The organism is Catellatospora paridis, from assembly GCF_009720365.1.
GTDB classification, from domain to species: domain Bacteria; phylum Actinomycetota; class Actinomycetes; order Mycobacteriales; family Micromonosporaceae; genus Catellatospora; species Catellatospora paridis.
The window spans coordinates 114,555-171,608 of the sequence record NZ_WBZD01000037.1 but is presented as its reverse complement, the minus strand read 5'-3'; the positions used below and the strand labels follow the sequence as shown (position 1 = coordinate 171,608).

52 protein-coding genes (2 of these 52 running past the window's edge) are annotated in these 57,054 nt (G+C 71.1%); 22 read left to right on the top strand and 30 right to left on the bottom strand.

Features of this window, described 5'->3' with window-relative positions; translation table 11 throughout:
- Both radA and disA read left to right on the top strand, forming a co-directional pair.
- Positions 1-1,252, top strand: partial view of a DNA repair protein RadA gene (radA, locus tag F9C41_RS36140; protein WP_155391335.1) — the 3' portion only. The gene continues 167 nt to the left of window position 1, outside the view; 1,252 of the gene's 1,419 nt are visible here — the last part of the coding sequence; the start codon falls outside the window, past its left edge; it ends in the stop codon at positions 1,250-1,252.
- Positions 1,253-1,306: 54 nt separating this feature from the next.
- A complete protein-coding gene (disA, locus tag F9C41_RS36135) occupies positions 1,307-2,413 on the top strand; it encodes a DNA integrity scanning diadenylate cyclase DisA (protein ID WP_407924771.1) in 1,107 nt (368 codons plus the stop codon).
- A gap of 496 nt (positions 2,414-2,909) precedes the next feature.
- Here disA and F9C41_RS36130 read toward each other — a convergent pair whose 3' ends face one another.
- The 3 genes from F9C41_RS36130 to F9C41_RS36120 form a co-directional block, all read right to left on the bottom strand.
- A complete protein-coding gene (locus tag F9C41_RS36130; RefSeq protein WP_155391333.1) occupies positions 2,910-3,632 on the bottom strand; it encodes a hypothetical protein in 723 nt (240 codons plus the stop codon).
- A gap of 69 nt (positions 3,633-3,701) precedes the next feature.
- Positions 3,702-4,244 (bottom strand): peptide deformylase, encoded by a 543-nt coding sequence (gene def, locus F9C41_RS36125; protein WP_155391332.1) that lies wholly within the window; start codon positions 4,242-4,244, stop codon positions 3,702-3,704.
- A 40-nt stretch (positions 4,245-4,284) separates the two neighbouring features.
- On the bottom strand, positions 4,285-4,815 hold the full coding sequence (locus tag F9C41_RS36120) for a glycine cleavage system transcriptional repressor (RefSeq protein ID WP_155391331.1): 531 nt from the start codon (positions 4,813-4,815) through the stop codon (positions 4,285-4,287).
- 88 nt (positions 4,816-4,903) lie between these two features.
- Between F9C41_RS36120 and F9C41_RS36115 the strand changes: the two genes are divergently transcribed.
- Together F9C41_RS36115 and F9C41_RS36110 are read left to right on the top strand one after the other, a co-directional pair.
- The gene (locus F9C41_RS36115; RefSeq protein ID WP_155391330.1) at positions 4,904-5,788 is read left to right on the top strand and encodes an HhH-GPD family protein; all 885 of its coding nucleotides are present in this window, start codon (positions 4,904-4,906) and stop codon (positions 5,786-5,788) included.
- 58 nt (positions 5,789-5,846) lie between these two features.
- A complete protein-coding gene (locus F9C41_RS36110; protein WP_155391329.1) occupies positions 5,847-6,701 on the top strand; it encodes a polysaccharide deacetylase family protein in 855 nt (284 codons plus the stop codon).
- Between the two features lie 64 nt (positions 6,702-6,765).
- Here the strand turns inward: F9C41_RS36110 and F9C41_RS36105 are convergent, their stop codons facing one another.
- Together F9C41_RS36105 and F9C41_RS36100 are read right to left on the bottom strand one after the other, a co-directional pair.
- A complete protein-coding gene (locus tag F9C41_RS36105; RefSeq protein ID WP_155391328.1) occupies positions 6,766-9,297 on the bottom strand; it encodes an ATP-dependent Clp protease ATP-binding subunit in 2,532 nt (843 codons plus the stop codon).
- A gap of 415 nt (positions 9,298-9,712) precedes the next feature.
- Positions 9,713-10,063 carry a histone-like nucleoid-structuring protein Lsr2 gene (locus tag F9C41_RS36100; RefSeq protein ID WP_120317401.1) on the bottom strand — a complete coding sequence of 117 codons (351 nt, stop codon included), beginning with the start codon at positions 10,061-10,063 and terminating at the stop codon, positions 9,713-9,715.
- A 594-nt stretch (positions 10,064-10,657) separates the two neighbouring features.
- Between F9C41_RS36100 and F9C41_RS36095 the strand changes: the two genes are divergently transcribed.
- Positions 10,658-11,386 carry a class I SAM-dependent methyltransferase gene (locus F9C41_RS36095; RefSeq protein WP_155391327.1) on the top strand — a complete coding sequence of 243 codons (729 nt, stop codon included), beginning with the start codon at positions 10,658-10,660 and terminating at the stop codon, positions 11,384-11,386.
- Here the strand turns inward: F9C41_RS36095 and F9C41_RS36090 are convergent.
- The 9 genes from F9C41_RS36090 to F9C41_RS36050 all read right to left on the bottom strand — a co-directional run bounded on the left by F9C41_RS36090 (position 11,376) and on the right by F9C41_RS36050 (position 20,650).
- Positions 11,376-12,140 (bottom strand): type III pantothenate kinase, encoded by a 765-nt coding sequence (locus F9C41_RS36090; protein WP_155391326.1) that lies wholly within the window; start codon positions 12,138-12,140, stop codon positions 11,376-11,378. The two genes, F9C41_RS36095 and F9C41_RS36090, sit on opposite strands and share 11 nt — an antisense overlap.
- Positions 12,141-12,147: 7 nt before the next feature.
- Positions 12,148-13,029, bottom strand: coding sequence for a carboxylating nicotinate-nucleotide diphosphorylase (nadC, locus tag F9C41_RS36085; RefSeq protein WP_155391325.1), 882 nt, complete (start codon positions 13,027-13,029; stop codon positions 12,148-12,150).
- Entirely contained in the window at positions 13,026-14,726 is a 1,701-nt protein-coding gene (locus F9C41_RS36080) for an L-aspartate oxidase (RefSeq protein WP_155391361.1), read from the bottom strand. Before F9C41_RS36080 ends, nadC begins: the two co-directional genes overlap by 4 nt.
- A 109-nt stretch (positions 14,727-14,835) precedes the next feature.
- Positions 14,836-15,732, bottom strand: a complete 897-nt coding sequence (locus tag F9C41_RS36075; RefSeq protein WP_196280095.1) for a septum formation family protein — start codon at positions 15,730-15,732, stop codon at positions 14,836-14,838.
- 89 nt (positions 15,733-15,821) lie between these two features.
- Positions 15,822-16,721, bottom strand: coding sequence for a septum formation family protein (locus tag F9C41_RS36070; RefSeq protein ID WP_155391323.1), 900 nt, complete (start codon positions 16,719-16,721; stop codon positions 15,822-15,824).
- Positions 16,722-16,995: 274 nt separating this feature from the next.
- The gene (gene panD / locus F9C41_RS36065) at positions 16,996-17,424 is read right to left on the bottom strand and encodes an aspartate 1-decarboxylase (RefSeq protein ID WP_120317408.1); all 429 of its coding nucleotides are present in this window, start codon (positions 17,422-17,424) and stop codon (positions 16,996-16,998) included.
- Positions 17,424-18,278, bottom strand: a complete 855-nt coding sequence (gene panC / locus F9C41_RS36060) for a pantoate--beta-alanine ligase (protein ID WP_155391322.1) — start codon at positions 18,276-18,278, stop codon at positions 17,424-17,426. The genes panD and panC overlap by 1 nt, the downstream gene beginning before the upstream one ends.
- On the bottom strand, positions 18,275-19,189 hold the full coding sequence (locus F9C41_RS36055; RefSeq protein ID WP_155391321.1) for a Rossmann-like and DUF2520 domain-containing protein: 915 nt from the start codon (positions 19,187-19,189) through the stop codon (positions 18,275-18,277). The genes panC and F9C41_RS36055 overlap by 4 nt, the downstream gene beginning before the upstream one ends.
- A gap of 177 nt (positions 19,190-19,366) precedes the next feature.
- On the bottom strand, positions 19,367-20,650 hold the full coding sequence (locus F9C41_RS36050) for a phytase (RefSeq protein ID WP_155391320.1): 1,284 nt from the start codon (positions 20,648-20,650) through the stop codon (positions 19,367-19,369).
- A 76-nt stretch (positions 20,651-20,726) separates the two neighbouring features.
- Here F9C41_RS36050 and F9C41_RS36045 point away from each other — a divergent pair, with 76 nt between their 5' ends.
- Together F9C41_RS36045 and F9C41_RS36040 are read left to right on the top strand one after the other, a co-directional pair.
- On the top strand, positions 20,727-21,713 hold the full coding sequence (locus tag F9C41_RS36045) for an SAM-dependent methyltransferase (RefSeq protein WP_155391319.1): 987 nt from the start codon (positions 20,727-20,729) through the stop codon (positions 21,711-21,713).
- A gap of 80 nt (positions 21,714-21,793) precedes the next feature.
- On the top strand, positions 21,794-22,951 hold the full coding sequence (locus tag F9C41_RS36040; RefSeq protein ID WP_155391318.1) for an NADH-quinone oxidoreductase subunit D: 1,158 nt from the start codon (positions 21,794-21,796) through the stop codon (positions 22,949-22,951).
- Between the two features lie 67 nt (positions 22,952-23,018).
- On the opposite strand, the gene F9C41_RS36035 is transcribed toward F9C41_RS36040, so the two are convergent.
- From F9C41_RS36035 to folK, 4 genes are all read right to left on the bottom strand, one after another.
- On the bottom strand, positions 23,019-24,305 hold the full coding sequence (locus F9C41_RS36035; protein ID WP_155391317.1) for a hypothetical protein: 1,287 nt from the start codon (positions 24,303-24,305) through the stop codon (positions 23,019-23,021).
- 296 nt (positions 24,306-24,601) lie between these two features.
- On the bottom strand, positions 24,602-25,882 hold the full coding sequence (locus F9C41_RS40910) for an ABC transporter permease (RefSeq protein WP_230690265.1): 1,281 nt from the start codon (positions 25,880-25,882) through the stop codon (positions 24,602-24,604).
- Between the two features lie 157 nt (positions 25,883-26,039).
- Positions 26,040-26,549, bottom strand: a complete 510-nt coding sequence (locus F9C41_RS36025) for a DUF3180 domain-containing protein (RefSeq protein WP_230690264.1) — start codon at positions 26,547-26,549, stop codon at positions 26,040-26,042.
- Positions 26,550-26,571: 22 nt separating this feature from the next.
- Positions 26,572-27,099, bottom strand: coding sequence for a 2-amino-4-hydroxy-6-hydroxymethyldihydropteridine diphosphokinase (folK, locus tag F9C41_RS36020; protein WP_155391316.1), 528 nt, complete (start codon positions 27,097-27,099; stop codon positions 26,572-26,574).
- A gap of 33 nt (positions 27,100-27,132) precedes the next feature.
- Here folK and folP point away from each other — a divergent pair, with 33 nt between their 5' ends.
- The 9 genes from folP (at position 27,133) to F9C41_RS35975 (ending at position 36,873) form a co-directional block, all read left to right on the top strand.
- Positions 27,133-27,954 (top strand): dihydropteroate synthase, encoded by an 822-nt coding sequence (gene folP / locus F9C41_RS36015; RefSeq protein WP_230690271.1) that lies wholly within the window; start codon positions 27,133-27,135, stop codon positions 27,952-27,954.
- A 2-nt stretch (positions 27,955-27,956) separates the two neighbouring features.
- Positions 27,957-28,313: a dihydroneopterin aldolase gene (gene folB, locus F9C41_RS36010; RefSeq protein ID WP_155391314.1), complete on the top strand. Its 357-nt coding sequence runs from the start codon at positions 27,957-27,959 to the stop codon at positions 28,311-28,313.
- Positions 28,314-28,547: 234 nt separating this feature from the next.
- Positions 28,548-28,871 carry a hypothetical protein gene (locus tag F9C41_RS36005; protein ID WP_155391313.1) on the top strand — a complete coding sequence of 108 codons (324 nt, stop codon included), beginning with the start codon at positions 28,548-28,550 and terminating at the stop codon, positions 28,869-28,871.
- Between the two features lie 9 nt (positions 28,872-28,880).
- Positions 28,881-29,243: a hypothetical protein gene (locus F9C41_RS36000; protein ID WP_155391312.1), complete on the top strand. Its 363-nt coding sequence runs from the start codon at positions 28,881-28,883 to the stop codon at positions 29,241-29,243.
- Positions 29,240-32,719 carry an ATP-binding protein gene (locus F9C41_RS35995; protein WP_230690263.1) on the top strand — a complete coding sequence of 1,160 codons (3,480 nt, stop codon included), beginning with the start codon at positions 29,240-29,242 and terminating at the stop codon, positions 32,717-32,719. The genes F9C41_RS36000 and F9C41_RS35995 overlap by 4 nt, the downstream gene beginning before the upstream one ends.
- Before the next feature lie 29 nt (positions 32,720-32,748).
- Positions 32,749-34,593, top strand: a complete 1,845-nt coding sequence (locus F9C41_RS35990; protein WP_230690270.1) for a cation diffusion facilitator family transporter — start codon at positions 32,749-32,751, stop codon at positions 34,591-34,593.
- A gap of 2 nt (positions 34,594-34,595) precedes the next feature.
- Positions 34,596-35,123 carry a hypothetical protein gene (locus F9C41_RS35985; protein WP_155391311.1) on the top strand — a complete coding sequence of 176 codons (528 nt, stop codon included), beginning with the start codon at positions 34,596-34,598 and terminating at the stop codon, positions 35,121-35,123.
- Positions 35,120-36,262 (top strand): M23 family metallopeptidase, encoded by a 1,143-nt coding sequence (locus F9C41_RS35980; protein ID WP_155391310.1) that lies wholly within the window; start codon positions 35,120-35,122, stop codon positions 36,260-36,262. The genes F9C41_RS35985 and F9C41_RS35980 overlap by 4 nt, the downstream gene beginning before the upstream one ends.
- Entirely contained in the window at positions 36,259-36,873 is a 615-nt protein-coding gene (locus tag F9C41_RS35975) for a hypothetical protein (protein ID WP_155391309.1), read from the top strand. Before F9C41_RS35980 ends, F9C41_RS35975 begins: the two co-directional genes overlap by 4 nt.
- A gap of 1 nt (position 36,874) precedes the next feature.
- On the opposite strand, the gene F9C41_RS35970 is transcribed toward F9C41_RS35975, so the two are convergent.
- The 5 genes from F9C41_RS35970 to F9C41_RS35950 form a co-directional block, all read right to left on the bottom strand.
- Positions 36,875-37,330 carry a hypothetical protein gene (locus F9C41_RS35970; protein ID WP_155391308.1) on the bottom strand — a complete coding sequence of 152 codons (456 nt, stop codon included), beginning with the start codon at positions 37,328-37,330 and terminating at the stop codon, positions 36,875-36,877.
- Positions 37,331-37,456: 126 nt separating this feature from the next.
- On the bottom strand, positions 37,457-38,512 hold the full coding sequence (locus tag F9C41_RS35965) for a S8 family serine peptidase (protein WP_196280094.1): 1,056 nt from the start codon (positions 38,510-38,512) through the stop codon (positions 37,457-37,459).
- 35 nt (positions 38,513-38,547) lie between these two features.
- Positions 38,548-39,771 carry a hypothetical protein gene (locus tag F9C41_RS35960; protein WP_155391306.1) on the bottom strand — a complete coding sequence of 408 codons (1,224 nt, stop codon included), beginning with the start codon at positions 39,769-39,771 and terminating at the stop codon, positions 38,548-38,550.
- Positions 39,771-40,181: a hypothetical protein gene (locus tag F9C41_RS35955; RefSeq protein WP_155391305.1), complete on the bottom strand. Its 411-nt coding sequence runs from the start codon at positions 40,179-40,181 to the stop codon at positions 39,771-39,773. Before F9C41_RS35955 ends, F9C41_RS35960 begins: the two co-directional genes overlap by 1 nt.
- A gap of 110 nt (positions 40,182-40,291) precedes the next feature.
- Positions 40,292-40,453 (bottom strand): hypothetical protein, encoded by a 162-nt coding sequence (locus F9C41_RS35950; protein WP_155391304.1) that lies wholly within the window; start codon positions 40,451-40,453, stop codon positions 40,292-40,294.
- 101 nt (positions 40,454-40,554) lie between these two features.
- Here F9C41_RS35950 and F9C41_RS35945 point away from each other — a divergent pair, with 101 nt between their 5' ends.
- The 3 genes from F9C41_RS35945 to F9C41_RS35935 all read left to right on the top strand — a co-directional run bounded on the left by F9C41_RS35945 (position 40,555) and on the right by F9C41_RS35935 (position 43,552).
- Complete coding sequence (locus F9C41_RS35945) at positions 40,555-40,830, top strand: hypothetical protein (protein WP_155391303.1); 276 nt, start codon at positions 40,555-40,557, stop codon at positions 40,828-40,830.
- 117 nt (positions 40,831-40,947) lie between these two features.
- A complete protein-coding gene (locus tag F9C41_RS35940) occupies positions 40,948-42,882 on the top strand; it encodes an FtsK/SpoIIIE domain-containing protein (RefSeq protein ID WP_230690262.1) in 1,935 nt (644 codons plus the stop codon).
- Positions 42,883-42,928: 46 nt separating this feature from the next.
- A complete protein-coding gene (locus F9C41_RS35935; protein WP_155391302.1) occupies positions 42,929-43,552 on the top strand; it encodes a hypothetical protein in 624 nt (207 codons plus the stop codon).
- A 55-nt stretch (positions 43,553-43,607) separates the two neighbouring features.
- On the opposite strand, the gene folE is transcribed toward F9C41_RS35935, so the two are convergent.
- The 4 genes from folE to F9C41_RS41940 all read right to left on the bottom strand — a co-directional run bounded on the left by folE (position 43,608) and on the right by F9C41_RS41940 (position 47,645).
- A complete protein-coding gene (gene folE, locus F9C41_RS35930) occupies positions 43,608-44,252 on the bottom strand; it encodes a GTP cyclohydrolase I FolE (protein ID WP_155391301.1) in 645 nt (214 codons plus the stop codon).
- A complete protein-coding gene (gene ftsH / locus F9C41_RS35925) occupies positions 44,249-46,267 on the bottom strand; it encodes an ATP-dependent zinc metalloprotease FtsH (RefSeq protein ID WP_155391300.1) in 2,019 nt (672 codons plus the stop codon). The genes folE and ftsH overlap by 4 nt, the downstream gene beginning before the upstream one ends.
- 687 nt (positions 46,268-46,954) lie before the next feature.
- Positions 46,955-47,518, bottom strand: a complete 564-nt coding sequence (gene hpt, locus F9C41_RS35920; protein ID WP_120317428.1) for a hypoxanthine phosphoribosyltransferase — start codon at positions 47,516-47,518, stop codon at positions 46,955-46,957.
- Positions 47,519-47,522: 4 nt separating this feature from the next.
- Positions 47,523-47,645, bottom strand: coding sequence for a hypothetical protein (locus F9C41_RS41940; RefSeq protein ID WP_269059021.1), 123 nt, complete (start codon positions 47,643-47,645; stop codon positions 47,523-47,525).
- Positions 47,646-47,785: 140 nt separating this feature from the next.
- Between F9C41_RS41940 and F9C41_RS35915 the strand changes: the two genes are divergently transcribed.
- Positions 47,786-48,739 (top strand): GlxA family transcriptional regulator, encoded by a 954-nt coding sequence (locus F9C41_RS35915; protein ID WP_155391299.1) that lies wholly within the window; start codon positions 47,786-47,788, stop codon positions 48,737-48,739.
- A 79-nt stretch (positions 48,740-48,818) separates the two neighbouring features.
- On the opposite strand, the gene F9C41_RS41935 is transcribed toward F9C41_RS35915, so the two are convergent.
- A complete protein-coding gene (locus F9C41_RS41935) occupies positions 48,819-52,112 on the bottom strand; it encodes a S8 family serine peptidase (protein WP_155391298.1) in 3,294 nt (1,097 codons plus the stop codon).
- A gap of 65 nt (positions 52,113-52,177) precedes the next feature.
- On the bottom strand, positions 52,178-53,761 hold the full coding sequence (locus tag F9C41_RS35905) for a gamma-glutamyltransferase family protein (RefSeq protein ID WP_155391297.1): 1,584 nt from the start codon (positions 53,759-53,761) through the stop codon (positions 52,178-52,180).
- A 59-nt stretch (positions 53,762-53,820) separates the two neighbouring features.
- On the opposite strand from F9C41_RS35905, the gene F9C41_RS35900 reads away from it, so the two are divergent.
- Both F9C41_RS35900 and tilS read left to right on the top strand, forming a co-directional pair.
- Positions 53,821-54,903 carry a zinc-dependent metalloprotease gene (locus tag F9C41_RS35900; RefSeq protein WP_155391296.1) on the top strand — a complete coding sequence of 361 codons (1,083 nt, stop codon included), beginning with the start codon at positions 53,821-53,823 and terminating at the stop codon, positions 54,901-54,903.
- Positions 54,900-55,988, top strand: coding sequence for a tRNA lysidine(34) synthetase TilS (gene tilS, locus F9C41_RS35895; protein ID WP_155391295.1), 1,089 nt, complete (start codon positions 54,900-54,902; stop codon positions 55,986-55,988). Before F9C41_RS35900 ends, tilS begins: the two co-directional genes overlap by 4 nt.
- A gap of 3 nt (positions 55,989-55,991) precedes the next feature.
- On the opposite strand, the gene dacB is transcribed toward tilS, so the two are convergent.
- On the bottom strand, positions 55,992-57,054 hold the 3' portion of the coding sequence (gene dacB, locus F9C41_RS35890) for a D-alanyl-D-alanine carboxypeptidase/D-alanyl-D-alanine endopeptidase (protein WP_230690260.1). Its footprint extends 713 nt past the window's final position; 1,063 of the gene's 1,776 nt are visible here — the last part of the coding sequence; its start codon lies beyond the right edge, outside the window; it ends in the stop codon at positions 55,992-55,994.

Below are 57,054 nucleotides of genomic sequence, written 5' to 3'. Positions count from 1 at the left end.
CGTGGCCCCCCGCGCCCCCGGCGAACCCGCCCGGCCCATCGCCACCATCTCCGCCGTGCCAGCCCGTGCCGTGGCCACCGGCGTCAGCGAACTCGACCGTGTGCTCGGCGGCGGCCTCGTGCCCGGCTCGGTCGTGCTGCTGGCCGGCGAGCCCGGCGTCGGCAAGTCGACGCTGCTGCTCGACGTGGCCCAGCAGTGGGCGGCCGGGGCCGGCAGCCCTTCCCTCATCGTCAGCGGCGAGGAGTCCGTCAGCCAGGTCCGGCTGCGCGCCGAGCGCATGAACACCCTGCACGAGCAGCTCTACCTGGCCGCCGAGACCGACCTGGCCGCGGTGCTCGGCCACCTCGACGCGGTCAAGCCCGGCCTGCTCGTGCTCGACTCCGTGCAGACCATCGCCGCCCCCGGCAACGACGGCGTGCCCGGCGGCGTCACCCAGGTCCGGGCGGTCACCGCCGCGCTGGTCGCCGTCGCCAAGGAGCGCAACATCGCGACCGTGCTGGTCGGCCACGTCACCAAGGACGGCAGCGTGGCGGGTCCCCGCGTGCTGGAGCACCTGGTCGACGTGGTGCTGCACTTCGAGGGCGACAAGCACTCCTCGCTGCGCCTGGTCCGCGGGCTGAAGAACCGCTTCGGGGCCGCCGACGAGGTCGGCTGCTTCGAGATGAACGAGAGCGGCATCACCTCGCTGCCCGACCCGTCGGGGCTGTTCCTCACCCGGTATGCCGAGCCGGTGCCGGGCACCTGCGTCACCGTCGCCATGGAAGGCCGCCGTGCCCTGGTCACCGAGGTGCAGGCGCTGATCGGGGCAACCGTCGCCGGCTCGCCGCGGCGCACCGTGTCCGGCCTCGACTCGGCCCGGCTCGCCATGGTGCTGGCCGTGCTGCAGCGGCGCACCGAGCGGATGGCGCTGCACGACAAGGAGGTGTTCGCCGCCACGGTCGGCGGCATCCGGGTCGTCGAGCCCGCCGCGGACCTGGCCGTCGCGCTGGCGGTCGCCTCCGCCGGGCTCAACCTGTCCATGTCGCCCCGGCTCGCGGCCATCGGTGAGGTAGGTCTCACGGGTGAGGTGCGGCGCGTCGGCGCGGTCCCCCGGCGCCTGGCCGAGGCGGTTCGGCTCGGCTTCAAATACGCTCTGGTACCGACTGGTTGCGGTCCGTCGTCAACGGGCACCCCGGCCGGGGAGCTACGGGTCGAAGAGGTGTCCGATCTGCGTACGGCACTGCACTGGGCTGCACGGTTGTCCGCTGAGTGACGCTTCCACCACGGGCCGCCGTGTGCTCTTCGGCGGCCCCCGTAGAATGTGCCCGTGCCGATCGATCGCGACACCACCTGGAACACCGCCGCAGTCGGCGGTGATCCGTTGCGCGCCACCCTGGCACGGGTAGCTCCGGGCACGCCACTGCGCGACAGCCTCGAGCGCATCCTGCGCGGCCGGACCGGCGCCCTCATCGTCCTCGGGTACGACAAACTCATCGAGACCCTGGCCACCGGCGGATTCCCGCTCGACGTCGAGTTCTCCGCCACGCGCCTGCGCGAGCTGTGCAAGATGGACGGCGCCGTCGTGCTCTCCGCCGACGGCACCCGCATCCTGCGCGCCGCCGTGCACCTGATGCCCGACGCCTCCATCCCCACCGAGGAGTCCGGCACCCGGCACCGCACCGCCGAGCGCGTCTCCAAGCAGAGCGGCTACCCGGTCATCTCGGTCAGCCAGTCGATGCACATCATCGGCGTCTACGTGGCCGGCCAGCGACACACCCTGGACGATTCCGGACAGATACTGTCCCGGGCAAACCAGGCCCTGGCCACCCTCGAGCGCTACAAGCTGCGCCTCGACGAGGTCAGCGGCACCCTCTCCGCCCTGGAGATCGAGGACCTGGTCACCGTCCGCGACGCCCTGGCCGTAGTGCAGCGCCTCGAGATGGTCCGCCGCATCTCCGACGAGATCGCCGGCTACGTCGTAGAACTCGGCACCGACGGCCGCCTCCTCTCCCTCCAGCTCGACGAGATGATGGCCGGCGTAGACGCCGACCGCACCCTCGTCATCCGCGACTACCTCCCCATGAACCGCAAGACCAGGACCGTCGACGAGGCCCTCGTCGAACTGGACCTGCTCACGGCCAGCGAGCTCATCGACCTCGTCTCGGTCGCCAAGGCCATGGGCTACCCCGCCTCCACCGAGGCCCTCGACGCGGCCGTAAGCCCCCGCGGCTTCCGCCTCCTGGCCCGCGTACCCCGACTGCCCGGCGCCATAGTCGACCGCCTCGTCGACCACTTCGGCAGCCTCCAGCGCCTCCTGGGCGCCACCGTCGAGGACCTCCAGGCCGTCGACGGTGTCGGCGACGCTCGGGCTCGTGGCGTCCGTGAAGGTCTCTCCCGTCTCGCCGAGACGTCGATTCTTGAGCGTTACGTCTAGGCCGTGACTGCGTAGCGTTCCGCGGGGGTTGGGGTCGAGCGCTGGGGCCGCAAAGAGCGCGGCCTTTTACGCGCTCGACCCCAACCCCCGCTCCACGCACCCTCACAAAGTAACCAGGTAAAAAGGCACCCTTTTCCCACAAAGCGACAGCCTCCCCACCCCACCCAAGTAACCGGCTCAGGGCGCAACAGAGGACGGCTCACCCCCCGGCGAAGCGCACCACGGCGAACAGGGTGTTCGGGTGTCCGGGTGTTCGGGGACGTGGGTTCGCGGCTTCACGGGTGGTGGCTACGCGTTGCTCCGGGAACGGCCTGTGTGCCGGTAAGGCTGTCGCTCTATCCCTAGGCAGCCCACCCCACCTAGCCCACCGCCGGGCGTGCAACTACGGCGAGGAGCGGAGCCGGGGGAATGCTCGCAGGCGCGTAAAAGGCCGCGCTCTTTGCGGCCCCAGCGCCAAGAGCATTCCCCCGGCGCAGCGACCCCCGACCGCAACCACCTACGTAAGCTTCAAAGTCACAGAAGCCGAGATCGCCGTCCCGACCCGCGCATACAGCCGATACTCCCCCACAGCAGGAACCGGCCCATCCGGCACCCGCTTAATCGACTTCTCACAAGCCGAACTCGAATGCCCGTTCCACACCACCGTGTACGACCGCTCATGCGCCGGCGGGAACGACCGCACCTCATGCCCCCGCGGCCCCCCGCAGTCATCACTCGACCACACCTTCTCCGTGCTCTTCAGAATCCGCAGCTCCTGAAGATCGGCACCGACGTCCCGCGTGCACGTCCGGTTCGAGGTGTTCTTGATGAGCAGCGTGATGAGCAGGTCGTTGCCGCGCTTGAGCGTCGCCTGCGCCGGCTTCGCGGTCACCTTGATCTCAGCGTCCGTGCAGGCGTTCGGGTCGTTCTCACCGTCGCCCTCGCCTTGCCCTTCGCCCTCGGCGTCCGGGCTGGGGGACGGCGGCAGTTCGGACACCGGCGTGATGACGCTGTCGCTCGGCGACGCCGACGGGCTCGGGCCGGGTTGCCCCGCGGCCGACGCCGGTGACACTCCCGCGCTGGCGGCCGTGCCGTTGGCGGACGGTTGCTGGGCGCCGCCGCTGCCGGTGCCCCGCACCATCAGGGTGATCATGAGAACGGCAACCAGCAGCGCGCCGAGCACCATGGCGCGGCGTCGCCAGTAGACGGCTGCGGGCAGCGGACCCACTATCAGTCTCATGATGTGCTCACGCTAGCGCCCACGATCACGACACGCACGACGCGACACGCTCAGTGCGCGAACTCCGTGTCACAGATAGACTTTCCGCTGATAGATCGCGTGCGCTCCGCTCACCTTGTCCAAAAAGAGCAGTCCGTTGCAGTGGTCGATCTCGTGCTGGAGCGCGCGGGCCTCGAAGGCATCGGTGGTGATCGTCACCTTCCGGCCGCTGCCAGGCAGTTCGCCGGTGACCACGATGCGCCCGGCTCGTTTGACGTCGCCGGTGAGGTCGGGCACGGACATGCAGCCCTCCCGGCCCGGGCGCCACCGGCTGGCCTCCACGATCACGGCGTTGGCCAGTACGAACGCACCGTGCACGGTGGCCGCCTTGGGGTGGTCGGTGACGTCGACGGCGAACAGCTGCACGCCGACGCCGACCTGCGGGGCGGCGAGCCCGACGCAGCCCGGCGACACGGCCATGGTCGCGACGAGGTCGGCAGCCAGCGCCACCACCTGCGGGTCGGTCGGGTCCACAGCCTCACCGACGCGGCTCAGCACCGGTTCCGGCGCGGTGACGACGGGCAGCACCCGGCCCGCGCCGAGCGCCGTGATGTCCCAGCCTTCGATGCTCACGCCGCCTCCTCGCCACCCGTTGTGCGGGTGTTCCGCCCGCTCATAAGACGTCCGCCCCGGCCGGGCGCAGGTTGACCTCGATGCCGAGTTCCCCGGCGACGTGTGCGAGGCGCTCGGTCAGCTTCCCCGGCACGCCTTCGGGCAGGTCGACCTCGGCGACGAGCAGGTACAGCGGTCCGACCAGGCGGGTGGACAGGTCGGTGATGTTGCCGCCGGCGTCGGCGACGACGCGGGTCACCGCCGCGACGATGCCGAGCCGGTCGGCGCCGTGCACGCTCAGCAGGTACGGCAGGCCGCCGTTGTGGCCGGACTCGTCCGGGCCGACGTTGCGCACCGTCACCAGCAGCTGGCCGTCCGCGGACAGCGGCAGCAGGGCCGCCTCGACCTCGGTCGCGCTGGCCTGCGCGGTGCAGATCAGGGTCATCGCGAAGTGGCCGCGCAGCCGCGTCATCGTGGAGTCGGTGAGGTTCGCGCCGAGCCTGGCCAGCGCCTCGGCGACATCGGCGACGATCCCGGTGCGGTCCGGTCCGATCACGGTGACGGCCAGCTCGGCCCCGTGCACGTCAGTCATGCCTTCTCCTCGCTGCGCTCGCCGATGGGCAACCGACGCCGTGACTCGCTCGCTTCTGCGGGCATTGTGCACCAGTAGGGTGGAGCGCATGTCCGAACTCGCCTCACTGACCACTGCGTGGTACGACGCCAACGCGCGTGACCTGCCGTGGCGGGAGCCGGACATCGGCGCCTGGCCGGTGTTGATCAGCGAGTTCATGCTGCAGCAGACGCCCGTCGTGCGGGTGCTGCCGGTGTGGCGGGAGTGGGTGGCCCGCTGGCCCGGGCCCGCGGATCTCGCCGCGGAGGTTTCCGGTGAGGCGATCCGGGCCTGGGGGCGGCTGGGCTACCCCCGGCGGGCGATGCGGCTGCACGCGTGCGCCACGGCCCTCGTGGACCGGCACGGCGGCGAGGTCCCGCGGCGGCTGGACCAGATGCTGGCGCTGCCGGGCGTCGGGGACTACACGGCCCGGGCGGTGCTGGCGTTCGCGTACGGGCAGCGCCATCCGGTGGTGGACACGAACGTGCGCCGGGTGGCGGCGCGGGCGGTGCGCGGCCTGCCCGACGCCGGCGCGGCCACCACCCCGGCGGACCTCGCCCTGGTCGAATCGCTGCTGCCGCAGGCCGAGCCGGCGGCGGCGCGGGCCAGTGCGGCGCTGATGGAACTGGGCGCGGTGCTGTGCACGGCGCGTACGCCCCGGTGTGAGGCCTGCCCGCTGCGGGAGCAGTGCGCGTGGCGGCGCTCGGGTGCGGCCCTGCCGGCGGGTCCGTCCCGCAAGCCGCAGCGCTACGCGGGCACCGACCGGCAGGTGCGCGGGCTGCTGCTGGCCGTGCTGCGGCACGCGTCGGGACCGGTGGCGAAGCCGGCGCTGGACGTGGTGTGGCCGGATGCGGTGCAGCGGGAGCGGGCCCTGGACAGCCTGCTGGCCGACGGGCTCGTGGTGCCCCGCGGGGAACGTTTCAGCCTGCCCGGGCGTGTTCCCGCCGATTTCTGACTCCGTCTCGAGCTTTCCGTGGTATTGCGGATTCACTCAGCCTGGATAGAGTCCGGGCGTGGCCCCCACCCCCCTCCGCCGCGCCGTCGCCGTGATCCTGCTGACCGCCTTCCTCGCGCCTGCCGCGTGCAAGAGCGCCGGCCCGGACCCGATTTTCGCCGGTCCCGAGAGCAGCTCCACGCCGACGGCGTCGCCGAGCCCCAGCCCCAGCGCCTCACCCAGCCCGTCGGTGCAGCCGTCGCCCGCGGGGTTCAAGACGCTGCAGTGGTACCTGGACCGGGTGCCCGAGTTCCCGGCGGCGCCGGCCCCGCAGCGGGTGAAGCTGACCGAGAGCGCCTCGGCGATGTGGCTGTCGCGGGTGCCGACCACGAACAAGGTCGCCTTCATCACCATCGACGACGGCGCGCTGTCGCGTAAGCCCGAGGTCATCGAGTTCATCCGGCAGGCGAAGATCCCGGTGACGATGTTCCTCAACTCCCCGGCGGCCACCAAGTACACGCCGTACTTCAAGGCGATCCAGGAGGCGGGCGGCATGGTGGAGAACCACACCATCACGCACACCTCGCTGAAGGGGAAGTCGTACGAGTTCCAGAAGAAGGAGATCTGCGGGTCGGCGGACAAGCTGGCGCAGCTGTTCGGCCGCCGGCCGACGCTGTTCCGGCCGCCGTTCGGCAACAAGGACGCCACCACGTTGAAGGCCGCGCACGACTGCGGGGCGCAGGCGGCGTTCTTCTGGACGCAGACGGTCGACAAGGGCATCGTGCGTTACCAGACGGCGCAGAAGGTGGTGAAGCCCGGCGACGTGCTGCTCATGCACTTCCGGCCGGCGCTGATGGACGACCTGCTGGGCGCCCTGAACGCGATCCACAAGTCCGGGCTGACCCCGGCCCTGCTCGAGGACTACGTCGGCTGATCCGGCCTGGGACAAACGAAAGGGGCACCGCTCGCGCGGTGCCCCTTTCGTTTGTGCGTCCTCGTTATGCGGCGGCGTCGCTGCCGACCGGCTCGGCGGGGGCCTCGGGGGCCTCCGGGGCGGGCGCCGCCTTCTGCGACGCCGTGAAGGTCAGCTTGGCCGTCTCGATCTGCTCCGGGTCGCCCTCGCAGTCGACCAGCACGTGCTGGCCCGGCTTGAGCTCCTGGAACAGGATCCGCTCGCTGAGCGTGTCCTCCAGCTCGCGCTGGATGGTCCGGCGCAGCGGCCGGGCGCCCAGGACCGGGTCGTAGCCCTTCTTCGCCAGGTACTTCTTGGCGCTGTCGGTCAGCTCCAGGCCCATGTCCTTGTTGCGCAGCTGGGACTCGATCCGCTTGATCATGATGTCCACGATCGAGAGGATCTCCACCTCGCCGAGCTGGTGGAAGACGATGGTGTCGTCGATGCGGTTCAGGAACTCCGGGCGGAAGTGCTGCTTCAGCTCGTCGTTGACCTTCTGCTTCATCCGCTCGTAGTTCGACTCGGCGTCCTCCGACTTCTGGAAGCCCAGCGACACGGCCTTCGCCACGTCACGGGTGCCCAGGTTGGTGGTCAGGATGATCACCGTGTTCTTGAAGTCCACGATGCGGCCCTGACCGTCGGTGAGCCGACCGTCTTCCAGGATCTGCAGCAGGGTGTTGAAGACGTCCGGGTGAGCCTTCTCGATCTCGTCGAAGAGGACCACCGAGAACGGCCGGCGGCGCACCTTCTCGGTCAGCTGGCCGCCCTCGTCGTAACCGACGTATCCGGGCGGCGCGCCGACCAGGCGGGACACCGTGTACCGGTCGTGGAACTCGGACATGTCGAGCTGGATCAGCGCGTCCTCGCTGCCGAACAGGAACTCGGCGAGCGTCTTGGACAGCTCGGTCTTACCGACACCCGAAGGGCCGGCGAAGATGAACGAGCCGGACGGGCGCTTCGGGTCCTTGAGACCGGCCCGGGTGCGCCGGATCGCCTTGGAGACGGCCTTGACCGCGTCCGACTGGCCGACGACGCGCTTGTGCAGCTCGTCCTCCATGCGCAGCAGGCGCGAGGTCTCCTCCTCGGTCAGCTTGTACACCGGGATGCCGGTCCAGTTCGCCAGGACCTCGGCGATCTGCTCGTCGTCCACCTCGCTGACGACGTCCAGGTCACCGGCCTTCCACTGCTTCTCCCGCTCGCCCTTCTGGCCGAGGAGCTGCTTCTCCTTGTCGCGCAGCTGCGCGGCCCGCTCGAAGTCCTGCGCATCGATCGCGGACTCCTTGTCGCGGCGCACCTGGGCGATCTTCTCGTCGAAGTCGCGCAGGTCCGGCGGCGCGGTCATGCGGCGGATACGCATCCGGGCGCCGGCCTCGTCGATCAGGTCGATCGCCTTGTCCGGCAGGAAGCGGTCGGAGATGTACCGGTCGGCCAGGTTCGCCGCCGCGACCAGGGCCGCGTCGGTGATGGTCACCCGGTGGTGCGCCTCGTAGCGGTCACGCAGGCCCTTGAGCATCTCGATGGTGTGCGCCACCGAGGGCTCGCCGACCTGGATCGGCTGGAAGCGCCGCTCCAGCGCGGCGTCCTTCTCCAGGTGCTTGCGGTACTCGTCGAGCGTGGTCGCGCCGATGGTCTGCAGCTCGCCGCGGGCCAGCATCGGCTTGAGGATGCTGGCGGCGTCGATCGCGCCCTCGGCGGCGCCCGCGCCGACCAGGGTGTGGATCTCGTCGATGAACAGGATGATGTCGCCGCGGGTGCGGATCTCCTTGAGCACCTTCTTCAGGCGCTCCTCGAAGTCACCGCGGTAGCGCGAACCGGCCACCAGCGCGCCGAGGTCAAGCGTGTAGAGCTGCTTGTCCTTCAGCGTCTCGGGCACCTCGCCCTTGACGATCTTCTGGGCCAGGCCCTCGACCACGGTGGTCTTGCCGACGCCAGGCTCACCGATCAGCACCGGGTTGTTCTTGGTGCGGCGGGACAGCACCTGCATGACCCGCTCGATCTCCTTCTCCCGGCCGATCACGGGGTCGAGCTTGCCCTCCCGTGCCGACTGGGTCAGGTTGCGCCCGAACTGGTCCAGCACGAGGCTGGTGGACGGCGCGGCCTCACCGGTGGCGGCGCCGGCCGCGGCCGGCTCCTTGCCCCCCTGGTAGCCCGAGAGAAGCTGGATGACCTGCTGGCGCACCCGGTTGAGGTCGGCGCCGAGCTTCACCAGCACCTGGGCCGCGACGCCTTCGCCCTCGCGGATCAGACCGAGCAGGATGTGCTCGGTGCCGATGTAGTTGTGGCCGAGCTGCAGCGCTTCGCGCAGGGACAGCTCAAGCACCTTCTTGGCCCGCGGCGTGAACGGGATGTGCCCGCTCGGCGCCTGCTGGCCCTGGCCGATGATCTCCTCTACCTGCTGGCGCACGCCCTCCAGCGAGATGCCGAGACTTTCCAGCGCCTTCGCCGCGACGCCCTCACCCTCGTGGATGAGGCCGAGCAGGATGTGCTCCGTGCCGATGTAGTTGTGGTTGAGCATCCTGGCCTCTTCTTGGGCCAGGACGACCACCCGACGCGCCCGGTCGGTGAACCGCTCGAACATTCCCGCTCCTCACCTACGCCTCAGTTCCTCGAGAACTCCTGCCGGAGATCCGCGGCGGCGAAGCTGTTTCACTCACTCTAACGCCAGACCCCGACCATGTCGGCCCGCCGGAAACGCTCGTCCGGTCACCGTTGGGTAACCATCAGGTCGCTTACCGTCGACTTGAAAGCGGAGGAAACAGGGCATCTGCCCCAGCAAACCGCCGACGTGGCTGGCATCAGAGCCAACCTTGCCTCGCTCGCGGCTGTTCCGCATCCAGGACCGCTACGCGCACAGCGAAATATCGGTGTCCACATCCTGGTGCGTCCGCCCGATGCGGTGCTCCGGACATGAAAAACGGTACGACGCGAAGGAAGTACACAACCTACGCGTCGTACCGTAAATCCGGCGCAAGCCGCACATCTCACAACAGAAGCTAGCGGAGGCCGGCGGCGTAGTACGCCTCGATCACCTTTGCCGGCACCCGACCCCGGTCGTTGACGTCCTTGCCCTGATCCTTGGCCCACTCGCGCACCCGCTGGTTGAAGGCACGCTGCTCGGCCGCGGTCGGCGCCTTCGCCTTGGGGGCGGCGGCGGGTCCACGACGGCCGCTCTCCTTGCGCGCGGCAGCCAGGAACGGTGCCAGCGCCAGAGCCAACTTGTCATGGTTCGCCGGTCCGAGATCGATCTCGTAATTGGCGCCTTCGAATCCGAATCTCACACTGCGGACGTCGCCCTCGGAACCATCGAGGTCGTCCGCCAGCACCACAATCTCGCGCCTGGCCATACGGTCATCCTTTCTCGCCGCCCAGGATCCTCCCCGTCAGTCGAGGGCGTGCCATGAATTCATAGGGAAGCGCTCGCCAGGATAGCCACTCATTGACAGCGGATCAATTCCGGCGTGACCCCATTATTCGGCATAGCATCACCGGGCGCGGCGCAAAGTCGGACAGCCAGCGGGTCGATTATCCTCTGACAAGGGAAAACGGATTCGCAGCGCCATTGCAGAAAACGCCGAGGCGCGGTGGATACCGGTTCCAGCGACCCGGACGCACGGCATACGCCGCGACGGTCTCCTCGCGCAGCGCAGTCGTGCGGGCACCAGCCGTCGCGCGGGGCCGGCCATTCGCGCTCAGCGACGACGCGATGACCCTGCGCGCCGGCCATGCCTATCCGGGCGGCGAATGCCACCGCCGCCGAGCGGGCCGCGGCGGCGCGATCGAGCCCCGCGCTGCGTCGATTCATGCCCCCGGCGGCGGCGTATCCGTCCGGCCCGGACTGGCCTTGTCGGCGGATCCCCCGGGCGGTGGCCGAATTCACCCGCCGCGGACTGCACTAGGGTGGGCCCGGCGTTATGGCGACATACACGGGAGGCGCACGCATGGACCCCATCGAAGAACACCGGCTCTCTTTCGGCACGGCCGCGCAGGTTTACCAGCAGTCGCGACCGACCTATCCGACCGAGGCGCTGACCTGGGCAATCGGCACCGCCCCCGGCCGCGTGGTCGATCTGGGCGCGGGCACCGGCCAGCTGACCCGGGTGGCGCTGGCCGCGGGCTTCGAGGTCGTGCCGGTCGAGCCCGACCCCGGCATGCGCGCCGAACTCGACGCGGCCACCCCGGGGACGGTCGCGCGGAAGGGCTCCGCGGAGTCGATCCCGCTGCCCGACGGATATGCCGACGCTGTCATCGTGGGCACCGCGTACCACTGGTTCGACAAGGAGCGCGCCCACCCGGAGATCATCCGGGTGCTGCGGTCCGGCGGGGTGTTCGCGCCGATGCGCAACGACCGCGACGTGAGCGTCGACTGGGTCCGGCAGCTCGACGAGATCATCCGGTCGGCCCTCTTCCACCGGCCCGAGAACGCCGAGTTCGGCGAGCTGTTCGCCCCGTTCGAGCACGCCGAGTTCCGGCACAGCGTCACGCAGACCCCGCAGGGCCTGCTGGACCTCATCGCCACCCGCTCCTGGTATCTCGTCGCGCCCGAGGACGAGCGGCGGCGGCTGCGCGACGCGGTCCGCGAACTGTGCGCCACGCACCCCGACCTGGCCGGGCGGGACAGCTTCGCGCTGCCCTACGTCACCAAAGTGCTGCGGACGGTCAGGCGCTGACGTTGCGCTCGTACACCATGCGCAGGCCGATCAGGGTGATCATCGGTTCGTGATGGGTGATGGTGCGGCACTCGGCCATCACCACCGGCGCGAGGCCGCCCGTGGCGATGACCGCGGTCACCCCGCCCAGCTCCTCGATCATCCGCTCGACGATGCGGTCGACCTGGCCGGCGAAGCCGAAGTACATACCGGCCTGCAGGCACTCGACGGTGTTCTTCCCGATCACCGAGCGGGGCTGGGCGGGCTCGACCTTGCGCAGCTGGGCGGCGCGGGCCGCCAGCGCGTCGAAGGAGATCTCGATGCCCGGGGCGAACGCGCCGCCCAGGAATTCGCCCCGGGCGCTGATCACGTCGAAGTTGGTGGTGGTGCCGAAGTCGACCACGATGGCCGGCCCGCCGTAGAGGGTGTGCGCCGCCAGCGTGTTGACCACGCGGTCGGCGCCCACCTCCTTCGGGTTGTCGATGGCGAGCTGCACGCCCGTCTTCACGCCCGGCTCCACCACCACCGCGGGCAGCCCCGCGTAGTAGCGGCCCAGCATGGTGCGCAGCGAGCGCAGCGCGGCGGGCACCGTCGAGCAGGCCGCGACTCCGGTGATCTCGACGTTGTCCCCGGCCAGCAGACCGCGGAACATCAGGCCGAGCTCGTCGGCGGTGTTGCGGGCATCCGTCTTCACCCGCCACGAGTGCACGATCTTGTCGCCCTCGAAGGTGGCGAGCACCGTGTTGGTGTTACCGATGTCGATACAGAGCAGCACCCGACGTCTACTTCCGCGCTCGGAGGTCCAAGGCGATGTCCACGATAGGCGACGAGTGGGTAAGCGCCCCCACCGAGAGGTAGTCGACGCCGGTGGCCGCGTACTCGGCGGCGACCTGCAGCGTCAGCCCACCGGTGGCCTCCAGCTCCGCCCGGTCGCCGACGGCCGCCACGACCTCGCGCAGCAGCTGCGGAGACATGTTGTCGCAGAGCAGGAACGTCGCCCCGGCCGCCACGGCCTCCTGCGCCTCGGCCAGCGTGGTCACCTCGACCTGCACCACGACCTCCGGGAAGTTCGCCCGGACCAGGTCGTACGCCGCGGTGATGGAGCCCGCCGCGAGCTTGTGATTGTCCTTGATCATGGCGACGTCGTAGAGCCCCATGCGCTTGTTCGTGCCACCCGCCGCGCGCACCGCGTACTTCTCCAGCGGCCGCAGGCCGGGGGTGGTCTTGCGGGTGTCCAGCACCAGCGCCTTGGTGCCGGCGAGCTGCTCCACCCAGCGGCGGGTGTGCGTGGCCACCCCGGACATGCGGCAGAGCAGGTTGAGCGCGGTGCGCTCGGCCGACAGCAGGGTGCGGGTCGGCCCGGTGACCGTGGCCAGCACGTCGCCGCGCGCCACCGGGTCACCGTCGTGCGCGTGCACGGTCACCTCCGCGCCGGGCCCGGCCAGCTCGAACACCAGCTCCGCCACGGCCAGCCCGGCGACCACGCCCGCCTCCCGGGCGATCAGGTCCGCGGTGTCGACCTGGGTCTCCGGGATGGTCGCCACGCTGGTCACGTCGAGCCGGTCCGGCCCGAGGTCCTCGCGCAGCGCGTTGGCCACGATGCGCTGCACCTCGTCCGGGTCGAGCCCCGCCTTGAGCAGCTGCGCCTGCGTCGTGTCCCTCACGCCATCGCCTCCCACGTCCCGGTCGTCGTGCCGTCCGCGGCCAGGCCGGGGAACAGGTGCCCCCGCCAGCCGTCGTCCGCCTCTGCATGATCCTCGCGCCAGTGGCACCCGCGCGTCTCGGCGCGCAGGGAAGCCGACGCGACCAGCGCGCTCGCCACGGTGAGCAGGTTCGCGAACTCCCAGCCCGCGGTGCGCCCCGGCAGCGGCGGGGTGCCGACCTCGCGCAGCACCCGCGCAGTCTCGGCCAGCGTCTCGGCGCTGCGCAGCACGCCCGCGCCACGGGTCATCGCCCGCTGCAGCTCCCGCCGCCGCGCGGCCAGGTCCACCGGCGGCTCGGCCGCGGCGACCAGGCCCTGCGGCGTCCAGGCCAGGCCGCCCTCGGGCAGGTCCGCCGGGTCGGCGTCGGCGAGCACCGGGTCGGTCTGCGGGGGCAGGTCACGGGTGATGTCGGCGGCGATGCGGCGGGCGAAGACCAGCCCTTCCAGCAGCGAGTTCGAGGCCAGGCGGTTGGCGCCGTGCACGCCGGTGCAGGCGACCTCGCCGCAGGCGTACAGGCCGGGGATGCTGGTGCGGCCGTCCAGGTCGGTGCGGACCCCGCCGGACGCGTAGTGCGCGGCCGGGGCCACCGGGATCAGGTCCACCGTGGGGTCCACGCCGGCGGCCAGGCAGTACGCCGTGATCGTCGGGAAGCGGTGGGCCAGGTCGGGCACGTGCCGGGCGTCCAGGAAGACGTGATCGGTGCCCGAGGCCAGCATCTGCCGGTGGATGCCCTTGGCGACCACGTCGCGGGGGGCGAGCTCGGCCAGCTCGTGCTGCCCGACCATGAACCGCTTGCCGTCCCCGTCGACCAGGTAGGCGCCCTCACCCCGCAGCGCCTCGCTGACCAGCGGCTGCTGCGCGGTGCGGTTGTTCGGCAGGTAGAGCGAGGTCGGGTGGAACTGCACGAACTCGAGGTCGGTGACGTCCGCGCCGGCCCGCAGCGCCAGCGCGACGCCGTCGCCGGTGGACACGATCGGGTTGGTGGTGGCCGCGAAGATCTGTCCGAGGCCGCCGGTGGCCAGCACCACGGCGCGGGCAAGCACGGCCCCGACCCCGTCCTCGGTGCCCTCGCCGAGCACGTGCAGGGTGACCCCGCAGGCCCGGCCGTCGGCGTCGCGCAGCAGGTCCAGCACCAGCGCGTGCTCCACGAGGCGGATCCACGGGTCGCGGTTCACCGCGGCGTGCAGCGCCCGCTGCACCTCGGCGCCGGTCGCGTCGCCGCCCGCGTGCACGATGCGGTTGGCGTGGTGCCCGCCCTCGCGGGTGAGCATCAGCGAGCCGTCCGGGTGGCGATCGAACTCCGCGCCCATCTTGATCAGCTCGCGGACCCGGGTAGGCCCCTCGCTGACCAGCACGTCCACCGCCGCCGGGTCGCACAGGCCGACGCCGGCGACCAGCGTGTCGCGGGCATGGGCGGCGGGAGTGTCCAGCGGGTCCAGCACGGCCGCGATGCCGCCCTGCGCCCACCGGGTGGAGCCGTCATCGATATTGACCTTGGTGACCACGGTGACGTGCAGGCCTGCCTCACGCAGGTGCAGTGCCGCGGTCAGGCCGGCGATGCCGGACCCGATCACGACCACGTCGGTCGGTTCGAACCAGCTCGCGGGCCGCGCGGGCAACGCCCGGGGCAAAACCGGTAGCTCGACCGGGACTGTCAACGCCTTGCGCACCAGCACAGTCAACCGCGCCGAGGCCCGGCGTTCACCCCCGGGACCACGTGACACCCCTCACCGTCCCCCGGCGCGGCCGGGGGACGGTGAGGGAGCGTCAGGCGTAGTTGATCGGCAGGCCCTTGGTGCCGGCGCCGCGCAGGGACTTGGTGACCTTCTTCTTGCTCAGCCACAGGTGGCAGCGCACCCCGTGGTCGCCGGCCTCCCAGTCCGCCTGCGACGGCCAGTTCCACACCACACCGGTGCGGTAGTTGATGTTGCCGTCGTTCGGCACCTTCGCGAAGCCGGCGATGACGCCGCGGCATGCCTTGGCGATCTTGGTGTTCATGTCCTTGAGGCTGCTGAAGGCGGTGCTGCCCGCGTTCCACACGCCCACGAACTCCGCGTTGTGGCTCTTGTTACAGGCGATCGCCACCAGCTCCGAGCCGTACTGGTAGCAGCCGAGCTTCAGTGGCGACGCCGCGTTGGCGAACTCGCCCTTGAGCGAAGCGGTGCGCGACACCGGGTCGCCGTACTGTCCGTCCAGCGCGGTCAGCTCGCAGCGGTACCAGCGCGCGCCACCGTCCCAGCCGGCCGGCGACGGCAGCGAGACGCCGAACCACACCGAGCCGGCACGCCAGTCCCCGCCGAGGTGGGCGGTGACCTTCTTGTCGCAGTCCGCCCATGCGGCGCGCAGGTCGGGCGAGCCCTCCGACGGCGGCGTGGTGCGCGACGCGGCCTCGCCGGCGAAGTCGGCCACGGCGACCGTCTCGTAGGTGTGGTTCTGGTCACACGACACCGGCTTGTACGACGAGCGATAGCTGACGTCGCGGAAGCTGTCGGCGCATATCGCCTCGTCGGGACGCCAGCTCGTGGGCTCGGCCATGGCCGTCCACTGATTGGTGAGGTCGCCGTCCGCCCCCGGCGGCAGCTGTCCCCCGCAGGCCGACGTGGCCAGCAGGGCTGCCGCGACCAGCACGACCCCCGCGACCCTACGGCCGATCACCTCACGCATCAGTTGCCCTCCCCAAGCCTCGCCGAACATGAATGGGGAGCATATTTCATGCCCGCCAACATGCGGCGACGCCTGGTCGGGTCAGCGGATCAGCTCGGGATGCCCTTGCCGGCGGTGCCCTTGGCCGAGCCGGTCATCTTCTTCGTCTCCAGCCACAGGTAGCAGCGCACGCCGCGGTCGCCGCCGGCCCAGGTGGCCTTGCTGTACGGCCACGAGATAACGCCGTACTTGCTGGTGGCGCTCACGCTGACCCCGATGAACGCGGCCATCGCCTTGCGGCAGTTGTCGTGGAAGTAGTCCCAGTCCGCCTCGCTCACCGGGTACTTGCGGGTGGCCACGGCGGTGAACGTGCCCACGTACTCGGCGTTGTGCGACTTGGCGCAGTCGGTCTCCGGCATGGTGTCCACCGAGCCGTTCTTGCCGCTCTCGGCGAAGCAGGTGAGCAGCAGCCCCGGTGCGAGCGAGCCGCGCAGGCTGCCGCTGCGGCGCACCCAGTCGGCCTTGTCGGTGACCGTGGTCAGCTCGTTCAGCTCGCAGCGGTACCACCGGGCGCCGCCCTGCCAGGCCGCGGCCGAGGGCAGCGTCAGGTCGAGGGTCAGCCGGCCGTCGCGCCACTGCCGGCCGACGAACGCGGTGGCCCGCTCGTCGCACTCGGCGAACGCGCCCGCGAGCAGCGCGTCGTCCGCCTCCGGCGGGGTGCCCGCCGTGGCGACGGCGCCGGCGAGCGTGCCGACGTAGACCGTCTCGCCGTAGTGCTCCGACTCGCAGTCGACCGGCCGGTACGCGGTGGCGCGGCCGGTCTGCTCGTACGCCTTCTCATGGCAGACCTCGGCGCCGGGGACGAACACCTGCGCCGCGGGCAGGGCCGCCCAGTCGTCGGCGAGCTTGCCGTCCACACCGGGCACCGCTGAGGTGCAGCCGGCCAGCGCCAACGGCGCTGCCAGTGCGCAGACGGCCGCACTGGCGGCGATCAACCGCCTCCATGCCATGTGTCGCCCCTCCCAGACCCCGGCCCGCCCGGGAGCCTAACCGACAGGAGGCGACCGCGACAGCGGTGCTGTCGGCCTTCTACCAGCCCGGAACGCCCTGGCCTGTGGTCCCCTCGGCCGGCTTCTTCATGGTCTTGCCGCCGGAGACCCCGGCGAACGGGGCCGGCCGGTCCGCGTACGCCTAGAAGTAGGGGATGCCCTTGCCCTTGAGCTGACGCCGACGAACTTCGCCGCCACCGCGTGGCACCGCGATCTTGTTGCGCCGAGGATCGGCCTAACGGCTCAGCGTCAGGTCGCCACGGACGACGTCGCCGACCATGCCCGGGACGGCTTCGGCCGGGTCGGCGCCGAGCGAGATGATCCGGTTGTCGGCGTCCACATGCACCACCCGCGGGGTGTACGAGCGGGCGGTGGCCTCGTCGGCCTGCGCGTACGAGATCAGGATGACCAGGTCGCCGGGCTTGACCAGGTGCGCCGCCGCGCCGTTGATGCCGATCACGCCGGTGCCGCGCTCGCCCGGGATGACGTAGGTCTCCAGCCGGGCCCCGTTGGTGATGTCCACGATCGCGACCTGCTCGCCGGCCAGCAGGTCGGCGGCGTCCATGAGGTCCTCGTCGATGGTGACCGAGCCGACGTAGTGCAGGTCGGCCTGGGTCACCGTAGCCCGGTGGATCTTGGACTTGAACATGGTGCGCAGGAACATCAGGCCGATTCTCCCTCGGTCTTCGTGGCGGCCCCGTCGGTGTCCAGGTGGACGGGCAGGTTGTCGATCAGCCGGGTGGCTCCGACGCGGGCCGCGACCAGCAGCCGCGCCTCGCCCGGTCCCGGGTCCTCGCTCAGGTCGGTCCCCCGCAGGGCCAGGTAGTCCACGTCCACGCCGGCCAGCTCGGCCCGCGCGGCGGCCAGCACCGCCGCGGCCTCCCGCCGGGCGGCTCCGGCCCGCAGTCCTCGGGACAGCGCGAGCGCCGTCTCCCGTTCGGTTTCGCTCAGGTAGCGGTTGCGGCTGGACAGCGCCAGGCCGTCCGGCCCGCGGACCGTCGGCACGCCGACGATCTCCACCCCGAGTTCGAGGTCGCGCACCATCAACGTGATCAGCGTCAGCTGCTGGTAGTCCTTCTCGCCGAAGAACGCCAGGTCCGGGCGGGTGAGCCGAAGCAGCTTGCCGACCACGGTCAGCACCCCCGCGAAGTGGCCGGGACGGACCGCCCCCTCCAGCGCCTCGCCCAGCGGGCCCGGGTGCACGGTGACCTGCGGCTGCCCGTGCGGATACATCACCTCGGGGGTCGGCGCGAAGACCAGGTCGACGCCCTCGGCCGCACACACCGCCAGATCGGCGTCGAAGGTGCGCGGGTAGCGGGCCAGGTCCTCGTTCGGGCCGAACTGCAGCGGGTTCACGAAGATCGTGGCGAGCACGAAGTCGGCGTGCTTGCGGGCCTCCCGGAGCAGGGTGGCGTGCCCCTCGTGCAGCGCGCCCATGGTCATCACCACGGCGACGGAGCCCTGCGCGGCGGCGCGCGCCCGCGCCAGCTCCTCTCGGGTGCGTACGACGGCGGTCACTTCGCCGCCTCACCGAGCTGACCGGCGTCGGCGGCGGCCGGCTCGGCCAGCACGCCCAGCAGCGGCTCGGCGTCGACCGCGCGCAGCCGCCCGTTGGCGATCGCCCGGTCCGCGGTGCGGCGGGCCAGCGCGACGTACGCCGGCAGCGAGTCGGGGGCGGTGCGGGCCAGCTCCTGCACGTGCCGGGCGACCGTGCCCGCGTCACCGCGCGACACCGGCCCGGTGATCGCGGAATCGCCCATCCGCAGCGCGTTCTCCAGCGCGGCGGTCAGCAGCGGGCCGAGCACCTTCTCCGGGCTCAGCACACCCGCGTCGCGCAGCCGGTCGGCCGCCTCGTTCACGAGGGTGACCAGGTGGTTCGCGCCGTGCGCGAGGCCGGCGTGGTAGAGCGCGCGGTGGTCCTCGGCGATCCACTCCGGGCTGCCGGCCAGGTCGGCGACGAGCGACCGGGCCAGCGCACGCACGGTGTCGTCGGCGGCGGTGATCCCGTACGAGATGCCGGGCAGCCGGTCCAGGTCGGCGGCGGTGCCCGTGAAGGTCATCGCGGGGTGCAGGGCCAGCGGGCGGGCGCCGACCGCCGCGGCGGGGGCCAGCACGGCCAGCCCGTGCGCGCCGGACGTGTGCGCCACCACCTGGCCGGGCCGCAGCGCGCCGGTGGCGGCCAGGCCGGTCACGACACCGGCCAGGGCGTCGTCGGGCACCGCGATGATCAGCAGATCGGTCGCGGCGCGGGCCACCTCGTCGGCGGGAAGATTGTGCGCACCCGGCAGCAGGGTGCGGATGCGATGCTTGGCCGCGGCGGAAACGCCGGAAGCGGCGACTACCCGGTGTCCCGCGCCACGCAGGGCGGCGGCGAGGACCGCGCCGACCCGGCCGGCGCCGATCACACCGATGGTGAGCTCAGCACTCATGATCTGATCCAGTCCTCTTCTTCGGGGTACCGGTCGGGGAAAGTATGACCCCGTGTCCTGATCACTGGACAGAGACTGTGCGAAACCGCACTGCCGCGGAAAGTTCACATGCCTACAACGAAAGGCGCCCCCGGAACCACGTCCCGGGAGCGCCCTTCGTGACCGCCGTCTCGCTGCTCAGCGCCTGTTGAGGCGGTGCTGATCCAAGAAGCCTGCGTCCAGGAACTTGACGTTGGTCGCGGTGCGGTCGCCGTCCGGGGTCTCGTGGCCGTCGTGCACCACCAGCAGGCCGCCGGGGAAACCGGGCAGCGGGGTGTTCACCACGGCCGCGCCGTCGCACTCCTGCGAGCCGTCGACCCGGCCGTCGACCACCGCGAAGCGCCCCAGCGGCCGCAGCGTCAGCCGGTCGTACGTGTAGAAGGTGTCGTCGCCCTGCGAGGAGACCACCAGCGTGCCGGCGAGCCGGCCGGTCTTGAAGATCGTCACGCCCTCGACGTCGGCGTCGATGCGCCCGCCCTCGCCCGGGTCGGCCGCCCAGTCGAACGTGCACTCCTCGGTCTCCGGGTCGTAGACGGCGGGCACGCCGTACTCCCGGGTGCGCTCGACCATCCGCGGCGTGTAGCCGAACCGCCCGCCGGCGACGGAGACCCGCCACAGCGCGACGTCCTCCTGCGCGGCGTAGAGCACGCCCAGCTCCGGGTCCACGGTCATGCCCTCGACCTGCGGCAGCTCGCCCGGCTCCAGGCACGGCGTCCAGCTGCCGCCGCTCTTGAGCCGGAACGTGTCCGGCAGCACCAGCTTGTCGACCCGCTGGTAACTCACCTTCGCACCCTTGGCCACCAGGCGGAACATGCCCAGCTCCGGGGTGTGCCGGCGGCTCGCCACGGCCAGGAAGTCCCGGCCCTGCCGGAACGTCGCCAGCCCGTACGCGGTGGCCTGCTCGTTGACCTCCTGCTGGGTCGTGTTGAAGGCGAACGGCGCGTCAGCCGCGGTCACGTCGGTCAGCACGCCGTCGTCGATGCGGTAGAAGCGCAGCTTGTCGCGGCCGCGGTCGGTGACCACGGCGAGGTCGACCAGCCGCCCGTGCAGCGGGAAGCCGGTCACCAGGTCGACGTTGTTGAAGCGGCCCGGCTCGTCGTCCGGGCCCGGCGCCGCCGGCGTGGCGAACGACTGCGTCTCGCGGCCACGCAGGTCGTAGACGTGCAGGCCGCCGTTCTTCGCGGTGACGATGACCCGGCTGCGGGACCTGTCCCGCTCGTTCACCCAGATCGCCGGGTCGTCCGCGTTCGCGTCGCCGCCCGCCTCGTCGTCGTACAGCGCGGGGGTCTCGAACTTCGCGGTGACGGTACGCAGCGCGGGCGTGCCGTCCGTGGTCGTCGGTCCGGACTCGGCCGAAGCCACGCCGGGTAGCGCGGTCGCCGCCAGGGCGGTCGCCGCCAGGCAGGTGAGAATACGTCGCATGGCCCGGACCGTAGATTCGGCGGGGCAACCGGCGACGAACGGAGAGTGAACAGCACCGATGCGTTGGCGGGATGCGATGCGAACTGCGCTGTACGGGCCGGACGGGTTCTTCGTCCGCGAGCGGCCCGCCGACCACTTCCGGACCAGCGCCCAGTCGCCCCACTTCGCCCGGGCGATCGCGGTGCTCGTCGCCGACGTCGACCGGGCGCTCGGCAGTCCCGAGGTGTTCGACCTGGTGGACGTGGGTGCTGGTCGAGGCGAGCTGTTGCACGCAGTGCTCGCCGCGCTGGACGCGCCGCTGCGGGCGCGAGTCCGGGCGGTGGCCGTGGAGGTCAGCGCCCGCGCCGACGATGCGGCAGCCGAGCGCGGCGCCACGACCGGCACCGGTGACACGCCAGGCGCCGACGTCGGGCCGGGAACCGCCGTCTCGTGGCGCACCGAGCTGCCGCGCGGGCTGACCGGACTGCTGCTGGCCACCGAGTGGCTCGACAACGTGCCTCTCGACCTCGCGCGCGACGGGTCTTACCTGGACACCGACCTGAACCCGTGCGGGCCGCTCGACCCGGCCGACGCCGCCTGGATCGAGCGCTGGTGGCCAGCCGGCCCGGACGACGTCGTGGAGATCGGACGCAGCCGGGACGAGGCCTGGGCCGAGGCGGTCGGCGCGCTGGACGCGGGGCTGGCACTCGCCGTCGACTACGGGCACCGGCGCGAAAGGCGGCCGATCCTGCCGACGGTGACCGGCTTCTGGAACGGGCGCGAGGTGCCGCCCGCCTTCGACGGCAGCACCGACATCACCTGCCACGTCGCCGTCGACTCGATCGCGGCGGACAGGGCGGACCGGCTGCTGCTGGACCAGCGCAGCGCCCTGCACCGCCTCGGCGTCACCGCGCAGCGGCCACCGCTGGCCCTGGCCTCGACCGATCCCGTCGGCTACGTACGGGCACTCGCCGCGACGAGCGAGATCGGGGAGCTGACCGCCACGGGCGGCCTCGGCGCGCACTGGTGGCTGGCGCAGTGGATGAACCTCGACGCCAAGAAGGTGCCCTTCCTCCACGAATAGCGAGCAGAATTTCCGCTCGTCTCGCTGGCGAGCCGACGAAGGTGCCCTGCCTTTCTTGGCGCTGGCTTACGATGGCGCGCATGGTGGAGACGGGTGGGACCCGGGAGTTGACGGTCGGCGCTGGGGCGGGGGCGCAGCAGCTGGGCACCGACATGGTGCTGAACATCGGCCCCCAGCACCCGTCCACGCACGGCGTGCTGCGACTCAAGCTGGTCCTCGACGGCGAGAAGGTGCTCTCCGCCGAGCCGATCATCGGGTACATGCACCGTGGCGCGGAGAAGCTGTTCGAGGTGCGCGACTACCGGCAGATCCTGGTGCTGGCCAACCGGCACGACTGGCTGAGCGCGTTCAGCAACGAGCTGGGCGCGGCGATGGCCGTGGAGCGGCTGATGGGGCTGGAGGTGCCGGAGCGGGCGGTCTGGCTGCGGACGGCGATGGCCGAGCTGAACCGGGTGCTCAACCACTTGATGTTCCTCGGCTCGTACCCGCTGGAGATCGGCGCGATCACGCCGGTGTTCTACGCGTTCCGCGAGCGCGAGGTGCTGCAGGCCGTCATGGAGGAGGCCACCGGCGGCCGCATGCACTACATGTTCAACCGCATCGGCGGGCTCAAGGAGGAGGTCCCGGCAGGCTGGACCGGGCGCGCCCGGGAGGCCGTCGACCTGGTCGCCTCACGCATGCCGATGCTGGACGACCTGATCCGGCGCAACGACATCTTCCTGGCCCGCACCGTCGGCGTCGGCGTGCTCACCGCCGCGCAGGCGGCCGCGTACGGCGCCTCGGGGCCCGTCGCGCGGGCCAGCGGGCTGGACTTCGACCTGCGCCGCGACGAGCCGTACCTGGCCTACGGCGAGCTGGACGTCCCGGTGGTCACCCGCACCACGGGCGACTGCCACGCCCGCTTCGAGGTGCTGCTCGACCAGGTGTACGTGTCGCTGGACCTGGTCCGGCAGTGCCTGGACCGGGTCGACCGGATCGGCGGGCCGGTCAACGTACGCCTGCCCAAGGTGGTCAAGGCGCCGGAGGGCCACACCTACGCGTGGACCGAGAACCCGCTCGGCGTCAACGGTTACTACCTGGTGTCGAAGGGCGACAAGACGCCGTGGCGGATGAAGCTGCGCACCGCGTCGTACGCCAACGTGCAGGCGCTGTCCACGGTGCTGCCGGGCACCCTCGTGCCGGACCTGATCGCCATCCTCGGCTCGATGTTCTTCGTCGTCGGCGACATCGACAAGTAGCGCACGCCGCCTATACGCGAAAACGCGCCCTCCGGTGATCCGGAAGGGCGCGTTCTCGCTGTCGTGGTCAGCGGTACCGGCGGTCGTAGTCCCGATCGCGGTCCCGGTCGCGGTCCCGGTCGCGGTCGCGCACGTCCTCGTAGTCGGACCAGCGGTCCTCGCGGTCGGAGCCGGTCAGCGCGCGGGGCTCGCGGCGCTCCTGGTCGCGGTACGGGAAGCCGCCCCGCCCCTCGTCGGCCCGGTCCTCGTCGAAGCCGCGGTCCTCACGCCGCACCGCGGCCCAGCGGTCCTCGATCCGCAGCTCGGTGCCCGAGCTGTCGCTGTGCAGCGCGGCCCGGCGCTCGCCCATCCGCACCTCGCGGCCGCGGTCGTCGTCGCGCACGGTCGTCCAGCGGTCCCCGGCGGCACGCACGGCCGGCCGGTCCTCGTCGTCGCGGTCGGACCAGCGGCCCTCGATCGCGTCGGCGGGGCGGTCGGACCACCGGTCGTCGCCGCGGTCACGGCGCGACGGCCGGCTCTCCCCACCGGAGACCGGCTCGCTGGCGTCGCGGCGGCGCTCCAGCTGCTCGCGCAGCCGCTGCTCGGTCCACGACTCCTCGTGCCGGTCCCGCTCGCGGGACCGTTCGGCGCGCGGGCGCTGCACCTCGATGCGCGGGCTCTCGGCCCGGTGGCCGTACTCCGCGGCGTCGCGGCCGCGGTCGAAGCCGCCGCTCGCCGCGCCGCTGACCGGGCTGCCGTAGATCGCCGCGCCGCGCTGGGCGTCCTCGCCGTGCGGGTCGACGATGGTGTGCCGCGTCGTCACCTGCACGGTCTCCGTGTGCCGCACCACGCCGCCGGGCGGCATGCCCGCGCGGCCCGAGCTCGGGCCCGGCTGGTGCGGGGTGGGTGCGGGGGCGCCGGCCCGGGCGGCGGCGGGCGCGGGCGCGGCCTGGGCCGCGGCCCGCACGGCCTCGGCGCGGACGTGCTCGAGCTGCGCACGGGTGGCGTCGAGCTCGTGCCGGGTGGCCTCGAGCTGGTCGACCAGGTACTGGAACTTCTCCGCGAAGGCACGGTGCGTGGCGTGGGCCGCGGTCGAGATGTCGTCGCGGACGTCGGCCCGGACGGTGTCGATCTCATCGAGGATCATGTCCTCGAGTTCGAGCCGAACCGTCTCGGTGTCGCGACGGAGAGTGATCGATAGCCCTATCAGGATGACCGACAGGATGACCACGCCCACGGCGGCCCGCAGCGCGGTGCCCCCGTCGGCCGCGAACAGGAAAATCGCAGCCAGGGGGGCCAGCCCGACGCCTCCCCAGAACAACACCGGGAGCAGGCGCGCGTGCCGCTGATCATCGCGAGTGTCCGAGTCCGGCATGGTGCTAGAGGCTACCGACAGTTGCTTGCGAGGGGAATGCTCCACGGCCTTGAAATGCGAGAACATTCCGCGCGTGGATCGTCTCCGGCCCGTCCTGAACAGCTGCGCCACCCAGCGCGGCTTGTGCGGACCCCGTCGCGGCGCGCGACGCGCCGGTAATCGCCGAACCTTCGTCACGAACGGTTCAACGAGCGCCCGCCCGTTTCGCCCGACTCTAAAACAAGATGGCACATATGACCGGAGCCCCGGTCGCGCCGCGGGTGCGGCACGGCCGGGGCTCCGGTCGTCGTGTCAGCTCAGCGCAGGGAGGACCAGCGGTCCTCGTCGCCCCACTGGTCGGCGCGGGCGGGAGCGGGCTGCGCGGGCAGGTTCGACCACGTGTCGCCGCTGCCGGTGGACCACGAGCTACCCGGCACGCCCACGTCGGACCAGTCGTCCGGGGTTTCGTCGTCCAGCGGCAGCGGCCGTCCGAACGTCTCCACCAGCCTGGTGACCACCAGGCCCAGCGCGATGGCGCCGGCGGCCAGCGCGTACAGCGAGATGTGCCACTGGGCCGCGTCGGCGTACCAGACGACCAGGGCGAGCAGCGAGACGCCGAGCAGCGTGCCGAACACGCCGCCGCGGCGGCCGTACGCGCTCACCCCGCCGATCAGGGCCGCGCCCAGGGCGAGGCCGGTCAGCTCGAAGCCCTCGGTTGGTGCGACGACCTGTTCGGTGGCCCCGTTGAGCGCGGCCATCACCACACCCGCCACGGCCGCCAGTGCCATCGAGCCGATCAGCGCAAGCACGGCGACGACGCCGCCGAGGCCGCCACGCCGCCGGGCCGGGTCGGTCACCGGCCGGAACCGGCCGACCCCGCGCCGGATGGACCGGATCGCGCCGAGCAGGCCGGCCACGATGGTCAACGCTGCGAAGCCGCCGTACAGGTAGACCGCCTGCCCGGTGGGGTCGTACTCGCCGCTCACGGTCAGCGGGGACGGGTGTTTCTGGATCCAGACGATCGCCACCAGCGCCGCCGCCAGGCTGCCCGCCCATCCGGGCACATGGAAGCCGACCACGAGGACGGCCACCACCAGGCCCAGCCCGGCCGCGAAGGCGACGGCCATGCCTGCGGTGGGCACCACGCCCGCCGAACCGTGCTCGGCGTAGTACAGCGCGGCCGCCGCGGCGACCGGGCCGAGGGCCAGGTTCACCGCCCCGGCGCGCAGCGTCGTCGAGGCGCCGAGGCCGAGCAGGCCCAGCACCGAGGCGAAGACCAGCAGCTCCTTGAAGTTCGCGCCGGTGATGGTGTCCCGGTGACTGTTGTTCAGCAGGAAGCCGACCGTGACCACGCCGAGCAGCAGCACGCCCTCCCACGCGAAGTGCACGCCGAGCCGGTCGCGGCCGACCTCGCCGTGCGCGGGGTCGTCGAAGACGTCGTCCAGGTTGGCCGCGGGCGTCGCCCGTGGCCGGTACTGCATCCCGGCGACGACGCTGTGTGCGCCGCCGTCGGATCTGAGATCGGACTCCTCACGGAAGCCCTCGCCGCGGTACCGTCGCTGCCCTGTCGCGTCGGTCGCTTCGCTGTCGTAGGCCATGACTCGCGCCTCCCGAGTCGGCTGCCGGTCGCGGGGTACGACACGGCATACCCGAGGCACCGTACCGGCTGAAACGTGAATGCAACAGGGTCTACCGGCGACAACATCCCGCCGTCGACAGGTACCCGATAGTGGTCGCCACCGGTCCGTTCGCCTGTTACTGGATGTCCGGCTTGTCGTCGTCCTCGGGGCGCTTCGGCACCCGGCAGGCGCGTTCCAGCCAGAGCCCGGCCCCGACCAGCGCCAGCGAGCAGACCAGCGAGCTGATCGCCGCGGGCAGGTCGCGGGTGGCCGCGGTGAGCCGCTGCCCGTCGACGAGCAGCCACAGGGTCAGCCCGGCGGAGAAGCCGGCGAAGATCGCCCCGGCCAGCGAGGACGCCTTGGCGAGCACGGCGTACCGGGCCACGGCCAGCGGCTCCACGCCCGGACGGCCGGGCTTGCGCTCGATCCGCGCCCGGGTCTGCTGCGCCAGCGCGAACTCCACGAGCGCGAGCGCGAGCAGGGTGAACGCGGGCAGCCAGGGCAGCGTCGGCATGCTGCCGTACCAGGTGCTGATGATGAGCCAGGCGACGGCGGCCGAACCGAGCGCCGCGACGATCAGGGTGGCCGGGTTGGTGGGTTGCAGCCGTGGCTCCGGCGTCGGCGGCTGGCTCAATGCGGTCCACACCCCTCACTCGTCTGAATGAGGGTCACTCTACTTCGAGCCGCACCTGGGGCAGCGCCGTCATCGCGGCCACCTCCGTCGCCATCGGCTCGGCCAGCACGAGGTCGTTCACCCAGCCGTGCCCGGGCAGCTGGGCATAGGGCTGCACCTCCAGCCACGGCCGCAGCACGAAGGCGCGCTGGTGGGCGTGCGGGTGCGGCAGGGTCAGCTCAGGGGTGTCGCGCAGGATCGGCTCGCCGTCGTCGGCGAACGCGGCGACCAGGTCGACGTCGAGCGTGCGCGGGCTGTACCGGCGGGCCTGGTGGCGCACCCGGCCCGCCTCGTGCTCGATGCCCTGCGCGGTGAGCAGCCACTGCTCCACCGCCTGCGGGCCGCGCACGAGCAGGGCGGCGTTGTAGTACGCCGGCTGCTCCGTGTCGCCCCACGGCGGCGTCTCGTAGACGCCGCTCACCGCCAGCAGCTCGCCTTCCTCGGCGAGCCGGCGCACCGCGAAGCGCAGATGGTCGGCGCGGTCGCCGAGGTTGCTGCCTATCGAGAAGACCACCGAAGTCACGACCGATATTCTCGCAGCGTGGCAGCCGACCTGATGCACGCGACGCCGCCGGTGGTGATGGGGGTTCTCAACGTGACCCCGGATTCCTTCTCCGACGGCGGCCTCTACGACGACCTCGACGCCGCCGTGCGGCACGGGGTGCAGCTGCACGGCCAGGGCGCGCACCTGGTGGACGTGGGCGGCGAGTCGACCCGGCCGGGCGCGTCACGCGTGGACGCGGACACGGAGATCAAGCGGGTGGTCCCGGTCATCGCGGCGCTGGCCGACGCCGGCGTGCCGACCAGTGTGGACACCACCCGCGCCGCGGTCGCCGCGGCCGCCGTACAGGCCGGGGCGGTCGCCGTCAACGACGTCTCCGGCGGGCTGGCCGACCCGGACATGCGCCGCGTCGTCGCCGACGCCGGCTGCCCGTACGTGGTGATGCACTGGCGCGGGCACTCCGCCGACATGCAGGCGCTGGCCACCTACCGCGACGTCGTCACCGAGGTGCGCGACGAGCTGTCGCGCCGCGTCGACGAGGCGCTGCGCCTGGGCATCGCGGCCGACCGGCTGATCGTCGACCCGGGGCTGGGCTTCGCCAAGACCGCCGAGCACAACTGGGCGCTCACCCGGCACCTGGACCGGATCATCGGGCTGGGCTTCCCGGTGCTCTTCGCGGCCAGCCGCAAGTCCTACCTGGGCCTGCTGCTCGACGGCCGGCCCGCCGCGGACCGCGACGCCGCCACCACCGCGACCAGCCTGCTGGCCGCCGCGGCCGGCGCCTGGGGGGTACGCGTGCACGACGTGCGCTCGACCGTCGACGCCCTCGCGGTGTGGCGGGCCACCGGCAGCCCCCGGCTGCGCTACGAAGGCTGACCATGGACCTCATCACGCTCACCGGCCTGCGGGTACGCGGCAACCACGGCGTCTTCGACTTCGAGCGGCGCGACGGGCAGGACTTCGTGGTCGACGTGGTGCTCGGGCTGGACCTGCGCCCGGCCGCGGACAGCGACGACGTCGCCGACACCGTGCACTACGGCGAGCTGGCCTCACGACTGGCCGAGGTCGTGGCCGGGCCGCCGGTCAACCTCATCGAGACGCTGGCCCAACGGCTCGTCGATGCCTGCCTGGCCGACCCCCGCGTCGCCCGGGCCACGGTGACCGTCCACAAGCCACAGGCGCCGATCCCGCTGACGTTCACCGACGTCAGTGTGACGATGACCGGCACCAGGTGACGGCCGGACATCCGACACCCGCCACCACCTGCACGGCTTGTCGCACCGGTGGGTGCACCGTACGCTCTGCTATGGATCGAACACCGGTCCTACATAAGGGCAAAACCCCGGCGCTCCACTACGAACTGTGATCGACACGAAGCAGGGTGTCATCGGCTGCATCCCACCGCTGAGGACCCCCATCGGTAAGGCTTAAGCAATTGCAGCGCCGGTCGCGCACCGGGGAGGTACCGAATGATCGCCATGGAACTGGTCCAGGCGGCGTGGAACCATGCCACGCCGGCCCTCGGCATGCTCGCCGACGAGATCCTGGCGGCGCCTGGGGATCCCGCGGGCGGCGGCATCGCGACCAACGACATCCTCACCTTCTTCGCCACGAAGATCTCTCCGATCCTGCTGGCCATCCTCGGCGTCATCTTCATCGGCCGCGCCAGCAAGGGCGAGGTGTCGAAGGTGCTGACCAGCTCCGCGATCGCCATCATCGGCGTGGCCTTCATCGTCGGCGCGGGCGCGCTGCTGCTCGTCGGCGAGAACCTCATCGACATCATGTTCGAGTAGGCGGAAGCGATGCGGCTGCGTACGGACGACGACATCTACCGGGCTCGCCTGGTCTATCTCGGGCCGCCCGGATACACGCTCCCCGTGCAGTTGCCGTACGCGCAGTACGGCCTGTTCGTGCTGCTGGTCCCGCTCTACATGGGCATCCACTGGCTGTTCACACAGGAGTTCGAGATCTTCCCGACCTGGGAGATCGCGCTCGCCATCGTGACCACGTCGTACATCTTCCGCCACGTCGACCCCGACCGGCCCGCGCGCATGGTCATCCGCACCGCGCTCACCGACTGGAAGCGCACCCGCGAACCGGTCGTCGAGCGCCGCGACCCGCGCCTGGTCGCCCGCCGCGTCGTCGTGCGGCAGGCGATCACATGACCAGCAACGATACCGAGTACGACCTGGACGACGCGGTATCCGACGTCGTCCCGTCCGTCGAAGGGACCGCCGCGACGGGCCCCGTCGCCGTGTTCCAGCCGCCGCGCCGCCGCGAACCTGCCGAGCCGGAGGGTCCCGCCGAGGACGCCGGCGGGCGTCCCGAGGCGCGCACCGCCGACCTGCGCAGCGACCTGCAGACGGCAGCCGACCGGCGCGCCGCCGAGATGCGCGCGGCCGCCGACGCCGCCACCCAGGCACAGCGTGAACGCGCCGCGTCCTCGCGCCGCGACCCCGAGCCGTCCTCCGCACCACCGGCGCCGTCCGGCCCCGACATCGAATCGCCGTTCCTGGAACTGTTCGACTCCGAGGCGGCCGACCCCGGCTCGGTCGGCCTGGCCGGCACCCCGCTGCGCCAGCCGCCGCCGCACGGCACGCCCGGCCAGGCGGCCCACCAGCCCGGCGCACGCGCCGAAGCGCCGCAGACCGGCCGCACCACGGGCACCCGCCCGGACGGCCGCCAAGCCGCGCCGCCGCGATCCGGGCCCGCCCGGGCGGATTCGCCGCCGACCACTCCCGCTCCGCCCGGCCCGCCGGCGGCACCGACCGGACGCACCACGGCCGACTCTCGCACCGACCAGGCCGGCCGCTCCGGCACCCAGCCGGGCCGCCCGCGCAACGCCCCGGTCAGCGGAGTGCCGCGCAACGCGCCCGTCAGCGGCGTGCCGGTCAGCGGGGTGCCCATGCGCCCCCAGCCGGACCTGCGCAACCGCCCGGTCAGCGCGATTCCGGTCAGCTCCGTGCCGGTCAGCACCGTGCCACTGAGCAGCCGTCCGCTGCCCCCGCGGGGCACCCCGCAGGCCGCGCCCCGCAGCGCCCCGCCCGCCGGGCAGCGACAGCCGGCCAAGAGCCGAGGCAAGCAGGTCAAGCCGCCCGCGCAGCCGAAGGCCGCCCGCGACCGCGACGCCGCCCAGGAACTCGCGATCACCGAGATCGCCGGTCATCTCACGTTCACTCCGCACGCCGTCACCGCGTGGTACATGCTGCCCGAGGTGCGCTGGGCGTTCCGGCCCGACGCCGACCGCGAGTCGCTGCTGTCCGCCATCAGCGAGCAGTACGCCGGCCTCGCCGGGTTCCGCCTGCACCTGCGCCGCACCACCCGGCCCTTCCCGGCCGACCAGTGGGCCGCGCAGCTCGACCAGCTCACCCACCGCCCGCTGCCGCCCGTGCCCGGCGCGCCCGGCTGGGGCGACCACCTCGTCGCCGCCCAGCGGCACCTGCGCGAGATCAACCACAGCGAGGGCCAGACCTACCTCGGCGTGACCTTCGCCCGGCGGGCGCTCGGCGACTCGTTCAGCGAGAAACTGCTACGCGCCTTCGGCAAGGGCACCGCCGACTCCGAACGCCGCAAGCTCGGCAAGCAGGTCGAACAGTTCGACGAGGTGCTCGCCGCATTCGGCATGCGCGGCCAGCGCGCCGCCGCCGCCGAACTCGAATGGCTGCTCTACCGCTCCGTCGCGCTCGGCATGAGCCCCCCGAACATGGTCGGCTCCGTCGCGCACGGCCGCTGGGACTCCGGCGACCTGCTCGCCCTCACCGAGCACATCGAGCGCTACCGCACGCCATACGGCAGCACGGTCAAGCTCGTCAACCGGATGACCGGCGAGGAACGGCACGTCGCCGTGCTCACCGTCGGCCGCATGGAACCCCTCGACATCCCCGAGCGGCACGAGCCCTGGCTGCACTTCCACGAGCGCCTGCCCTGGCCCATGGAACTGTCGTCGCGGGTCGACATCCTCGGACCCGGCGACAGCTTCCGCAACCTCGAACACCGGCTGCGCATGATCCGCTCGCAGCAGCTGGACTACCTCGAGCACGGCATGGACGCCCCGCCCGAACTCGAACGCCTCGCCAGCCGGGCGCTGGTCATGGGCGACGAGATGACCACCGGCCTGCCCGTCGACTCCGCCCGCGCGCACGGCTGGCACCGCATCGCCGTCAGCGGCGCCGACCGCGAGGAATGCCTCGAACGCGCCCGCTCCGTCGTCGCCACCTACAGCCGCGAACTGCGCGTCTCGCTCCAGCACCCCAAGCAGCAAGACCAGCTCGCCCGCGAGTTCATCCCCGGCGAGCCCGTCGCCAACACCGGCTACCTACGCCGCATGCCGGTACGCCTGCTCGCCGCCGCGCTGCCCCAGGCCGCGTCCGTCGTCGGCGACCGCCGCGGCGACCTGCTCGGCCGCACCGCCGGCACCTGCCGCCGCCCCGTCTTCCTCGACCCGCACTTCCCCATGGAGGTCCGCGAGCGCTCCGGCCTGTCGGTCATGGTCGCCGAACCCGGCGGTGGCAAGTCCACCCTGCTCGGCGCCATGGGCTACCTCAACGCCCGGCGCGGCGTCCAGGTCACCCTCCTCGACCCGAGCGGCCCGCTGGCCCGCCTCGCGTCCATGCCCGAACTCAAGCCGTACTCCCGCGTGCTCAACCTGACCGGCGGCGAGCAGGGCACCCTCGCCCCGTACTCGCTGATCCCGACCCCGCAGCGCACCGAATTCGGCCCCGGCGCCGATGGCGACCGCGAATACGAGATCTCCGTCAGCAACGCCCGCGCCGAACGCCGCATGCTGGTCCAGGACATCTGCTCCATGCTCATGCCGCCGCAGGTCGCCCGCGAAGCATCCACCGCCACGCTGCTCCGGCACGCCGTGCGCACCGTGCCCGCGGAGGAGACCGCGACCCTCGACGACGTCGTCCGCTGCCTCGCCGGCATCGACGACACCGGCCGCGAGCTCGCCAACCTGCTGCTCGACACCGCGGAGATGCCGCTCGCCCTGCTGTTCTTCGGCAGCCCGCCCGGCGACCTGCTCAGCACCGACTCCGCGCTCACCGTCATCACCATGTCCGGGCTGCGCCTGCCCGACCTGAAGATCGAGCGAGAGTACTGGTCCGCGGAAGAGGCGCTCGCGCTGCCGATGCTGCACACCGCGCACCGGCTCGCCGTCCGCCGCTGCTACTCGGGTGACATGCACCAGCGCAAGCTCGTCGGGCTCGACGAGGCCCACTTCATGGAGGGCTGGCGGTCCGGGCGATCGTTCCTGGTCCGGCTCGCCCGCGACAGCCGCAAGTGGAACCTCGCCGCGCTCGTCGCGTCGCAGAACCCGAAGGACATCCTCGGGCTCGACGTGCAGAACCTCGTGTCCACCGTGTTCGTCGGGCGTATCGCGCAGGACCCGGAGATCGCGTCCGAGGCGCTGCGGCTGCTCCGGGTGCCTACCGACGTCGGATACGAGGCCGTGCTGGCCTCGCTGTCCGCGCCCGACGCGAACAGCGCGGGACGGCTCGGATACCGCGAGTTCGTGCTGCGCGACGTCGACAGCCGGGTGCAGCGGGTGCGGGTGGACGTGTCGTACGTCGCCGGGCTGCTGGAAACCCTCGACACCACCCCGACCGGGCAGGCGGCCGGCCAGGGAGGCAAGCGGTGAAGCGGCTCGCCTCCGCGGTCCTCGCCACGATGGTGCTGGCGCTGGGGACCCTGTTCGGCGCGCCCGTCCAGGCTGCAGCGCCTGCCGCTGCGGCGGTCGCGGCGCCTGGGGACAAGCTGTGCTCGCTGGAGGAGTGGACGGCCCGCGGGCTGGACGAGTGCATCACGCGGTTGCAGGAGGTCAGCGCGGCACGCGTGCAATGCGTGAGCGCCCCAAACCCCGCAGCCCCGGACTCCGGTCTCGGCGGCTGGTTCGTGAGCAGGCCCACTTGGAACGTGAACGGGCCCGCCGGTAAGTACTCGCGCTACGGGTATGCGGGCTACGACTACACGACCTACGACATCAACTGTGTTCAGACCGTCATGCACCCCGACTACAAGCTCGAGAACACCATCGCCAACGGCGAGTTCATGCTCGCCGCCGGCATCGTGGGCGTCTCCAACGCGCTGCGAGAGCGCGCCTGGGCGCCGGACGAGATGTGGGGCTGGGCCGACCCGCTCGTGGAGAACGCCACTACGGCTCTCTACAGGCAGGTCTTCAGCGTGTTCGGTGTGATCACGCTCGCGGTGATCGGCGTCTACCTGCTGTGGCGCTCCCGTCAAGCCCAGATGTCGATGGCACTGACGACTGTCGGCTGGGCCATTCTGGTGATGGTCGGCGTTACCGCGATCGCCAGTTGGCCCGTTCAGTCTGCGAAGGCTGCTGACGGAACGCTGGTCAGCGTTTTAAGTGTGGTGCACGACGCAGTCGGACCTCGCACTGCTACCACTACCACCTGCAGCGACCCCGAACCGGGTGCCTGCGACGACCACCGTCCTCCTGCTGTGCGCGCTGGCGACACAGCTGTGGAGGCATTGCTCTACCGCAACTGGATCCGTGGAGCACTCGGTTCTGCAGACAGCGAGACCGCCAGAAAGTATGGGCCAGCGCTGTACCGTGCGAAGTCGCTCAGCTGGGATGACGTCGCAAAGATCCAGTCAGCACCTACCGATGAGGCACGCCAGCAACTACGTGACAACACCATCCGCCGGAAGCAGGGCGAGTGGATGAAGGTGGCTGAGCAGGTCCGTGCGGAAGATCCAGACGCTTACGAATACCTTCGCGGCACTAAAGGTATGGAGCGGATCGGAGCGGGATTCGTTGCGATTCTGTCAGCGCTCGCTTATGCCGCCTTCGACGTCGTAGCCTCGTTGCTGGTGCTCCTCGGATTCTTGATCATTCGTTGGGCTGTCATCGCCGCCCCGGCTCTTGGCACCGTCGGTTTGCTGCGTCCGGCAAGTGCGGGCCTTCGCCGCCTGGTCAACTCCGTGCTGGCGGCGCTGTTCAACGTTCTCATCTTCGGTACCGGCGCTGCGGTCTATCTGTTCGCCGTCGATCTGATCATGAGCACTTCGTCTCTCGCTGGATGGCTTCAGGTCACTCTGGTGCTGCTGTGTGGGGTAGTGGGCTGGATCCTGCTGCGCCCATACCGTCGGATTACGCAGCTTGGCGGCGGCAGCAGTGGCACGTCGCTGCTCACTGCTCGGCCTTCAGCACCCATTGCCTCCTCCACCGGCGAGCGGACGCCAGCCACCGCAGTCGCGCCCGGGAGCACCACAAGTACGACTGTGCCAGAGGCCCGTCCGGAGCTTACGGTCAGCGCGGAGGACCCAGCCTCGGTCGTCCGCGCCGAGGCACGCGGCGGAGCCGACCCAGTTCGCGCGGAGACGTGGCGCTCGCCGGACGTGCCCGAATCCTCGCCCGCCTATGCCGTGTACCGGCCCGCCGCGGTGCCCCACCAGGCAGCCACCCGCGCGGAAGCGCGGACAGAACCCGCTGCCGAGCCGTCGGCGCGGACGGAGCGCCGCTCCGAGACTTGGGCGGAACGGAGCTAGCCATGCTGTCCCGGATTCCCCTACGGCCCCGCACCGTGGTGGCTCTCGGGCTGGCTGGTGCCGTCGCGGTGATCGTCATCCTCGGCAAGCTGCTTGGTGGACCGACTCCACCGGTGACTTCCTCTGTTCAACCACCGATTGCAGCTCCCAGCGCTGTCGACCCCCATGAAGGAGACGACGGTCTGGTACAGCTGGATCCGACACCAAGCCCGATGAGGGCGAGTAACGGCCCACAAGCAATCTCCGTGGCCACCAAATTCGCCGAACAGTGGATCAAGCACGATCGCAGCGGTACCGACTGGCTCGACTCATTGCGTCCGCACAGCACGGATGCCCTCGTCGCAGAACTGAATGGCGTCGACCCAGCCGGTGTGCCCGCAGACAGGATTACAGGGGCGGCCCGCATGGAAGCCCTCGCTACCTCCTTTGTGGAGGTGGTGATCCCTATTGATGCCGGCCTGCTACGTCTAAGGCTCGTAGCATCCGACGGACGATGGCTGGTGGACGGCATCGATTGGGAACGGGTATGAGCCGCCTGCCGCCTCTTACCGCACCCCTACGCGACAAGGGGCGTCGTTTTCTGCGTCCTGGCCTCATCGTCGCCGTTACGGCCGCCCTCGGGCTGCTGTGCTGCGGCGGAGCCGTGAGTGCGGTGATCTTCGGTGACCTCGCGACCAACAACTCAACACTGACCAACGCTCTGGGCTGCGGTAGCACCAAGACAATCAGCGTTACCGGGCAGTTTCCGCGGATCGGACCTTATGGCGAAGACAAGATCCGCAATGCGGCAATCGTCATCAAGACCGGTCAGCAGCTCAAGGTGCCACCCCGAGGATGGGTGATCGCGGTTGCGACGGCAATGCAGGAAAGCAGCCTCACCAATCACGGCCACCTCGGTAATCACAATGACCATGATTCGCTTGGGCTGTTCCAGCAACGGCCAAGTCAGGGCTGGGGCTCCCCCGAGCAGATCATGGATCCCGTCTACTCGTCGACGAAGTTCTACAACAAGCTAACCAAGATCAAAAACTGGGAGGCACTTCCCCTTACTGTTGCCGCACAGCGAGTGCAGATCAGCGCATACCCAAACGCTTACGCCAAGCATGAGCCGACCGCGACACGCATCGTCAACGAGCTGACCGACGGAGCGGCTCGTGCTGTCGTGGTCGGCAGCCAACTGAAGTGCGCCGGATTCGGCCAGATCGCCGCCTCTGGGTGGACAGCACCGGTCGGTGCGAACGTCTGGTCCGGCTTCCGCACCGCCGAGCGGCCCACCCACAACGGCGTCGACCTCGGCGCATCCCGTCACACGCCGATCCGGGCCGCCTCGGCTGGCGTCGTCATCGTCAGCAAGTGCGATGTCGGCAACTGCAACCGGGACGGGTCGCCGTCAACGCCGGGATGCGGTTGGTTCGTGGACATCCTGCACGCCGGCCAAGTGATCACGCGTTACTGCCACATGGTGAGCAAGCCTCTAGTTGGCGTGGGTGACCGCGTAGGCGCTGGCCAGGTCATCGGCTACGTCGGGACCAGCGGTCACTCCAGCGGTCCGCACCTACACTTCCAGGTCCATCTCGATGGCGACCGATCCAACCGCGGCGCGATCGATCCGGTGCCATTCATGGCCAGCAAGGGTGCTGCCCTAGGAAAGGAGAGCGACTCGGCATGACCGAGGCAGACTTCGCGGCGTGGGCAGCCGAATGGCGCACGCCGCCCGCCCCTATTGTGCCGGTACCCGCCCTAACTGTCATCAGCAGTGGAGGTGTGCTGCGCGGGGCGCGAGTGATGATTGGCCTGCCGGGCCACGGCTGGCGCACGGGAATGCGCGGCGACGCGATGGTTCGGCAGGGTGCTCGCAGCCTTATCCCCGTCCTAGCGGAGGCGGAGTGGTACCGCGCCGAGCGTGAACGGGTCGAGGTGTTCGCCGCCTTGGTGCCAGTAGAACGTGTGTGGGTGGAGACCATCAGCACCTCTGCTGAGCACACAACGACTGTTGATGGGTTGATACTGGTATCACTGGATGCACCGCCGACCCGCGTTGCGGTCTCTGCCGAGACTCTCGCCGCCCAAACGACTGGACAACTGATGGGCCGTCGCCTGGTGCACACCAGCGCTGACGGCGAGCAACGAGGCCTTCGTGCAGTGACCGAGGCGCATGCTGGCCCAGAGGGCAACGCTCAAGTCAGGGTAGCCCAAGAGCACGAGTGGTACCGGTGGGCCGCGACAGGACAAGCCCCGGCAACGCGCGCTGTGCCACTAACGGAGCTGTGGCTCGAGTGACTTACCCGGCGCTGGGTGACGGAGATGCCGCTGTGGTCCGCTCCGCGGCACAAACACGCCAGCCGTCCTGATTCACGAGTGTGAACCGCCAGGCTTGGCTACTACGGCTTTGCTCAGAGCCGTCCTCAAGCGCGATGACGGTGAGTTCGGTCGTGGCCGAAATCGAGCTACCTTGTCCCGCCTGAGACATGGCGCCCCAAGTAACCAATACTTCGACGCCGAACGAGCGCTCGCGCTCATTCAGTTGACCGCGAAGGTTCGCCAGAGCCGTCAGGTTACTGCTGCCGGAGCATTCGTAAAGCTCCGCTCCCACTCGATCCTTTCGAACAAGGACAGCATCCAGATACTCATCGAGCACGACCAGTGGCTCGGTACGGTCGATCTTGGTCACCTCGTGGTAGGTCAAGACCACGGCTACCACGCCGCCAATTCCAGCAGCCGCAACGACAATCGCCAAGATCAATATGATCTTTCGCCACTTCACTGACCGCACCATGCCCCTCATTCTCGCGCCGTCACCGCCTTTTGCCGAACGTCCCTGATTGTCTGAACACAGACGTCACCCAGGCAGGGATCTATGCCGCTACCGTTGCTGACGCCTCAACCACCAAACGCGACCAGAGATCGCTGCAAGCACGAGCACCATGCCGCCCACGAGCACGACCATGAGGCGTGACGACCGAGGCGGAGTTGTCCCGTCGGATGTTGGCCCGGCCTGAGGCGTTGCCGACTTCGCTGAGGGCGTCAACGACGGCACCGAGGCACTGAGGGCAGCGGAGACGTCCACCAGTCCGTAGCCGTACTCTCCGTCAGGCCCCGGCTGGCCCTTGTCCACCGCTGTTGCGGTGAGCCGGTGGATGACCTCCGTGGCCGGCATGTCTGGAAAGCGCGCGCGGACCAGTGCGGCCGCGCCCGCCACGAGGGCCGCCGAGTTCGACGTCCCCGTGCCCATTCCCCATCCCCCGTCGAGGGAGGTGCTGGAGACGCCGTCACATGGTGCTGCGATGTCGACCGGTGCCCCGCTTACCGAGGCAGAAGAGTGCAAGCCCTTCTGGTCGACTCCCGACACGGCGAGGACGCCCGGATAGGTCGCCGGATATCCCACCTTGGTGACATGCGTGCGATTACCTACCGCAGCGACAACCACGATGTCGGCCGCGAGAGCTTCTTCGACCGCCTGTTGGAGCACGATGTCATCGGACTCAGCGCCCAAAGAGAGCGAGATGACGTCGACGCTCTGACCGACCGCCCAGCGGATGCCCTTACTGAGTCCACCGGTGCCTAGAGATCTGGCGGAGGAACGCACAGGAAGAATTTTTGCTGCCGGCGCGACTCCACCGACCCGGCCGTGAGCAGCGATGAGGCCCGCCATAGCAGTCCCGTGCCCGTCGCGGTCCGTCCGCCCGTCGCCCGGACCTTCGCTGCTGAAGTCTGCTCCTGACAACACGGAGCCTGCAAGATCCGGATGATTGGCGTCCACGCCGGTGTCGACGACTGCGACGACGACACCTTCGCCCTTCGTGATCTTGTGGGCTATGCCCGTATTCATCTGCGCGTGGAACCACTGACCGACGCTGATCTGATCGGCTGCGAGCGCGGTCGGCGCGGCGGTCGCCAGCGTGCCGACGATCACCGACATGGAGGCGGCCATTCTCATGACGCGCCGAGCTGCGCTCACTGTGCTCCTCGGCGGATAGTGACGGTCGGCATCGGCTCTCCGTGCTCACCGGCGAGCCGCCACGGCATCGCGACCTCGGTGTACCACTGGCGGAACTCTTCTGCCTCCGAAGAGGCCGCTGCACGTTCCTGAGCAGGCTGGGTGATAGGGCCGATCACCGCCGGTCCCCCTTGCCGCACGTCCCATCGCGTGTTACTGCCCTGGCGATAGAGTGACCCGGCGTCTCCGCTGCGGTTGGACGATGGCGCGCCCATCGGCGTAGGCATGGGCAGCATTCCTGGCATGTTCGCGCCCACGCGGGAACCCGGTCCTGACGCGACTCCAGCCACCATGGGTACGACATAACCTGCCGCACCGCTGCTGCCGGTCGGCATCACGTATGCCCCACCGGCTGGTGCGTATGGGCTGCCGGGAAGGATCGGCAACACCGATGCTCCCCCAGGGGGGATGCCTGGAACGGGCATACCACCGAGTACCGGGCCGCCGACCGGCGACTGATCGTCATCTTCGGCGATCAGATCCGAGTCACGCCGCGGTGCCGGCGTCGAGGAAGACGGCAATGGCGTGCCGGGCGGCCTCCAGTGGCTGCGCGGGTCGGGCTGTTCGACATCCTTTTTCTCACCGGGCTTGAGTGTCTCTCGGTAAGTCCAGAAAGCCTCTGTGGGCTCAGGCAGGACGATGCTCTTGCGGTGGTCGCGGATGGCCTGTTCAGCCGAGATCATCACCTCCCGCGCTTGCTGGTTGAGCCTGCCGGCCACGGGTCGCCATGCGTACACGTGGTGCTCGCTGGTTATCCCGAAGTATTCGTTGACGATCGGCTCGAGCTGCTGCCTCGCCGACGTCATGGCTTCGACCACGCCATTGACCCCTCGCGCCGTGACGGCCGCGGCATAAGCGTTCGCACGCAGCGCGCCGATCAGTGCATCGATCTGGCCCACGGCCGCAGCCGCAGCCGCACTCTGCCCGGCCGACCAGGCAGCCGCGAGTCTTACGCGAAGCCGCTCCAACTGGTCGGCTTGGGCGTTGAGCTGGTCGGCGGACCGGGCAATGTTCTGGGTCTGCTCCCTCGTCTCCGGCTGGCTGACGCAGCTGAGGCTGTCCCAAATTCGCGGCACGTCGTACTGGTCCCAGTTGGTGAAGACGACCTTCCATACCGGCTGTTCCGGTAGAGCAGACGCGGCACTGGTCACCGCGATCTCGGCAGGCTTCGGCTCATCCATCAGATGTATGCCCCTCGCCCCTGCTCATGGCGTAGTTCGGCGAGAGCAAGTCGCTTGGTCACCGCGGTGACCTCCTGCTCCAGCACAGCGAGCTTCACCGCGGCCAGATCGTCGGCCTTCGTGTAGTTCTCCAACGCCTTCTCCAGCGCGCTGGCGAGCGTGTACCCGATTTCGAGCTGCACTCTGGCGTTGTCATGGTGCCGCTGCAGCGCGGCCCAGAACGCGTTCCTCGCGGCCTGGGTCTCGCCGCTGGGTGAGAACGTGCCGAACAACACGCCCCGCTCGATCTCCCGCGCGAACTGCCCCACTCCCGGAGCCAGCCCGTCATTGGTACGCGCACGCAGGTCCTCGGTGACCTTCCGCACCTCGACCAGGTCCACCGCCAGCTGCGGCATCGGCTTGTCCGCCATGCTCACCTCCCCATGAGCAGAGACGTGCATCAGCACGCCCTGCGGGCAGCGTAGCCGAGCAGACACGCCGCGCACAGGGCCGACGATTCCTCTGTGGATAACCCGCGGCGTCAGACCGACCCGGTGTTGAGGTTGCCGAACAACCACAGCCCGCAGCAGCAGAAGATGACGAGCAGGAGCGCCACCGCGGCTCCGGCGATGGCGAGCATCATCGGCTTCTTCAGCAGGCCGAGGATGGGCGACGGCCGCTTCGGCGGCGGGGTCTCGTACACGCGATGACGATAGCCTGCCTCCCGACGCGGCACGAGGTCGCGACAGGCGGACGGATCACCGCCGGGAGGCCGCTCCGGGAATCACCCCGTACGCTGGTCGGGTGACCGATTTCACCGAACTGGATGCCCTGCCCACCGAGGAGTTGCGCGAGCGAGCCTTCACCAAGGCGCGCGAGAAGCTGGACCTCGGCTTCTTCTGGGACCTGTTCAAGCACCTGCCCACGTCGCCGGAGACCGAGGAGCGGGAACTCGCCGACATCGGCTCGGCGGTCGACGACTCGGTGTCGCTGTGGCGGGAGTTCACCGGCCACGATTACGGCGATCAGGAGCCTCTGATCAGGGCGCGGTTCATCGACTACCTGCAGAAGGACGAATAGCCCGTCGTCGACGGATGATCTGTCGGGTTTACTCGGCAGTTGCTTCCGCGTAGTTGCGACAGGTATCGGGCGCTCTGCGCTACCCTCCCCCGGGGAGGACGCAGCGGAGGTGTCGGCGTGCCCGGATTGAACGCGCGGATCGACCAGGCGGCGAGCCTGCACCGGCATGCTTCGGCGGTGACACAGGCTGCGGCGTCCGCGTTGGACACTTATCTTCCGCCGCCGCGGACCGACCTGGCCGAGCAGCAGGCGCTGGCGCAGCGGCTGCGGGACGCCGCCGCTCGGCTGACGCCGGGCTGGCTGGGTGCGGCGCTGGACGAGGTGCCGGCGGGCACGCCGCTGGGCGAGCAGCGCCGGCCGGAGTTCGTGCGGGTCGGCACGGCGGCGCCGCAGGAGGACGCCTGGTTCCCGGCGGTGTTGCCGCTGCTGGGCACGGGCCATCTGACGTTCAGCGCCGATTCGCGGGATCCTCGGGTGGCGGGGGTGCTGCGGGCGATCCTGTTGCGGCTGCTGGCGACCGCGCCGTCGGGAACCCTGGTGGTGCGGGCGGTGGACGCGGTGGGCGGGGCGCTGTTCGCGCCGTTCGGGGCGCTGGCCGATGCGGGCCTGATGCCGCCGCCGGTCACGGACCGGGCCGGGTTGCAGGCGGTGCTGGCGGAGGCCGAGCATTGGGTACGTCCGAGCCGGCCGGAGGCGCAGCGGCGACCGACGGCCCGGCCACGGCGTCGGGACTGCACCATGTTGTTGCTGGTCGCCGCGCTGCCGTCGGATGTCCAGGGGGCCGAGTTGAATCGGATCACCGCGCTGGCGCAGGCGGGTCCGGCGACGGGGCTGCATCTGATCGTCGCGGGCTGGCCGCCGCCGCCGCTGACTCCGGACACGTCGCTGCCGTCGGCGCAGGCCCCGCTGCCGATGAGCACGCTGATCGCGTTGCGTAATCCGTACGCGCTGCTGGGGGGCATGCCTTTCGCGCAGCCGGCGGCGGGCGACGGCCCGAGCCCGACCGCGACGTGGCCCGGTCTGTCGGTGCCGGTGCGGCTCGATCCGGATCCGCCCGCGGAGCTGGTGGCGCGGGTGTGCCGCGAGCTGGCGGAACGTTATGCCCTGTCGGGGCAGGTGCATCTGATGGACCTGCTGCCGGATCCGGATCACTGGTGGGCGGAGTCGTCGGCGGCGGGGCTGTCGACGACGGCGGGGCTGGCCGGTGATACGCCGATTTCGCTGGTGTTCGCGGATCTGACGCCGCACTGGCTGGTCGGCGGGCGTTCGGGCGGCGGCAAGTCGGCGTTCCTGGTGAACGTGCTGTATGGGCTGTGTACCCGCTACGACCCTGACGAGCTGGTGCTGTACCTGCTGGACTGCAAGCCGGGTGGGGCGTTCGGGCGGTTCGCGCAGGGCGCGGGGCCGGAACCTGATCCGGCGTGGTTGCCGCACGCCCGGGTGGTCGGCATGGACTGCGACCGCGAGCAGGGGCTGGCGGTGCTGCGCGAGTTGGACGAGGAGCTGGGCCGCCGCGAGGAGCTGTGGCAGGAGCTCGGCGTGAAACGGTTCGCGCAGGCCCGCGAGCAGCGCTCGCTGCCCCGCCTGGTCTGCGTGATCGACGAGTTCCCGGTGCTGCTGGCGGGTTCGGATCCGGTCTCGGCCGAGGCGCTGGGGTTGCTGGAGTCGATCGGGCGGCGGGGGCGTACGTACGGCGTGCATCTGATCCTCTGCTCGCACACGGTGCGCGGCATCGAGGCGCTGCATGTGCGCCGGGATTCGCTGTTCGGGCAGGTGCCGGTGCGCATCGCGCTGCCGGGCGGCGGGGACGTGCTGGAGGCGACCAACGACGCGGCGGCGACCCTGCCGATGGGCTGCGCGGTCGTCAACACGGCCGGCGGCCTGGGCGGCCCGCGCGGTGCGACCCGCGGCCATGAGAAGACGGTGCGTTTCCCCGACCCGGACGCCGACGCCCAGGTCATGGCGGCCCTGCGCCAGCGGCTCTGGCAGGCCCGCGATCCCTCCTCCGACCCGCCCGTAGTCCTCACCGCGCTGACCCAGGAGCCCGCATGACCACGCTGCCAGCCCTGCCCACGACAGCCGAGCAAGCGGGTGCGCGGTGAGTGAGCGGAGTACGGCCTGGGCGGAGTATCTGGGGGCGGCGCAGCGGTTGGACACGGTGCGGCGGGAGGCGGCGGACTCGGCCGCGGGTGAGGCGTCGGCTTTGGCGGCGGCCCGCGATGAGCTGCCGACGGTGCAGGCTCGGCTCGGGATGCAGGCCACGCGGCTGCTCGACTCGGCGAGCCGGGCGGGGGCGCCGCCGCCGGTGCTCCAGCCGGGCCCGGCGGAGCTGCTCACCGCGGCGGAGGCGGTCACCGGAGGGCCTGCGGTGGCGCTGGCCGCGCTGCGCCAGGCGGGCGCGAACGTCGAGGTCGCGGACGGGGCGCTGGCCCGGTTCGACGACGAGGGCAGTGGCTCCCAGACGCTGCGCAACCTGCTGGTGTACGGGCCGCTGAGCCTCGCCGCGCTGCTGGTGCAGTTGGCGGTCGCGGGTCTGGCCGGCGACGGCGCGCAGGTGTTCTTCGCCGCGGTGTGCGGCCTGATCCTCGCGCCGCTGGCGTTCGGCGGCGGCTGGCTGCTGGTCGGCATCGTCTACCCGGAGCGTCCCCGGACCGCCGCCGTCGGTGCGTTCGCGTGCATCGCGCCGGCGCTGCTGGCGGTCCTGCTGCTCGCCGTGCTGTGAACGAAAGCGCCCGTCCGGCCGTGGTCGCGGCGGGACGGGCGCTGGCGGTACGGGGTCAGCGGGAGTTGATCAGGGACATCGCTTCGGCGCGGGTCTTCGGGTCCGTCTTGAGGATGCCGCGTACGGCGCTGGTGACGGTGCGGGCGCCGGCCTTGCGGATGCCGCGCATCTCCATGCACATGTGCTCGCACTCCAGCACCACGATGACGCCCCGCGCCTGGAGCTGCTCCTGGAGCAGGTCGGCGACCTGGGAGGTGAGCCGTTCCTGCACCTGTGGCCGCCGGGCGAAGACCTCGACCAGCCGGGCCAGCTTCGACAGGCCGGTGATGCGGCCGTCCTCGCCGGGCAGGTAGCCGACGTGCGCCACGCCCCGGAACGGCAGCAGGTGGTGCTCGCACAGGCTGAAGATCGAGATGTCACGGACCAGCACGAACTCGTCGTGGTCGGCCTCGAACGTCGTCTTGAGGACCTGTGAGGGGTCGACCCGCAGCCCGGCGAACAGCTCCGCGTAGGCCCGCGCGACCCGGGACGGGGTCTTCTGGAGCCCGTCCCGGTCCGGGTCCTCGCCGAGCGCGATGAGGATCTCGCGGACCGCCTTCTCTATACGCGCGAGGTCGACGGTCTCCTCCACCGGAACACCGGTGAGGGAGCCGTCGACCAGGCGGGCGGCGAGGTGGTCCAGCTCCTGGCCGCCGTTCAGTTCGTGGCCTCCGCCGTCGTCGAGACCGTGATCTCGCCGCTGTCGATGGCCTGGCCGTTGCTGGCCGACTGCTTCTCCACCTCGGCCGGGGTGAGCACCGGCGGCTGGGTGGACGGTGTGCGCTTGCCGAACCCGTTGAACGGGGCCATCGGCGGCCGCTTGACGACACGGGCGGCGACGCGCGCCATGTCGTCGGTGGAGATGGTCTCCTTCTCGATCAGCTCCAGCACGATCGCGTCGAGCACGTCGCGGTACTCGACGAGGATCTCGTACGCCTCGTCGTGGGCCAGCTCGATGAGCGAGCGCACCTCGGAGTCGATCTCGGCGGCGATCGAGTCGGAGTAGTCCCGCTCGTGCCCGTAGGACCGGCCCAGGAACGGCTCGTCACCGGCGGTGCCGTACTTGACCGCGCCCAGCTTCGAGCTCATGCCGTACTGGGTGACCATGGCCCGGGCCAGCGCCGACGCCTTCTCGATGTCGTTGCCGGCGCCCGTGGTCGGCTCGTGGAAGACGAGCTCCTCGGCCGCCCGGCCGCCCAGCGCGTACGCCAGCGTGTCGATCATCTCGGCGCGGGTCTGCGTGTACTTGTCCTCGGTCGGCAGCACCAGCGTGTGACCGAGCGAGCGGCTGCGCGACAGGATCGTCACCTTGTGCACCGGCGCGCTGTGCGGCAGTGCCCAGGCCACCAGGGCGTGGCCGCCCTCGTGGTACGCGGTGATCTTCTTCTCGTGGTCCGACATCACCCGACTGCGCCGCTGCGGGCCGGCGACCACCCGGTCGATCGACTCCTCCAGCGACTCGTTGCTGATGGCGCGCTTGTCCTGACGCGCGGTCAGCAGCGCCGCCTCGTTGATCACGTTGGCCAGGTCGGCGCCGGTGAAGCCCGGCGTACGCCGTGCCACCGCGTCCAGGTCCACGTCCGGCGTGAACGGCTTGCCCTTGCCGTGGACCCGCAGGATCGCCTTGCGGCCGACCATGTCGGGGGTGTCCACCGCGATCTGGCGGTCGAACCGGCCCGGGCGCAGCAGCGCCGGGTCGAGGATGTCGGGACGGTTGGTCGCGGCGATCATGATGACGCCGCCCTTCGCGTCGAAGCCGTCCATCTCGACCAGCAGCTGGTTGAGGGTCTGCTCGCGCTCGTCGTGACCGCCGCCCATGCCGGCGCCGCGGTGGCGGCCGACGGCGTCGATCTCGTCGACGAACACGATCGCCGGGGCGTTCGCCTTCGCCTGCTCGAACAGGTCACGGACACGCGAGGCGCCGACACCCACGAACATCTCGACGAAGTCGGAACCCGAGATCGAGTAGAACGGCACCCCGGCCTCGCCGGCGACGGCGCGGGCCAGCAGCGTCTTACCCGTTCCGGGCGGGCCGAACAGCAGCACGCCCTTCGGGATCTTGGCACCGAGCGCCTGGTACTTCGCCGGGTTCTGCAGGAAGTCCTTGATCTCGTGCAGCTCCTCGACGGCCTCGTCGGAGCCGGCCACGTCCGCGAAGGTGGTCTTCGGGGTGTCCTTGCTGACGAGCTTGGCCTTCGACTTGCCGAAGTTCAGGACCCGCGAGCCGCCGCCCTGCATCTGCGACATGAACAGCAGCAGCAGGATCACCAGCACGGCGATCGGCAGCAGGCTCACCAGCAGCGACAGGAAGACGCTCTCCTCGGTCACCTCGGCGTCGAAGTTGCCGGAGATCTTGCCGGCCTTCTTGGCCGCGTCGACCTCGTTGAAAATCTGCAGGCCGGCAGCTGCCGGGTACTGGGCCTCGATCTTGTCGGTCTCGACATCGTCGAACTTGCTCTTATTGGCCAGGTCGATCCGGAGCGTCTGCTCCTTGTCCCGGATCTGCACTTCCTTGATCGCGTTCGGCCCAGCCTGGTTGAGCTGGGCGAGCGCCACCGAGGTGTCCACGGGCTGGTAGCTCGGGCCGCTGGTGAAGAGCTGGCTGAGCAGGATCGCGCCGATGGCCACGATGAAGATCCAGAAGATCGGCCGGCGGAAGAAACGCGTACGCTCCATGCTGTTACCGGACGCTTTTGTTCGCGCCCGTGTCCTCCTGATCGATAGAGGCGGTCAGCTCACCCGGGCGCGGCCCGGTTAGTCGACGGTACACCGTAGAAACCTTCGGTTGGCTGATGCGTGCTCCCCATCGCACAACGTTCAGCGTTTTCTCAGCTCAGGTGCCCCGCATTCGGGACAAATCACACCTCTGTTCGCTTACGGCTGAGTGAGGGGTGAGTGAGGGGTAGAGGTTACCTCCGGGGGGCGCTCCGCGGGGTGCGGGTCGGGGGCGCTGGGCCGCCAAAACCGGGCGGCCCCTCACGCCCCCCCGACCCCCACCCCGCTCCACGCAAACTACAGAACGCTCCACAAATTACGGAAAAGCGACAGCGGTAACCACACCACCCAAGTAACAACCTGACGGCTCCCGTGGAGACCACGGCGACTTGCTTGCGCCCTACGAGTAACGCCCCACATGACGGTCCTTGAGGACACGTGTGGCGACTGTGGGGCTAGGTAGTAGCCAAGTGTGGGGCGTAACTGACTTGGCAGACCCCAAAAAACCCCGCACGAACCCACCCACCGCAACCACTCCTACCGGAGCGGAGCAGGGGGTGCCGCCGGAGTGAGCGTAAAGGGCCGCCCGTTCTTGGCGGCCCCCAGCGAACCCGGCGGCACCCCCTGCGCAGCGAAACCACGCACGAATCAGCGCTGATAAACCTCAGGCTTCAAAATCCCGACATACGGCACCTCGCGATACCGCTCCGAGTAATCCAGCCCGTACCCCACGACAAACTCCGTAGGAATGTCGAAACCCACGTACTTCACCGGCACCGGCACCTTGATCGCCTCAGGCTTCCGGAACAGAGCCACCACGTCGACAGACTTCGCCGACCGCGACTCCAGGTACTTGAGCAGCCAGGAGAGCGTCAGACCCGAGTCCACGATGTCCTCGACGACGATCACGTGCTTGCCCGCGATGTCCCGGTCGAGATCCTTGAGGATGCGTACGACGCCGGAGGACGTGGTGCCCTGGCCGTACGAGGAGACGGCCATGAACTCGAGTTCGACGGGCGGGCCGCCGACCTTGCCGAGTTCGCGGGAGAAGTCGGCCATGAACATGACCGCGCCCTTCAGGACGCAGACGAGAAGCAGGCCGTCGACCGACGCGTAGTCGGCGGCGACCTGCTTGGCGAGCTCGGCGGTCTTACCGCGGAGTTCCTCTTCAGTGATGATCACACGGTCTATGTCCGCGTCGTACCAGCCCATGTGGTCAAGACTGCCGGATGAAGGGGCTCTGCCGCACGTCGGGGTCGGAATTGGTGACGATCATCCCGAGCTGGCCCGCGACACCGGTGACCAGCAGGAACACGAGTAGGAAGACGAACTGCTCCATGACGGCCTCACCGTTTCGAAGTGGTTTGGGCCGGTGCGCACCGGAGTGAATTAAGTGTCTCCTGTCCGGTTCGCGGGTGACAGTGGCAGGAATGACAGGGTCCCTCGATTTCCTGCCATTCATCGAGTAGCGTGAGTCACATGTCGCTGTATCGGGTGGCCGTGCTCGGCCTGGAGGACGTCGCCCCGTTCGAGCTCGGGGTGCTGTGCGAGGTTTTCGGGACCGATCGGAGCGCGGACGGGTTCCCGTCGTACGAGTTCGCGGTGTGCAGTCCGGACGGTGGGCCGATCCGCACCCGGTCGGGGTTCAGCATCGTGCCGCACGCCGATCTGGCGCCGCTGGCGAGCGCCGATCTGGTTGCCGTGCCGGCGCATCCGCTCACCTCGGCGGTGCCCCCGGCGGCGGTGGACGCGCTGGTCGCGGCGGCCGAGCGGGGCGCGTGGATCCTGTCGGTGTGCTCGGGGGCGTTCCTGCTGGGGCAGGCGGGGCTGCTCGACGGGCGGCGCTGCACGACGCACTGGAAACACGCGGCGCTGCTGGCGCAGCGGCATCCGACGGCCCTGGTGTCGCCGGACGAGCTGTACGTGCAGGACGGGCGGGTGATCACGAGCGCGGGCACCGCGGCCGGGATCGACGCGTGCCTGCACCTGGTGCGCCAGGAGCAGGGCGCGGCGGTGGCGACGAAGCTGGCCCGGCGGATGGTGGTGCCGCCGCACCGGGCGGGCGGGCAGTCGCAGTTCATCGAGGCGCCGATCGCGGCCGAGGTCGACTGCGACACCCTGCAGCCGCTGCTGGAGTGGCTGCTCACCCACCTGGACGAGCAGCTGACCGTGGAGGATCTGGCGGCGCGCACGCACATGGCCCCGCGTACGTTCGCGCGCCGGTTCCGGGCGGAGACGGGCGCGACGCCGCACGACTGGCTCACGCATCAGCGCCTGCTGCTGGCCCGGCGGCTGCTGGAGGAGACGCAGCTGAGCGTCGAGTCGGTGGCGACCCGGGCCGGCTTCGGCGACTCGGCCACCCTGCGCCACCACTTCCACCGCCGCGTGGGCACCACCCCCGCCACCTACCGCCAGACCTTCCGCAGCCGCTGACACGAAGAAGGGCACCTTCACAACGCCATGCGTTGCAGAAGGTGCCCTTCTCAACCTCGCGACCCAGGGAGCAGGCTTTTTACGGGGCGACTACCGGGATGCGGGTGCGCACGACGGTGGTGCCGGGGACCTCCGGGCTGGTCATGCTCGTGGTCACCCGCGCGTCGGAGGGCATGACGCCGCGCAGCTTCACGGTGTACGACGCCACCCCGCCCGGGTGCCCGCCGGTGCTCTGCACCCGCAGGTCCGGGCCGGGCTGCTCGCTGCGAAGGAGGCCCTTGCCGAGGGCGTTCTCCGCGCCGACCGCGAACACCTTCGTGCCGCCGGGCAGGTCCTTCGCGTCGTACGCGAACCGGATGTCCTCGTCCTCGCCGATGGCCAGCCAGACCTGGAAACGCTGGGTGTCCTCGGTGCCGAAACGGTTCACCCGCCACTCGACGACGATCCACTCCACGCCGCCGCCCTCGACGGCGGCCACCCGCACTCCGTCGGCCGTCGAGCCGTCGAGGTCTGCCCAGTACGGGGCCAGCACGTTGTTGGGCCGGGCCGGGTCGGGGGCCTGCTCGCCCTCGGTGCCCGGCGGGGCGATCCGCACGTCCTGGGCGGTGCCGCCGCCGACCACGAGGTAGCCGTTGGAGACCACGCCGATGCGCTGGTAGGTCTGACCGGCGAAGCCGAACCCGGGCACGTCGTAAAGGATCATCTCCTCGTCGCCGATCGCGTCGGGTGCGACGTCCAGCGGCTTCCACACCCGGTCGTCCAGCTCCGCGACGTCCGGCGTACCCGGTTCGATGCCGCGCAGCGTGGTGTCATGGCTGACCTCGCGCGGGCCGTCGAGCTTGGCCCCGCCGTCGACCCCGGCGACGGCGAGCGCCGGGTCCAGGCGGGTGGTGAGGTCGACCGGCGCGTCGTCGTAGCCGGTGTTGGCGGCCGTCACCGTGCACTGCGCGGTGCCGGCCAGCGTCACCTTCTTCGCGGTGCAGGTGCTGGCCAGCGTCACCTGCCCCTGGGACGGCCGGAAGGCGACCGGCAGGTGCAGCGCCGGGCTGCCGTCGGCCGCGGTCAGCCGGATCTCGCCGGACAGGTAGCCGTCCACGACCGCGCGGGAGTAGATCGTCACGGGCAGCGGCGCGGTGCCCCGGGCCGGCACGGTGACCGTCGCCGGGACGCTGATCGAGCTGTCCTTCGGCGCGGTGCTCGCCACGGCGTACGTCATGGTCCGGTCGGTCATGTTGCGCAGGGTGCGGACCGTGGAGAGCCGGCCCGGCATGATCGGCGCGTTGATCGACGGCAGGTTGAGGTCGACGGCGCGCACCTCGTCGTCGGCCAGCGTCATCATGCGGGAGGACGAGTCCGACACGGTCAGCGTGACCTGGTCGGCGCGGTCCACCGCGATCCGCCCGGCGCCCATCTCGTGCGGCCCGGCCGGGGTCTTGCCGTCCTCGGTGGTGACCTCGGTGACGGCGCTGGTCATCAGGGCCGACTTGAGCTCGCCCGGGGTCCAGTCCGGATGCCGGGACGCCAGCAGCGCCGCCGCTCCGGCCACGTGCGGCGACGACATGGAGGTGCCCGCGATGGCCTGGAACAGCTCGCCGGCCGGGCCACCCGCGGTGGCGCCCGGGGTCGGCGTGTGTCCGGCCAGGATCTGCACGCCCGGCGCGGTCACGTCGGGCTTGAGCGCGAGGCCGCCCGGGCCGCGGGAGGAGAACGCGGCCATCACGTCGCCGGTGCCCGCGCTGGCCTGCCCGGCGGTGATCGTCGCGGTGATGCCGGTGTTCGCGTCGAGGAACTCCAGCACCGCCGGATCGGCCAGGTGCACCGTGGGCAGCCAGTGGTTGTCGGTCTCCACGTCCTGCAGCTTCGGGTTGTAGAGGACCATGCCGACGGCGCCGCCCTCGCGTACGTTCCAGCCCTTCTCGACGCGGGGGTTGCCGCCGCGCTCGCAGACGACGATCTGCCCGGTGAACTGGCCCTTCTTCGCGGGCTTGGCGCAGGTCGCGCCGCCCTTGTAGCCGGTGACGTCGCCGGCCCGCACCAGCGGGGCCGGTCCGGCGCCCGCGGTCAGCGAGGCCCCGCTCAGCTGCGCGGTCGCGGTGCCGGACTGCAGCGTCAGGCCCGCGCTGAACTCACGGCGCTGGGTGGAGGCGGCCACCGTGGTCACCCACGGGGAGAGGTGGTTGACCGTGCCGGCGTCCGGACCCGAGTTGCCCGCCGAGGCGGCCACGAAGACCCCTGCGGCGTACGCATCCAGGAAGGCCATCTCGACCGGGTCGCTGAACGGGTCGGTGCCGCCGGAGATGGAGAAGTTGACGACGTCGACGCCGTCGCGCACCGCCTGCGCCACCGCGGCCGCCGAGTCCGACGACATGCAGCCGTTCGCCCCGCACACCTTGTAGACGCTGAGCCAGGAGCCGGGCGCGACCCCGTGCACGGGTCCGCGCTCGACGCCGAACACCTTCGCCGAGGCCAGCACGTCGCCCGCGGTCGTCGAGGCGGTGTGCGTGCCGTGCCCGTCGCTGTCGCGCGCCGACTTGTAGGTCTCGTCCGGGAACGCCTCCAGGTAGCCCTTCAGGAACGCGGCTCCGCCGATCAGCTTGTTGTTGCAGCGGAACACGTCCCTGGCGGGCGTCAGCGGGTTGTCGCCGAAGTCGCAGCGGCGTGCCGAGCCGTCCGTCTTGGCCGGGGGCGCGGCCAGCACGCCCTGGTCGGTGAAGGACGGGTGCTCCGGCCACGCGCCGGTGTCCAGCACGCCGACCACGACCCCCTTGCCCGCCTGGCTGGTCGGCGCGCCGTTCGCGCCCGCGCCGCTCTGCAGCACGTCCGCGCCGATGAAGGAGCTGGACGAGTCGGTCAGCGGCTCGCGCAGCTCGTCACGCTGCACGGCCACCACGCCCTCGACGGCGAGCAGCTTCTTGACCTCGTTGGCGGGCAGCGTCAGCGCCACCCCGCCGTACACGGTGCGCAGCCGCTGGCCGACCGTCGCCGACGGCAGTTTCGCCGCGAGCGCCGAGGTGAACTGCTGCTCACGCTCTGCCAGGTACTGCTCGTAGGCCTGCTCCGCGTCGCCGCCGCGCAGCCGGGTGCCGGTGGCCGCCGGGCTCGTCGCGGCCAGGCCGGGCACCCCGCCGGCGTAGCTGGCGACCGCGTCGTGGTCAAGCTTGACCAGCACCGGGATGCGCTCGCCGTCGGTGCGGTCGAGCAGGCTGCGGTCGGTCTTCGCGAGCCGGCTGGTGGGCGCGCGCCCGGCCGTGATCCGCGAGGCCGGTTGGAGTTTCTGCGGGCCGTCCGGCGCGGCCGCACCGCCGCCCGCCGGTATCACTGCCGCGCCCGCCACCAGGGCGAACCCGCAGCTAATCCGGACAAAAGTCGCCATCTTCACAGTGGCGTCAACGACTACGCGTAGGGCCTGGACTTGGCGCAGCCCCGCCGGACCTGCTCTCAGTAGGCGGCGGCCTGGCCGTCGGCGCGGGGTTCGGAGCCGGCGACGTAGCCGCCGGGGATGCGCCAGATCGCCTGGCCCATGCCGAACGTGGACCGGTCGGTGGCGACGGTGACGTCGTGGCCTCGCGACCGCAGCTGCTCGACCAGCACCGGGTCGAACTCCGGCTCGACCTCGACCTGCCGCTCGGAGTGCCAGTACCAGCGCGGCCGGGTCAGCGCCTCCTGCGGGCCCAGCCCGTCGTCCACGGTCGCCAGCACCAGCTGCAGGTGGCCCTGCGGCTGCATGTGCCCGCCCATCACGCCGAACGGCCCCAGCGGCGCGCCGTCGCGGAACAGGAACCCGGGAATGATCGTGTGGAACGGGCGCTTGCCGGGCGCGGCCACGTTCGGGTGGGCCGGGTCGAGGCTGAACCCGGCCCCGCGGTTCTGCAGCCCGAAGCCGTACTCCGGCAGCACCACGAACGAGCCGAAGCCCTGGTACGTCGACTGGATCAGGCTGACCATCATGCCGTCGGCGTCGGCCGCGGCCAGGTAGACGGTGCCGCCCTTCATCGGGTCGCCGGGCGGCGGGTCACCGGCCCGGTCCCCGATGAGCGCCCGCCGCGTGGCCAGGTAGGCGGGGTCGAGCAGGTCCGGCATCGGGTACGCGGCCGGGTCGGCGACGTACGCGTGCGCGTCGGCGAAGCCGAGCTTCATCGCCTCGATCTGCTCGTGCAGCCCGTGCCCCGGCAACCCGTCGAGCAGCGCGAGCGCCTGCAGGGCCGCCACCCCCTGGCCGTTGGGCGGGATCTCGTACACGGTGTGCCCGCGGTAGTCCGTGCTGACCGGCTCGACCCAGGTGCTGGTGTGCTCGGCGAGGTCGGCGGCGGTGAGCAGGCCGCCGGTGTCCGCCGCGTACGCGGACAGCGCCTGCGCGATCTCGCCGCGGTAGAAGGAGTCGGCGTGGCTGCCGCCGATCAACCGCAGCGCCCGGCCCGCGCCCGGGTTGCGGAACAGCTCGCCGGCCCGCGGCGCGCGCCCGTCCGGCGCGTACACGTCGGCCCAGGCCCGGCACTCGGGGTGGTCCAGCGCGCGGTGTGCCTCCACCGACTCGGCCCAGCGCCGGGCGACCGTCGGCGACACCGTCCAGCCCTGCTCGGCGTAGTGCACCGCGTCGGCGAACAGCCGCTCGAACGGCAGCCGCCCGAACCGCGCGTGCAGGTCCTGCCAGCCCGCCGGGGCGCCCGGCACGGTCACCGGCAGCCAGCCGCGGGCCGGTGGGGCGAGCTGGGCCCGTGCCTGCGCCCCGCCGAGGGCGCCGTTGGGCGGCTTGGCGGCCTCGGTCAGCGCGGCCAGGCTCAGCGCCGCCGGCGCGCGCCCGGAGGCGTTCAGCCCGTGCAGCTCTTTCCCGTCCCAGACCAGGGCGAACAGGTCGCCGCCGAGGTCGTTGGAGCCGGGCTGCACCTGGGTCAGGGTCACCGCTGCGGCCACCGCGGCGTCGACCGCCGAACCGCCCTCACGCAGCATGGCCAGACCCGCCTGGGCGGCCAGTGGCTGGCTGGTGGCCACCACTCCCTGGGGCGCGTACACCGCTTGTCGCATCCCTAGATCCAAACACGTGGCGCGGGGCGATGCGGCTACGGGAGAGTAGGTTCTTAGTCATGGCTCTCGTGGACTGGGATCTCGCCTCGACCACCGCCGCGCGGTTCGGCCCGATCGGACCATCGGTGACCTTGGAAGAGGCCACCGCGGTCGTCGCCGATCTACGCCGGCTGGCCGACGAGGCGATCGGCCACGTCGCGCAGTACACGAAGATGACGCCACAGGTGCCGGACGCGCCGGTGCGCGTGGTCGATCGGCGCACCTGGGCCGACGTCAACGTGCAGGGGCTCCGTACGGTGATCACGCCGCTGACCGACAAGCTCGAGGAGAAGGTCGGCTTCCTCGGCAACCTGGTCGGCGCGAAGGTGACCGGCGTGGAGGCCGGGGCGGTGCTCGGTTACCTGTCCGGCAAGGTCCTCGGCCAGTACGACATCTTCGCCGCGCCGCCCGCCGAGCCCGGCCGTCCGGTGCAGGCGGGGCAGCTGCTGCTGGTCGCGCCGAACATCGTCGCCATGGAGCGCCGGATCAAGGCCGACCCCCGCGACTTCCGGCTCTGGGTGTGCCTGCACGAGGTCACCCACCGGACCCAGTTCACCGCCGTGCCGTGGCTGCGCGCGCACTTCCTCAGCGAGGTGCGGGCCTTCATCGAGGCCACCGAGCCGCCGACGGCCAACCTGCTCAGCCAGGCCTACCAGCAGTTCGGCGCGGCGATCAAGGCGGCCCGCGCGCCCGAGGGCACCCGCGGCGCGTCGCTGCTGGAGGCCGTGCAGACGCCCGAGCAGCGGGCCGTGCTCGACCGGCTCACCGCGGTGCTGACCCTGCTGGAGGGGCACGCCGAGGTGGTCATGGACGGCGTCGGCCCGCAGGTCATCCCGAGCGTCGCGACGATCCGCGCGGCGTTCGACCGCAAGCGCAACCCGGGCAACCCGGTCGAGCAGTATCTGCGCCGCCTGCTGGGCATCGACATCAAGATGCGGCAGTACGCCGAGGGCCGGGTCTTCGTGCAGTCGGTGCTGGACCGGGTCGGCATGGACGGCCTGAACCGGATCTGGGAGTCCCCGCAGACCCTGCCGACCCTGGACGAGATCGCCGACCCCGACGCGTGGGTGGCCCGCGTGGTCACCGCCGACACCCGGGGATGAGGCTCGACCCCTCGGTCGCCGCGATCCGCACCGCGATCCGCCACACCCTGACCACCCTGCCGCCGGTCCCTGCCGCAATTCTTGAAGAGTCACGGCCTCAGGACGGTCCGGATGGCGCAAGTCTCAAAGAGTTGCGCCAGGGGGATGGGCGGCCGTCGGGCGAGGTCGCCGGGGATGGGCGGCCGCTGGTGGTGGTGGCTTGTTCGGGTGGGGCGGACTCGCTGGCGCTGGCGGCGGGCGCGGTGTTCGTGGCGCCGCGGCTGGGGTGGCGCGTCGGGTTGGTGACGGTCGACCATCAGTTGCAGGACGGGTCGGCGGCGCGGGCTGAGCAGGTCGCGCAATGGGCTCGGGAGCAGGGATTCGACCTGGTGGAGGTCGCGACGGTCGAGGTCGGCGGGCCGGGCGGGCCGGAGGCGGCAGCGCGGGAGGCGCGGTACGCGGCGCTGGCCGAGGCGGCCCGGCGGCTCGGCGCGACGACGGTCCTGCTCGGACACACCCGGGACGACCAGGCCGAGACGGTGCTGCTGGCGCTGGCGCGCGGGGCCGGGCCGCGCGGTCTCGCGGGGATGCCCGTACATCGCCTGCACGCGGGTGCCCGGTTCAGCCGGCCGCTGCTGGGCGTGCCGCGTGCGGCCTGCCGGGCCGCGTGCGCGGCGCGGGAACTGGCGCCCTGGGAGGACCCGCACAACACCGATCCGTCGTACGCCCGGTCGCGGGTGCGGGCCGACGCGCTGCCCGCCCTGGTCGCCGCGCTCGGCGAGGGCGTCGTGGCCAACCTGGCCCGGTCCGCGGCCCTGCTGGGCGCGGACGCCGACCTGCTCGACGAGCTGGCCGCCGACGCGCTGAGCCGCTGCCGCACCCCCGCCGGGCTGTCCGCCGACGCGCTGGGCGGACTGCCTGCCGCGCTGCGTACCCGCGTGCTGCACGCCTGGGCCGCGGAGCTGGGCGCGCCCCGCGCGGCGCTGACCCACCGGCACGTCGCGGCCCTGGACGCGCTGGTCACGGCCTGGCACGGGCAGGGCGCGACGCTGCTGCCCGGCGGGATCGCGGTGCGCCGCCGGTCGGGTGAGCTGACCGGCGGCTGAGGCTCAGCGGCAGCCGCACACCGCGATCGCCGCGGCGATCTTGTCGAGCGCGTTCTGGGCGGGATCCCGGTCTACCGGGACATCGTCGGCCAGCACCGCGAAGGCCAGCAGTCGCCCGTCGGCGGTCTGCACGACACCGGCCAGCGCGTTGACGCCGTTGAGGGTGCCGCTCTTGGCCCGCACCACACCGAATCCCGCCTTCGACTTGGCGAAGCGCGCGCCCATCGTGCCCGACCAGCCGGCCACCGGCAGGCCGTTGAAGAAGTCGGACAGGTGCGAGTCGGTGCCGCCCGCGGACTTGACCAGCAGGTCGGTCAGCACCTTCGGCGAGATCTTGTTCTTGGGCGACATGCCGGACCCGTCCAGCAGGTCGCTCTGCGTCGCGTCGAGCCCGAGCTCGGTCACCACCTGCTCCATCGCGGTGACAGCCCCAGCGAACGAGGCGGGCTGGCCCTTGGCCAGCGCCACCTGGCGCGCCAGCGCCTCGGCCAGCGTGTTGTCGCTCTCGGTCAGCATCTGCTCGACCTGGCGCAGCAGCGGCGCCGAACGCACCGAGCCCAATTCCGTGCCGGGCGCCGGAGGTCCGGCCGCGGCCGCGCTGCCCTGTGGAGACGGGGCTGCCGAGCCGGTGGACGCCGTCGCGGGCGCCTGGCCCTTGGCGCTGACGGTCAGCCCGAGCAGCTTGGCGAAGGCGTCGCCGGCGGCGCGCTCGGGATCGCTGTACCACGTGAACGGCATCACCTGCTGCTTGAGGTTGGAACGCGTACCGTTGATCATCAACGCGGTGATCCGGGAGACGGTGCCCTCGCTCAGGGTGTCCGCCGGCCAGTCGGGCGACGTGACAGGCCCGGTGAACAGGCTTCCGTCGGTGCTCACCTTGGTGATCGGGGTGGTCCCCATCGCCTTCTTGACCTGCGCCGCCAGGTCGTCGAGCTGGGCCGCGCCCTCGTAGAACTTCTTCGCGGTCACGCCGAGCGTGGCGTCGCCCGCGCCGATCAGGACGACCTCGCCCGGGTTCGGCCCGGCCACCACGCGGGTGGTGATCCGGTAGTCGGGACCCCGGGTG

Coding starts and splice junctions, on each gene's coding strand:
- F9C41_RS40910 (WP_230690265.1), bottom strand. CDS start 25,882: ATGGCCTACGACAGCGAAGCGACCGACGCGACAGGGCAGCGACGGTAC.
- F9C41_RS35995 (WP_230690263.1), top strand. CDS start 29,240: ATGACCAGCAACGATACCGAGTACGACCTGGACGACGCGGTATCCGAC.
- F9C41_RS35985 (WP_155391311.1), top strand. CDS start 34,596: ATGCTGTCCCGGATTCCCCTACGGCCCCGCACCGTGGTGGCTCTCGGG.
- F9C41_RS36100 (WP_120317401.1), bottom strand. CDS start 10,063: ATGGCCAGGCGCGAGATTGTGGTGCTGGCGGACGACCTCGATGGTTCC.
- F9C41_RS36000 (WP_155391312.1), top strand. CDS start 28,881: ATGCGGCTGCGTACGGACGACGACATCTACCGGGCTCGCCTGGTCTAT.
- F9C41_RS35905 (WP_155391297.1), bottom strand. CDS start 53,761: ATGCGACAAGCGGTGTACGCGCCCCAGGGAGTGGTGGCCACCAGCCAG.
- F9C41_RS36070 (WP_155391323.1), bottom strand. CDS start 16,721: ATGGCATGGAGGCGGTTGATCGCCGCCAGTGCGGCCGTCTGCGCACTG.
- F9C41_RS36055 (WP_155391321.1), bottom strand. CDS start 19,189: ATGAGTGCTGAGCTCACCATCGGTGTGATCGGCGCCGGCCGGGTCGGC.
- folB (WP_155391314.1), top strand. CDS start 27,957: ATGGACCTCATCACGCTCACCGGCCTGCGGGTACGCGGCAACCACGGC.
- F9C41_RS35900 (WP_155391296.1), top strand. CDS start 53,821: ATGGCTCTCGTGGACTGGGATCTCGCCTCGACCACCGCCGCGCGGTTC.
- F9C41_RS41940 (WP_269059021.1), bottom strand. CDS start 47,645: ATGGAGCAGTTCGTCTTCCTACTCGTGTTCCTGCTGGTCACCGGTGTC.
- F9C41_RS36005 (WP_155391313.1), top strand. CDS start 28,548: ATGATCGCCATGGAACTGGTCCAGGCGGCGTGGAACCATGCCACGCCG.
- F9C41_RS36050 (WP_155391320.1), bottom strand. CDS start 20,650: ATGCGACGTATTCTCACCTGCCTGGCGGCGACCGCCCTGGCGGCGACC.
- F9C41_RS36115 (WP_155391330.1), top strand. CDS start 4,904: ATGTCCGAACTCGCCTCACTGACCACTGCGTGGTACGACGCCAACGCG.
- F9C41_RS36035 (WP_155391317.1), bottom strand. CDS start 24,305: ATGCCGGACTCGGACACTCGCGATGATCAGCGGCACGCGCGCCTGCTC.
- panD (WP_120317408.1), bottom strand. CDS start 17,424: ATGTTCCTGCGCACCATGTTCAAGTCCAAGATCCACCGGGCTACGGTG.
- ftsH (WP_155391300.1), bottom strand. CDS start 46,267: ATGGAGCGTACGCGTTTCTTCCGCCGGCCGATCTTCTGGATCTTCATC.
- F9C41_RS36045 (WP_155391319.1), top strand. CDS start 20,727: ATGCGAACTGCGCTGTACGGGCCGGACGGGTTCTTCGTCCGCGAGCGG.
- folP (WP_230690271.1), top strand. CDS start 27,133: ATGCACGCGACGCCGCCGGTGGTGATGGGGGTTCTCAACGTGACCCCG.
- F9C41_RS35955 (WP_155391305.1), bottom strand. CDS start 40,181: ATGGCGGACAAGCCGATGCCGCAGCTGGCGGTGGACCTGGTCGAGGTG.
- F9C41_RS36095 (WP_155391327.1), top strand. CDS start 10,658: ATGGACCCCATCGAAGAACACCGGCTCTCTTTCGGCACGGCCGCGCAG.
- tilS (WP_155391295.1), top strand. CDS start 54,900: ATGAGGCTCGACCCCTCGGTCGCCGCGATCCGCACCGCGATCCGCCAC.
- F9C41_RS35915 (WP_155391299.1), top strand. CDS start 47,786: ATGTCGCTGTATCGGGTGGCCGTGCTCGGCCTGGAGGACGTCGCCCCG.
- F9C41_RS36040 (WP_155391318.1), top strand. CDS start 21,794: ATGGTGGAGACGGGTGGGACCCGGGAGTTGACGGTCGGCGCTGGGGCG.
- F9C41_RS35990 (WP_230690270.1), top strand. CDS start 32,749: ATGGTGCTGGCGCTGGGGACCCTGTTCGGCGCGCCCGTCCAGGCTGCA.
- F9C41_RS35965 (WP_196280094.1), bottom strand. CDS start 38,512: ATGTCGGTGATCGTCGGCACGCTGGCGACCGCCGCGCCGACCGCGCTC.
- F9C41_RS36120 (WP_155391331.1), bottom strand. CDS start 4,815: ATGACTGACGTGCACGGGGCCGAGCTGGCCGTCACCGTGATCGGACCG.
- F9C41_RS36105 (WP_155391328.1), bottom strand. CDS start 9,297: ATGTTCGAGCGGTTCACCGACCGGGCGCGTCGGGTGGTCGTCCTGGCC.
- F9C41_RS41935 (WP_155391298.1), bottom strand. CDS start 52,112: ATGGCGACTTTTGTCCGGATTAGCTGCGGGTTCGCCCTGGTGGCGGGC.
- F9C41_RS35975 (WP_155391309.1), top strand. CDS start 36,259: ATGACCGAGGCAGACTTCGCGGCGTGGGCAGCCGAATGGCGCACGCCG.
- F9C41_RS35960 (WP_155391306.1), bottom strand. CDS start 39,771: ATGGATGAGCCGAAGCCTGCCGAGATCGCGGTGACCAGTGCCGCGTCT.
- hpt (WP_120317428.1), bottom strand. CDS start 47,518: ATGGGCTGGTACGACGCGGACATAGACCGTGTGATCATCACTGAAGAG.
- F9C41_RS35980 (WP_155391310.1), top strand. CDS start 35,120: ATGAGCCGCCTGCCGCCTCTTACCGCACCCCTACGCGACAAGGGGCGT.
- F9C41_RS36075 (WP_196280095.1), bottom strand. CDS start 15,732: ATGCGTGAGGTGATCGGCCGTAGGGTCGCGGGGGTCGTGCTGGTCGCG.
- F9C41_RS36130 (WP_155391333.1), bottom strand. CDS start 3,632: ATGAGACTGATAGTGGGTCCGCTGCCCGCAGCCGTCTACTGGCGACGC.